Source organism: Streptomyces sp. NPDC087270 (assembly GCF_044744625.1).
Classification (GTDB): Bacteria; Actinomycetota; Actinomycetes; order Streptomycetales; family Streptomycetaceae; genus Actinacidiphila.
The window spans coordinates 212,794-270,464 of sequence record NZ_JBIUYR010000014.1; the positions used below are offsets into that span (position 1 = coordinate 212,794).

Annotated in this window: 25 protein-coding genes and 2 pseudogenes (2 of these 27 only partly in view); 6 read left to right on the top strand and 21 right to left on the bottom strand. The window is 75.3% G+C overall.

Annotation, left to right across the window (positions count from 1 at the left end):
• From ACIPAE_RS26755 to ACIPAE_RS26780, 6 genes and pseudogenes are all read right to left on the bottom strand, one after another.
• A protein-coding gene (locus ACIPAE_RS26755) for a type I polyketide synthase (protein ID WP_402448459.1) crosses the window boundary here: on the bottom strand, window positions 1–1,966 show its beginning. It extends 14,486 nt beyond the left edge of the window; the window shows 1,966 of its 16,452 coding nt (coding positions 1–1,966); it begins with the start codon at window positions 1,964–1,966; its stop codon lies beyond the left edge, outside the window.
• 73 nt (window positions 1,967–2,039) lie between these two features.
• A complete protein-coding gene (locus tag ACIPAE_RS26760; RefSeq protein ID WP_402448511.1) occupies window positions 2,040–7,058 on the bottom strand; it encodes an SDR family NAD(P)-dependent oxidoreductase in 5,019 nt (1,672 codons plus the stop codon).
• Between the two features lie 5 nt (window positions 7,059–7,063).
• On the bottom strand, window positions 7,064–14,125 hold the full coding sequence (locus ACIPAE_RS26765) for a type I polyketide synthase (RefSeq protein ID WP_402448514.1): 7,062 nt from the start codon (window positions 14,123–14,125) through the stop codon (window positions 7,064–7,066).
• A 417-nt stretch (window positions 14,126–14,542) separates the two neighbouring features.
• A pseudogene (locus ACIPAE_RS26770) lies at window positions 14,543–16,822 on the bottom strand (acyltransferase domain-containing protein); the annotation flags it as partial.
• Between the two features lie 279 nt (window positions 16,823–17,101).
• On the bottom strand, window positions 17,102–18,511 hold the full coding sequence (locus ACIPAE_RS26775; RefSeq protein ID WP_329362507.1) for an FAD-dependent monooxygenase: 1,410 nt from the start codon (window positions 18,509–18,511) through the stop codon (window positions 17,102–17,104).
• Window positions 18,508–19,740 (bottom strand): DUF993 family protein, encoded by a 1,233-nt coding sequence (locus tag ACIPAE_RS26780; protein WP_402448462.1) that lies wholly within the window; start codon window positions 19,738–19,740, stop codon window positions 18,508–18,510. Before ACIPAE_RS26780 ends, ACIPAE_RS26775 begins: the two co-directional genes overlap by 4 nt.
• Before the next feature lie 237 nt (window positions 19,741–19,977).
• Between ACIPAE_RS26780 and ACIPAE_RS26785 the strand changes: the two genes are divergently transcribed.
• On the top strand, window positions 19,978–20,409 hold the full coding sequence (locus tag ACIPAE_RS26785) for an SRPBCC family protein (RefSeq protein ID WP_329362512.1): 432 nt from the start codon (window positions 19,978–19,980) through the stop codon (window positions 20,407–20,409).
• A gap of 308 nt (window positions 20,410–20,717) precedes the next feature.
• Here the strand turns inward: ACIPAE_RS26785 and ACIPAE_RS26790 are convergent, their stop codons facing one another.
• The 9 genes and pseudogenes from ACIPAE_RS26790 to ACIPAE_RS26830 all read right to left on the bottom strand — a co-directional run bounded on the left by ACIPAE_RS26790 (window position 20,718) and on the right by ACIPAE_RS26830 (window position 46,315).
• A complete protein-coding gene (locus ACIPAE_RS26790) occupies window positions 20,718–22,358 on the bottom strand; it encodes an MFS transporter (protein ID WP_329362513.1) in 1,641 nt (546 codons plus the stop codon).
• Window positions 22,359–22,585: 227 nt separating this feature from the next.
• Window positions 22,586–23,716, bottom strand: a complete 1,131-nt coding sequence (locus ACIPAE_RS26795; RefSeq protein ID WP_329362516.1) for a polysaccharide pyruvyl transferase family protein — start codon at window positions 23,714–23,716, stop codon at window positions 22,586–22,588.
• 79 nt (window positions 23,717–23,795) lie between these two features.
• Window positions 23,796–23,993, bottom strand: coding sequence for a ferredoxin (locus ACIPAE_RS26800; protein WP_328472155.1), 198 nt, complete (start codon window positions 23,991–23,993; stop codon window positions 23,796–23,798).
• Window positions 23,994–24,007: 14 nt separating this feature from the next.
• The gene (locus tag ACIPAE_RS26805; RefSeq protein WP_329362518.1) at window positions 24,008–25,249 is read right to left on the bottom strand and encodes a cytochrome P450; all 1,242 of its coding nucleotides are present in this window, start codon (window positions 25,247–25,249) and stop codon (window positions 24,008–24,010) included.
• Window positions 25,246–26,016: an alpha/beta fold hydrolase gene (locus ACIPAE_RS26810; protein ID WP_329362520.1), complete on the bottom strand. Its 771-nt coding sequence runs from the start codon at window positions 26,014–26,016 to the stop codon at window positions 25,246–25,248. The genes ACIPAE_RS26805 and ACIPAE_RS26810 overlap by 4 nt, the downstream gene beginning before the upstream one ends.
• A gap of 63 nt (window positions 26,017–26,079) precedes the next feature.
• Window positions 26,080–27,342, bottom strand: a complete 1,263-nt coding sequence (locus ACIPAE_RS26815) for an LLM class flavin-dependent oxidoreductase (RefSeq protein WP_329362521.1) — start codon at window positions 27,340–27,342, stop codon at window positions 26,080–26,082.
• A gap of 90 nt (window positions 27,343–27,432) precedes the next feature.
• A complete protein-coding gene (locus tag ACIPAE_RS26820; RefSeq protein ID WP_366413494.1) occupies window positions 27,433–28,023 on the bottom strand; it encodes a flavin reductase family protein in 591 nt (196 codons plus the stop codon).
• Window positions 28,024–28,043: 20 nt separating this feature from the next.
• Window positions 28,044–29,414, bottom strand: a pseudogene (locus ACIPAE_RS26825) (type I polyketide synthase); the annotation flags it as partial.
• Between the two features lie 11 nt (window positions 29,415–29,425).
• Window positions 29,426–46,315: a type I polyketide synthase gene (locus ACIPAE_RS26830; RefSeq protein WP_402448468.1), complete on the bottom strand. Its 16,890-nt coding sequence runs from the start codon at window positions 46,313–46,315 to the stop codon at window positions 29,426–29,428.
• Between the two features lie 212 nt (window positions 46,316–46,527).
• Here ACIPAE_RS26830 and ACIPAE_RS26835 point away from each other — a divergent pair, with 212 nt between their 5' ends.
• Window positions 46,528–48,084, top strand: a complete 1,557-nt coding sequence (locus tag ACIPAE_RS26835) for an AMP-binding protein (RefSeq protein WP_329362527.1) — start codon at window positions 46,528–46,530, stop codon at window positions 48,082–48,084.
• 105 nt (window positions 48,085–48,189) lie between these two features.
• On the opposite strand, the gene ACIPAE_RS26840 is transcribed toward ACIPAE_RS26835, so the two are convergent.
• Window positions 48,190–49,704 carry an AMP-binding protein gene (locus ACIPAE_RS26840; protein ID WP_402448472.1) on the bottom strand — a complete coding sequence of 505 codons (1,515 nt, stop codon included), beginning with the start codon at window positions 49,702–49,704 and terminating at the stop codon, window positions 48,190–48,192.
• Window positions 49,705–49,827: 123 nt separating this feature from the next.
• On the opposite strand from ACIPAE_RS26840, the gene ACIPAE_RS26845 reads away from it, so the two are divergent.
• Window positions 49,828–50,079 carry a phosphopantetheine-binding protein gene (locus ACIPAE_RS26845; protein WP_328472139.1) on the top strand — a complete coding sequence of 84 codons (252 nt, stop codon included), beginning with the start codon at window positions 49,828–49,830 and terminating at the stop codon, window positions 50,077–50,079.
• Between the two features lie 98 nt (window positions 50,080–50,177).
• On the opposite strand, the gene ACIPAE_RS26850 is transcribed toward ACIPAE_RS26845, so the two are convergent.
• The 4 genes from ACIPAE_RS26850 to ACIPAE_RS26865 form a co-directional block, all read right to left on the bottom strand.
• Window positions 50,178–51,044, bottom strand: coding sequence for an ACP S-malonyltransferase (locus ACIPAE_RS26850; protein ID WP_328474771.1), 867 nt, complete (start codon window positions 51,042–51,044; stop codon window positions 50,178–50,180).
• Window positions 51,045–51,210: 166 nt separating this feature from the next.
• Window positions 51,211–52,467, bottom strand: a complete 1,257-nt coding sequence (locus ACIPAE_RS26855; protein WP_329362533.1) for a pyridoxal phosphate-dependent aminotransferase — start codon at window positions 52,465–52,467, stop codon at window positions 51,211–51,213.
• A gap of 58 nt (window positions 52,468–52,525) precedes the next feature.
• The gene (locus ACIPAE_RS26860) at window positions 52,526–53,830 is read right to left on the bottom strand and encodes a KamA family radical SAM protein (protein ID WP_402448476.1); all 1,305 of its coding nucleotides are present in this window, start codon (window positions 53,828–53,830) and stop codon (window positions 52,526–52,528) included.
• Between the two features lie 29 nt (window positions 53,831–53,859).
• Window positions 53,860–54,708 carry a mycofactocin-coupled SDR family oxidoreductase gene (locus ACIPAE_RS26865; RefSeq protein ID WP_328472135.1) on the bottom strand — a complete coding sequence of 283 codons (849 nt, stop codon included), beginning with the start codon at window positions 54,706–54,708 and terminating at the stop codon, window positions 53,860–53,862.
• 534 nt (window positions 54,709–55,242) lie between these two features.
• Here ACIPAE_RS26865 and mftA point away from each other — a divergent pair.
• From mftA to mftC, 3 genes are read left to right on the top strand one after another with little or no spacing between them, the layout of a single operon-like run.
• Complete coding sequence (gene mftA / locus ACIPAE_RS26870; RefSeq protein WP_402448478.1) at window positions 55,243–55,410, top strand: mycofactocin precursor MftA; 168 nt, start codon at window positions 55,243–55,245, stop codon at window positions 55,408–55,410.
• Window positions 55,411–55,434: 24 nt separating this feature from the next.
• Window positions 55,435–55,782 (top strand): mycofactocin biosynthesis chaperone MftB, encoded by a 348-nt coding sequence (mftB, locus tag ACIPAE_RS26875; protein ID WP_402448481.1) that lies wholly within the window; start codon window positions 55,435–55,437, stop codon window positions 55,780–55,782.
• On the top strand, window positions 55,779–56,945 hold the full coding sequence (gene mftC, locus ACIPAE_RS26880) for a mycofactocin radical SAM maturase (RefSeq protein ID WP_402448484.1): 1,167 nt from the start codon (window positions 55,779–55,781) through the stop codon (window positions 56,943–56,945). Before mftB ends, mftC begins: the two co-directional genes overlap by 4 nt.
• Window positions 56,946–57,041: 96 nt before the next feature.
• Here mftC and mftF read toward each other — a convergent pair whose 3' ends face one another.
• Window positions 57,042–57,671, bottom strand: partial view of a mycofactocin biosynthesis glycosyltransferase MftF gene (gene mftF, locus ACIPAE_RS26885; protein WP_402448485.1) — the 3' portion only. The gene runs 930 nt beyond the window's last position; the window shows 630 of its 1,560 coding nt (coding positions 931–1,560); the start codon falls outside the window, past its right edge — the gene reads right to left on this strand; the stop codon is at window positions 57,042–57,044.

Here is a 57,671-nt window from a genome sequence, read left to right on the forward strand (position 1 = left end):
ACGATTCGACCAACCGGAACAACGCCACCTCGAACGCGAACAACCCCGCCTGCGCCACAACCGTCTCGTTCACCCGGTCCGCATCCGAACCCCACAACACCTCCCGCAACGAAAACCCGAGATGACGATCCAACTCCGCCACCGCCTCATCGAACGCCGCCGCGAACACCGGAAACGCCCCACACAACTCCCGCCCCATCCCCAACCGCTGCGCGCCCTGCCCCGTGAACACGAACGCGGTCAGGCCGTCGCCGACGACGCCTCGCACGATGCCGGGGGTGCTCCGGCCCTCCGCGAGGGCGGCGAGCGCGGTCCGTGCGGTGGCGCCGTCGGGGGCGACGACGACCGCCCGGTGTTCGAGCGCGGCGCGGCCGGTGGCCAGGGTGTGCGCGGTGCCGAGCGGGTCCGCGGTGCCGACGTGGGCGGCGAGCCGGGCGGCCTGTGCGGCCAGCGCGTCGGCGCCGCGGGCGGAGACGGTGAAGGCGAGCGGCAGCCCGGCCGGGCGGTCCAGGGCCGTGGCCGTGGCCGTGGCTGTTGCTGTGGAGGGGGCCGGGGCCGCGGACTCCTCGGCGTGCTCGTCGTCCTGCTCCGGCGCCTGTTCCAGGATGACGTGCGCGTTGGTGCCGCTCAGGCCGAACGCGGAGACGCCGGCGCGGCGCGGGTGCCCGGTCGAGGGCCACGCGACGGGCTCGGTGAGCAGCCTGACGTTGCCGGCGGTCCAGTCGACGTGGTGTGAGGGCTCGGTGACGTGCAGGGTCCTGGGCATGGTGCCGTGCCGCATGGCCATGACGGCCTTGATGATGCCGCCGACGCCGGCAGCGGCCTGGGCGTGCCCGATGTTCGACTTGAGGGAGCCGAGCCACAGCGGCCGGTCCTGGGGGCGCCCGCGGCCGTAGGTGGCCAGCAGGGCCTGGGCCTCGATCGGGTCGCCGAGGGTGGTGCCGGTGCCGTGCGCCTCCACGAGGTCGATGTCGGCGGTGGTGAGTTCGGCGGCCTCCAGGGCCTGCCGGATCACCCGCTGCTGGGAGGGGCCGTTGGGCGCCGACATGCCGTTGCTGGCGCCGTCCTGGTTGACCGCCGAGCCGCGGATCAGGCCGAGTACGGGGTGGCCGTTGCGGCGGGCGTCGCTGAGCCGTTCCAGCAGCAGGATTCCGGCGCCCTCGGCCCATCCGGTGCCGTCGGCGCTGTCGGAGAAGGACTTGCAGCGGCCGTCGGCGGCGAGGCCGCCCTGCTTGCTGAAGGCGACGAACGGGCCGGGGGTGGACATGATCATCACGCCGCCGGCGAGGGCGAGGGTGCACTCGCGCTGCCGCAGCGCCTTGGCGGCCAGGTGCACGGCGACGAGGGAGGAGGAGCAGGCGGTGTCGACGGTCAGGGCGGGGCCTTCGAGGCCCAGCGTGTAGGAGATGCGGCCGGAGATGACGGCGGCCACGGCGGCGGTGCCGAGGTACGCCTCGGCGACCTCGGGGGCGGCGTCGAGCAGGTCGCCGTAGTCCTGGAAGCCGGAGCCGACGAAGACGCCGACGGGCGCGCCGCGCAGCGCGTCGGGGGCGATGCCGGCGCGCTCCAGGGTCTCCCAGGAGATCTCCAGCATGAGCCGCTGCTGCGGGTCCATGGCCAGCGCCTCGCGGGGGGCGATGCCGAACAGGCCGGGGTCGAAGTCGCCGGCGCCGTCGACGAATCCGCCCTCGTGCACGTAGCTGGTGCCGGCGTCGCCGTCACCGCCGAGGCGCGCCAGGTCCCAGCCGCGGTCGGTGGGGAACGGTGCGATGCCGTCGCCGTCGCCGGCCACCAGCCGCCACAGATCCTCGGGTGAGGAGACGCTTCCGGGGAAGCGGCAGCCCATGGCGACGATCGCGATCGGCTCGTGGTCGGCCGCCTCCGCGTGGCGCAGCCGCTGCCGGGTCTGGGCGAGGTCGGCGGTGACACGTTTGAGGTAGTCCAGCAGCTTGGCGTCGTCAGCCATCCCTGTTTCACAACACCTTTCGGTCCCGGTGGGGACTGGATTCCGGCTCCGGTCGGGGCGCTTGCGCGGTCGGTCAGGACAGCCCCAGCTCCTGGTCGATGAAGGCGAGGACGTCGTCGGCGGACGCCTCGTCGAGGCGCGCGCCGACGTCCGGCGTGCCGGGCGCGGCCGGGTCGGTGCCGGTGTCCGTGCCGGGCGGGTCGCCGGCCAGCCGGGCCGTCAGCGCGCGCAGCCGGGCGGCGATGCCGTGCTCCTCGACTTCCTGCGGGGTGAGTTCGGCGGCTGCCTGCTCCAGGCGTTCGACCTCGGCGAGGACGGCGGTGGCGCGGGCCTGCTCGTCCAGGCCGAGTCGGGCGAGGAGGTGGTCGGCGAGGGCGGTGGGGGTGGCGTGGTCGAAGACCACGGTGGCCGCGAGCGGGACGCCGCCGGCCGTGGCGAGGCGGGTGCGCAGGTCGGTGGCGGCGACCGAGTCGAATCCGAGGTCGGTGAAGGGCCGGGCGGTGTCGAGTTCGCCCGGGTCGTCGTAGTGGAGCAGGGCCGCGACGTGGTTGCGGACCAGGTCGACCACGGTGTGCCTGCGGCGGGCGGGCGACATCGTGGCGAGCTTGTCCCGCAGGGCCGCGCCGGCGGCAGGGTCCTGCGCGGGTGCCGCGGTGAGGCCGCCTCGGGTCTCCGGCAGGCCGTCGAGCAGCGGCCGGGGCCGGGCCATGGTGTAGACGGGGGCGAAGCGGGCCCAGTCGATGTCGGCGACCACGAGGTGGTGCTCGTCGTGGTCCAGGGCGGTCCGCAGCGCGCCGACGGCGAGATGGGGTGGCATGGGGGGTGCGCCGAGGCGCCGCATGGTGGCGGCGAGTTCGGCGTCGACCATGCCGCCGTCCCACGAGCCCCAGGCGATCGAGGTGGCGGTCCGGCCCTGGGCGCGGCGGCGGTGGGCGAGGGCGTCGAGGAACGCGTTGGCGGCGGCGTAGCCGGCCTGGCCGGTGCTGCCCCAGACGGCGGCGCCGGAGGAGAACAGGACGAACGTCGCCGGCTCGCGGTCGGCGAGCAGTTCGTCGAGCAGGGCGGCGCCGACCACCTTGGCATGGGCGGCCTGGTTCACCTCCTCGATGGTCAACTCCGTGACGGACGCGAGTCGTTGGAGTTCCCCGGCGGCGTGCACGACGTGCAGGGGCGCGTCGGTGGGCAGGGAGTCCAGCAGCGCGGCGAGGGAGGTGCGGTCGGCGACGTCGCAGGCGACGACGGTGGTGCGGGTGCCGCGGGCGGCGAGTTCCGCGCGCAGGTCGTCGGCTCCCTCGGCCGCCGGGCCGCGGCGGCTGGTGAGCACCAGGTGTGCGGCGCCGAGGTCGGCGAGCATCCGGGCGACGTGGGCGCCGAGGCCGCCGGTCCCGCCGGTGATCAGGGTGGTCCCCTCGGGCCGCCAGGTGCGCGGCGCGGTGGCGCCGTCCCGTGGGGCGCGCAGCATGCGGCGGGCCAGGAGGGCGCCGGGGCGTACGGCGAGCTGGTCCTCGCCACCGTCTGCGGCGAGGATGGCGCACAGGGTGCGGGCGGCGGCCGCGTCGACGGTCTCCGGCAGGTCCACCAGGCCGCCCCAGGCGTCGGGGCGGTCCAGGGAGAGGCCGATGCCGAGGCCCCACAGCAGCGCCTGGTAGGGGTCGGCGGGTTCGGTGGCGGTGGCCGCGACGGCCTGCCGGGTGACGCACCACAGGCGGGCGTCGGGCGCGGCGTCCGCGAGTGCCTGGGCGAGCAGGAGCGTTTCCGCGCAGCCGCGGGTGAGGGCGGGGTGGCGCGGATGCCCGGTGGTGTCGAAGGCGAGCAGGGAGACGACGGTGCCGAGCGGGCCGTCGGCGGCCTGCTCGGTCAGCCGTACGGCCAGGCCGGCGCGGTCGTCGTCGGCGTCGACGCGGATCAGGGCGAGGCGGTCGGCGCCGTGCGCGGTGAGGGCGTCCAGGACGGTGCGGACGGCTTCGTCGTCGTCGAGTCCGGCGGGGACGGCGACCGTCCAGGTTCCCTGCGGGCCGGTGGGAGCGGGGGTGGTGACGGGCCGCCAGCCGACCTGGTAGCGCCACGTGTCGGTGGTCGCGCTCTCGCGCCGGCCGCGGCGCCACTCGGTCATCGCCGGCACCACCTGGCCGAGGGCGTCGACGCCGACCTTCAGGTGCGCGGCGAGTTCGGGCAGGCCGGTGCGTTCGAGGCTGTCCCACAGCGCGCTGTCGGTGGGGTCGCCGCCGGTCGCGCCGGGTGCCGTGCCCCCGTCGGTGTCCTGCCACCAGTACCACTTGCGCTGGAAGGCGTACGTGGGCAGGTCGTCCACCGCGCGGGCGTCGCGGCCGGCGTAGAAGGCGGACCAGTCGACGGGGACGCCTCGTATGTGGAGGAGCGCGAGGGCGCTGACCGCCTCCCGTTCCTCGCCGCGGTCGCGGCGCTGGAGCGGTACGCAGGCGTGGTCGCCGTCGTGGGGCAGGCAGTCGGGGACGACCGGGGTGAGCGCGGCGTCGGGGCCGACTTCGAGGAAGGTGGTGACGCCCTTCTGCCCGAGGTGGCGGACGCCGTCGAGGAAGCGGACCGGTTCGTGTACGTGCCGCACCCAGTAGTCGGGGCTGCACAGGTCCTCGGCCGTCGCGAGGGCGCCCGTCACGTTCGACACGACCGGAATCGTCGGCGCCGCGAACGACACCCCGTCCAGCACCTCGCCGAACTCCGCCAACATCGGCTCCATCAGGGCGGAATGGAACGCGTGGCTCACCCGCAGCCGACTCGTACGGCACCCCCGCCCCGCGAACACCTCCGCCACTTCGGCCACGGCGTCCTCGACCCCGGACACCACCACCGACGCGGGGCCGTTCACCGCCGCGATGGACACGCCTTGCGGCAGTTCCGCGCACACCTCGGCCTCGGAGGCCCCGATCGCCACCATCGCGCCGCCCGCCGGCAACGCCTGCATCAACCGGCCCCGCGCCGCCACCACCCGCGCCGCGTCCTCGACCGACCACACCCCGGCCACACACGCAGCAGCCACCTCACCGATCGAGTGACCCACCACGAAGTCCGGCCGTACTCCCCACGATTCGACCAACCGGAACAACGCCACCTCGAACGCGAACAACCCCGCCTGGGCGATGACGGTGTCATTCACCCGGGCCGCGTCCGAACCCCACAGCACCTCCCGCAACGAGAACCCGAGATGGTGGTCCAGCTCCGCCACCGCCTCGTCGAAGGCCGCCGCGAACACCGGGAACGCCCCACACAACTCCCGCCCCATCCCCAACCGCTGCGCACCCTGCCCCGTGAACACGAACGCGGTCAGGCCCTCCGCCACCGCGCCCTGGAAGACATCCGCCCGCACCTCGCCGGCCGCCAACGCCTCCAGGCCGCGCAGGTATTCGGCGCGGTCCTGCGCGACGACCACCGCGCGGTGGCGTAGCGCGGAGCGGGTGGTGGCCAGGGAGTAGCCGAGGTCCATGACGCTGTGGCTGCCGGTGGCGGCGTGGTCGAGCAGCCGGCGGGCCTGGGCGGACAGTGCCGTGCCGCTGTGCGCGGAGAGGGGCAGCGGCACGGCGGGGGCGGACGGTTTCGGGTGCGTGCGGCCGCGCTGGTTGGGGGCCCAGATCTCGTCCATGCTGCGGCCGACGACCGGGATGACGACGGAGGAGGCGAGTTCCTCGACCTGCGAGCGCAGGCGCTGCGCCTGGGTGCGCAGGACGTCCGGGAGCGTGCCCTGCTGGTCGGCCTCGGCCGGGTCGTCGTCGGGGGCCTCCTCGATGATGACGTGCGCGTTGGTGCCGCTCAGGCCGAACGCGGAGACCCCCGCGCGGCGCGGGTGGTCCGCTCGGGTCCAGGGGCGGGCCTCGGTGAGGAGGCGGATGTGGCCGGAGGTCCAGTCGACCTCCGACACGGGTTCCTTGATGTTCAAGGAGCGCGGCAGGGTGTCGTGACGCATCGCCTGGACCATCTTGATGATCCCGGAGACCCCGGCCGCGGCCTGGGCGTGCCCGATGTTGGACTTGATCGAGCCGAGCCACAGCGGCCGGCCGGGGTCGCGCTGCTGCCCGTAGGTGGCCAGCAGGGCCTGGAGTTCGATGGGGTCGCCCAGCCGCGTGCCGGTGCCGTGCCCCTCGACGGCGTCGACGTCCTGCGGGGACAGTTGCGCGTTGGCGAGCGCCTGGAGGATGACCCGTTGCTGGGAGGGGCCGTTGGGCGCCGACATGCCGTTGCTGGCGCCGTCCTGGTTGACCGCGGAGCCGCGGACCAGGGCGAGGACGGGGTGGCCGTTGCGGCGGGCGTCGGTGAGCCGTTCCAGCAGCAGCAGCCCGACTCCCTCGCCCCAGCCGGTGCCGTCGGCGTCGGAGGAGAAGGACTTGCAGCGGCCGTCGGGGGCGAGCCCGCGCTCCTGGCTGAAGCCGACGAAGGACGTCGGGGTGGTCATCACCGTGGCGCCGCCGGCCAGGGCCAGCGAGCACTCGCCGGACCTGAGCGCCTGCATGGCCAGGTGCACGGAGACCAGCGACGCGGAGCAGGCGGTGTCGACGGTGATGGCCGGCCCTTCCAGGCCGAGGCAGTACGAGATACGGCCGGACGCGACGCTGGCGAGGCTGCCGACTCCGGCGGCGGCGTAGTCGTGGTAGACGACGCCCGCGAAGACCCCGGTGGGGCTGCCCTTGAGCGAGTCGGGCGGGATGTTCGCCCGCTCCAGGAGCTCCCAGGCGGCCTCCAGCAGCAGCCGCTGCTGCGGGTCGGTCTCCGCGGCCTCGCGGGGGCTGGTCCGGAAGAAGTCGGCGTCGAACTCGCCGGCGTCGTGCAGGAATCCGCCCTCGCGGGCGTAGGTCTTCCCGGGGGTGGCCGGCTCCGGGTCGTAGAGCGCCGCCAGGTCCCAGCCGCGGTTGTCGGGGAAGGCGGAGATGCCGTCGCGGCCCTCGGCCACCAGCTCCCACAACTGCTCCGGGGTGTGCACGTCGCCGGGGAACCGGCAGCTCATCGACACGATGGCGATGGGCTCGTGCTCCTTGGCCTCGACCTCGCGAAGATGGCGCCGCACCTGGTGCAGGTCGGCCATCGCGCGCTTGAGGTAGTCGCGGAGCTTCTCCTCGTTCGCCATCGCCATCAACCAATCTCGAGGTCGTCGAGTGCCTGGAACAGCTCTTCGTCCGAGGCCGACTCGTAGGCCCCTTCCGCCTCGGCCGCGACGCCGTCCCGCCGGTCGCGCCACCTGCGCAGCAGGCTCTCCAGCCGGGCCGTGATCCGGGCCGCCTCCGCGTCGTCCGGGGTCGCCTCGGCCAGGGCGTCCTCCAGCCGCCGGAATTCCGCGAACACCGGCTGCCGGGGGCCGGTCCCGCCATCGAGGGCCGCGCCGAGCCGCTCGGTGACCGCCCGCGAGGTGGGGTGGTCGAAGACCAGGGTGGCGGGCAGCCACACCCCGGCGGCGGCGCTCAGCCGTTTGCGCAGTTCCACGGCGGCGAGGGAGTCGAATCCCATCTCCTGGAAGGCCCGGTCGGGGTCGACGGCCGCGGCCGAGGCGTGGCCGAGGACGGCGGCGACGTGCTCGCGGACGGCGGCCAGCAGGGTCCGGTCGCGTTCCTCGGGGGCCAGTCCGGCGAGCCGGCGGATCAGCGGCGCGTCCTCCTCGGCGCGGGCGCGGCGGACCGGGGCGTGCACCACCGCCCGCAGCACGTGCGGGAGTTCGCCGGCCCGGGCGCGCAGCGCCGCGTGGTCGAGGCGCGCCAGTACGCAGTGCGTCGCGCCGAGAGCCAGCGCCGCGTCGAACTGCGCGAGCCCTTCCTCGGCGGTGAGGGTCGGGAAACCCGGGCGGTCGGGGTGCTCGGGGTGCTCGGTGCCGGCGGCGCGGTCCGGGGCGGCGGGCCGGTCCGGGGCGGCGGTGCGCCACGGCCCGTGCGCGAGGCAGACCGCGGGCAGTCCGCGCGCGCGGCGGTGCGCGGCCAGCAACTCGAAGGACGCGTGGGCCATGGCCGCGTCCGTGGTGCCGATCTCCCCGAGGAGGGCGTCGGCCGCCGACACCAGGACGAAGGCGGCGGGAGCGGCGTCGCGGACGGCCTCGTGCAGGTGCCACGCGTCGTCGGCCCGCCGGGCCGCGGCGACCTGGGTCCCGGTCGCGGATTCGGTTCCGATCCCGGATTCCGTCCCGGAGTCGAGGCCGCTCACCGTGGTGGCCCGCGGGCCGTCGGCCGCGATGTGCACCACCGCGGTCAGCGGATGCGCCTCGGGAATCGCGTCCAGCAGCGCCGCCAGCGCCGTACGGTCGGCCAGGTCGCAGGTGGTGACGGTCACCGCCGCGTCGGGCACGGCCGTCTCCGGTTCACCGGGTGCGCGCACCAGCGTCAGGCGCCGAAGGCCATGCGTGGCGGCGAGGTGGCGGGCGAGCAGCGTGCCCGCGGCCGTGTCCCCTGTGACGAGCACGGTGCCGTCCGGGTCCCAGCCGGCCGGACCCCGCGGGGGGAGGCCGGCGCCGTCCGGGGCGGTGAGCCGCGGCAGCAGCACCTCACCGCCACGGACGGCCGTCTCGGGTTCGCCGCAGGCCAGCACGGCGGCGAGCGCGCGGTCCGGGTCGGCGGACGGGTCGAGGTCCACCACGACCGGCCGGCCCAGGCCCTCCGCGCGGGCGGCCCGCACCAGTCCCCAGGCGCGGGCGCCTTCGGGGTCGGGCGCCGGGTCCTGCCCGGGTTCCGTGCCGGCGGCCACCGCCCCGCTGGTGGCGACGACGAGCCGCACCGCGGCGAGCCGCGGGTCGTCCGCCCAGCGCCGCAGCAGCGCGGGCAGTTCCGGGTCGGGGGCGGCGGTCGCGCACACGTGAACCACGGTGGCCGGGGCCTGCTCGTCGGCGTCGATCGCCGCGAGCAGCGCGTCGAGGTCGGCGTGGCCCGGCGACGCCGGGTCGAACAGCGGCTCGGGGCGGCCGAGGAACGTCCATCCGGCGACCGCCGTCCCGGCGGGAGCGGGCGGGGCCGGCGTCCAGCGCAGGGTGTGGAGCACCGGGTGGTCGGTCCGGTCGGCGGCGGCGAGTTCACCGGGGGTGACCGCGCGGGAGGCCACCGAGTCGGCGGTGAGCACGAGCCGGCCGGCGCTGTCGGTGACCACCAGTGCGCAGCCCTCCGGGCCGGGGGTGATCCGTGCCCGCAGCGCGTCGGCGCCCGCGGCGGCGCGCAGCCGGACACCCCGCCACGTCCCCGGGACGACCGGTGCCGCGTCGCCCTCCCCGGCCAGCCGTTCGGCGTGGAACACGGCGTCGAGCAGGGCCGGGTGCACGCTGAAGCCTTCCGCCCGGGGCTCGGCGTCCCGCACCGGCTCGACCTCGGCGCACAGGTCGTCGCCGAGCCGCCAGGCGGCCCGCAGGCATTGGAACGCCGGACCGTAGCCGTATCCGGCGGCCAGCAGGCGCTCGTAGGCGTCGCCGAGGGCGAGCGGGACGGCGCCGACGGGCGGCCAGTCCGCCTCCGGGCGCGGCGCGGGCGGCTCCGGAGCCTGCGGTCCCTCGACGACACCGGAGGCGTGCCGGGTCCAGGGGGCGTCCGGGTCGGCGTCGGGACGCGAGTGGACGGAGACGGGGCGGCTGCCGTCGGGCCGCGGGCCGTCCAGCACGACGCGCAGCGCGGTGGAGCCGTCGCCGGTGACCGCCAGGGGCAGTTCGACGGTCAGTTCGCGCAGGGTGTCGCAGCCGGCGTGCCCGGCGGCGTGCAGGGCGAGGTCGACCAGAGCGGTGGCGGGCAGGACCGGGGTGCCGAGCAGGTCGTGGTCGGCCAGCCACGGCGCACCCGCGGCGGTGAGCCGGCCGGTGAGCACCAGCGCGCCGGAGTCCGGGACGGTGACCAGCGCGCCCAGCAGCGGGTGCCGGGCCGGCGCCTGACCGACCCGGGCCGGGTCGCCGCCGTGCGAGGCCGACTCCAGCCAGAAGTGCCGGTGCTGGAAGGGGTAGACGGGCAGGTCGACCCGGCGGGCCGCGGTGCCGTCGAAGAACGCCGCCCAGTCCACCGGCACACCGCGGGAGTGCGCCCGCGCGACGGCGGTGACGAGTTCCCGCGCCTCGGGGCGATCGCGGCGCGTCGCGGGGACGAAGGCGACGTCGCGCTCACCGGTGAGGCAGTCGGGCCCCATCGTGGCGAGCACCGCGTCGGGGCCGAGTTCGAGGTGCGTGGACACCCCGCGCTCGTCGAGGTGGCGCACCACGTCGTGGAAGCGCACGGTCTCGCGCACGTGCCGGACCCAGTACTCCGGGTCGCACAGCAGCTCCTCCCCCGCCTGACGGCCGGTCACCGCGGAGACCACCGGGAGCGCGGGCGGCCGGTAGGACAGCGCGGAGGCCACCGCGCGGAACTCCGCCAGCATCGGTTCCATCAGCGGCGAGTGGAAGGCGTGGCTGACCCGCAGCCGGGTGGTACGGCGGCCGTCCGCGGCGAAGCGGGCGGCGATCTCCTCGGCCGCGCCGGCCGCGCCGGAGATGACGACGGAGGTCGGGCCGTTGACCGCGGCGAGGCTCACCCGGTCGGAGAGCAGCGGCAGGACCTCGTCCTCCGCGGCCTGCACGGCGATCATCGCGCCGCCGGGCGGCAGCGCCTGCATCAGCCGCCCGCGGGCGGCCACCAGCGCGGCGGCGTCCGGCAGGCCGAGCACTCCCGCCGCGCGCGCGGCCACCAGTTCGCCGACGGAGTGGCCGGCGAGGAAGTCGGGCCGCACGCCCCACGACTCGACCAGCCGGTAGAGGGAGATCCCGACGGTGAACAGCGCCGGCTGCGCGTAGCAGGTCAGCTCCAGCGCCGCCGGGTCGGTTCCCCACATCACGTCGCGCAGCGGCCGGTCCAGGTGCGGGTCGAACGCCTCCAGCGCGGCGTCGAACGCCCGGCGGAAGTGCGGGTGGGCGTCGTACAGTCCGCGTCCCATGCCGAGGCGCTGCGCGCCCTGGCCGGTGAAGAGGAAGGCGGTGCCGCCGGTGGTGCGCCGCCCGGCCGGCTCGGCGTCGGCGGCGAGCGCCGCCAGTGCCGCGACCAGCTCGTCGCGGTCGTCACCGACGACCAGGGCCCGGTGGTCCAGCGGCGACCGGGCCGTGGCGAGCGTGAACGCCACGTCGGCCGGGCTCGGCCCGGGGTCGTCCGCGAGGTGGGCGGCCAGGCGCCGGGCGTGCTGCCGGAGGGCGTCCGGGCTCGCCGCGGAGACCAGCCAGGGCACCACGGGCCGGGGCGCCGACTCGGATGCCGGCTTGGACGCCAGCTCGGACGCCGCGGCCGACTCCGGTGCGTGCTCCGGGTGTCGCGGCTCCGCGGAACCTCCGGCGGGCTCCGCGGGGGTCTGCCCGGTGGTGGCATCGGAGACGGCGTCGGAGGCGGCGTCCGCGGGCGCCTGCTCGACGATCACATGCGCGTTGGTGCCGCTGATGCCGAACGAGGAGACGCCGGCCCGCCGCGGCCGGCCGGGCTCGGGCCACGGCTGCGCCTCGGTGAGCAGCCGTACCGCGCCCGAGGCCCAGTCGACCTGCTGCGAGGGCTCGTCGACGTGCAGCGTCCGGGGCAGCACGCCGTGCCGCATGGACTCCACGGCCTTGATCACCCCGGCGACGCCCGCGGCGGCCTGGGCGTGCCCGATGTTCGACTTGATCGAGCCGAGCCACAACGGGCGCTCAGGGGAGCGGTCCTGGCCGTAGGTGGCGAGCAGCGCCTGGGCCTCGATCGGGTCGCCGAGCGTGGTGCCGGTGCCGTGGCCCTCGACCGTGTCGACGTCGCCGGTGCCGAGCCCGGCCGCGGCCAGCGCCTGGCGGATGACCCGCTGCTGCGCCGGGCCGTTGGGCGCCGTCAGTCCGTTGCTGGCGCCGTCCTGGTTGACCGCGGAGCCGCGGACCAGGGCGAGGACGGGGTGGCCGTTGCGGCGGGCGTCGGCGAGCCGTTCCACCAGCAGCAGCCCGACGCCCTCGGAGAACCCGGTGCCGTCGGCGGCGTCGGCGTACGACTTGCACCGCCCGTCGGCGGCCAGGCCGCGCTGGGTGCCGAACTCCACGAGCACCCCGGCGGTGGCCATCACCGTGACACCGCCGGCGAGCGCGAGATCGCACTCGCCGGAGCGCAGCGACTGGATCGCCAGGTGGAGGGCGACCAGGGAGGAGGAGCAGGCGGTGTCGACGGTGATCGCCGGGCCCTCGAAGCCGTAGTGGTACGACAGCCGGCCGGAGGCGATGGAGCCGGTGGCGCTGTTGTCGGCGTAGTCGTGGTACATCACGCCGGCGAACACCCCGGTGGGCGTGGCCCGCAGGGTTCCCGGGTCGATCCCGGCCCGCTCGAACAGGTGCCAGGAGGTCTCCAGCAGCAGCCGCTGCTGCGGGTCCATGGCCAGTGCCTCGTTGGGGCTGATCCCGAAGAAGTCCGGGTCGAAGTCGGCGGCGCCCTCGAGGAATCCGCCGGAGCGGGTGTAGGTCCTGCCGGGCTTGCCGGGCTCGGGGTCGTACAGCTCCTCCAGGTCCCAGCCGCGGTCGGCGGGGAACGCCGAGACCGCGTCGGTGCCGTCGGCGACCAGCCGCCACAGGTCCTCCGGGGACTCCACGCCGCCCGGGAAGCGGCAGGCCATCGCCACCAGGGCGACGGGTTCGTCCGGTGCCGCCGCCCGGGTCCGCGCCGACTGGGGGCGCTGCCCGGTGAGTTCGCGGTCCATGTGCCGGACGACCGCCCGGGCCGAGGGGTGGTCGAAGACCAGGGTGGCCGGCAGCCGCAGGCCGGTCGCGGCGGCCAGCCGGTTGCGCAGTTCGACGGCGGTCAGCGAGTCGAAGCCCAACTCCTTGAAGGCGCGGTCCGCCTCCACGGCGTCCGGGGAGGCGTGCCCGAGGACATCGGCGACCTGGGTGCGCACCAGTTCCAGCAGGGCGCGTTCGCGCTCGCCGGGGGCCATGGCGGACAGCCGCTCGCCCAGCGGGGCGTCGCCGCCGGAGCGGGCCGCGCGCCGCGGCGGAGTCCGCACCAGGCCGCGGAGCATGGCCGGGAGGGTGCCGTGCGCGGCCTGCGCGCGCAGCGCGGTGGTGTCGAGCTTCAGCAGCAGCCGGTGCGCGGAGGCCGGGTCGCCGGAGGTGACGGGGACGGGTGCGTCGCCAGGTGCGCTGCCGGATGCGCTGCCGGACGGCGAGCCGTGCGGCGCGTCGGCGGGTACGGATACGGGCGCGGGCGCGGGTGCGGGCGCGGGCGCGGATACGGACTCGGGCGCGGACTCCGGCGGAGATACGGACCCGGGTGCGCGTACGGACGCGAGGGCGGCGTCGAGGAGGTCGAGCGCCTCCGCGGTCTCCAGGGGCGGGAAGCCCTGGCGGCGCAGCCGGGAGATGTCGCGCTCGTCGAGCGCGCCGGTCATCCCGCTGCCGTCGGCCCACAGCCCCCAGGCGAGCGCGGCCGCGGGAAGGCCGGCGGCCCGGCGGTGGGCGGCCAGGGCGTCGAGGAAGGCGTTGGCGGCGGCGTAGTTGCCCTGTCCGGGCGCGCCGAGGGTGCCCGCCGCGGAGGAGAACAGCACGAAGCCGGCGAGGTCGAACCCGCGGGTGAGTTCGTGCAGGTGCCAGGCCGCGTCGGCCTTGGCGCGCAGCACCTCGTCGAGGCGCTTCGGGGTGAGCGCGTCGATGACGCCGTCGTCCAGGACGCCCGCGGTGTGCACCACAGCGCGCAGCGGGCGGTCGGCGGGGATCGCGGCCAGCACCGCGGCCAGGGCCGACCGATCGGCGACGTCGCAGGCGACGACCTTCGCCTCGGCGCCCGACTCCGCCAGTTGCGCGACCAGTTCGGCCGCGCCGGGGGCGGCTTCGCCGCGCCGGCTGAGCAGCAGCAGCCGGCGTACCCCGTGCGTGGACGCGAGGTGGCGGGCGACGTGGGCGCCGAGCACCCCGGTGCCGCCGGTGACCAGGACGGTGCCGTCGGCCGGCCACGCCGGGCGCGGGCCGTCCTGCGGCGCCGCCGCCGCGGCGAGCCGGGGGGTGAGGACGGCTCCCCCGCGCACCACGGCCTCGGGTTCGCCGTCGGCCAGGACGCGGGCCAGCGCCTCGGGGTCGAGGTCACCGTCGGGGCCGGTGTCCACCAGCACGAAGCGGCCGGGGTGTTCGGCCTGCGCCGACCGCACCAGCCCCCACAGCGGGGCCTGTTCGAGGTCCGGCGACTCCCCGCCGCCGGCCGCGACCGCCGAGGTGGTGACGAGGACCATCACGCTGTCCTGGAAGCGCGGATCGGCCAGGAACGACTGCACCTCGTGGAGGACGTGTCCGGTACGGCGCCGGACGGCGTCGAGGACCGTGGCGCCGCTCCCGCCGCCCGCGCCGGGCGCCTCGGGTTCCGCCGGTTCCAACACTTCCGCCGGTTCCAACACTTCCGCCGGTTCCGCCGCGGCGCAGAGCACCACCACACCGGGCGGTGTCCCGGTGCCGAGCCCGGACGCCAGCGCGGCGAGGTCGGCGTGGCGGGCGGTGCCGGTCGCGGCGGCGAGTGCCTTCGCCGCGCGACCGTCGCCGACGACAGCGCACGCGGGGAGCGCGGCCGCCTCCTCGGCGCGCGGCGCCGCGGTCCACCGGACCGCGTGGGGCACCGGGCCCCGCGTCGCGCCCGCGGAGGCCAACTGCCGGGCGGAGACCGCCTTGGCGACCAGCGACTCCACCGCGAGCACCGGCCGCCCGGTGCCGTCGAACACGTCGATCCGGACCGCGTCGGGGCCGGCCGGCCGCAGTACGGCGCGCGCGGTGGTGGCGCCGGAGGCGTGCAGCGACACCCCGTTCCAGGCGAACGGCAGGACAGCGCCGCGCGAGGCGTCCGGGTCGCCGCCGCCGGCCACCAGGTCCGCGTGGAGCACGGCGTCGAGCAGCGCCGGGTGGACGGCGAAGTGCGCGGCGGCGGCACCCTCCTCCTCGGCGAGGGCGACCTCGGCGTAGATCTCCTCGCCGTGCCGCCAGGCGGACTTCAGGCCCTGGAAGGCCGGCCCGTAGGCGTGGCCGCGCTCCAGCAGCCGCGGATAGGCGCCGTCGAGCGGGATCGGCTCCGCGCCGGGCGGCGGCCATTCGGGGATCGCGGCGAGCGCGGCGGCCGGGCCCGGGTCGAGCACGCCCGCGGCGTGCCGGGTCCAGGGGCCGTCGGCGTCCTCGGCGCGGGAGTGGACGGTGACCGCGCGTTCGCCGTCCGGCCCCTCGGCGCCCACGGTCACCTGGAGCTGGACCCAGCCCTCGTCGGGCAGCACGAGCGGTGCCTGCAGGGTCAGTTCGCGCAGCAGCTCGCAGCCGGTCCGCGCGCCGGCGTGCAGCGCGAGGTCCACGAACGCCGCGCCGGGCAGCAGGACGGCGCCGAGGGCCTCGTGGTCGGCGAGCCACGGCTGGGCCGGCAGCGACAGCCGGCCGGTGAAGACGGTCTCGCCGGAGGTGGAGGAGGTGACCACGGCGCCCAGCAGCGGGTGGCCGGCCGGATCGAGGCCCGCGGCGGCGAAGCTCGTCGCGTCCTGGTCCGGGCGCGCCCAGTAGCGCCGGTGCTGGAAGGCGTAGGTGGGCAGGTCCACGACGCGTGCGGCGGTGCCGGTGAAGGACGCGCGCCACTGCACCGGGGCACCGGCCAGCGACGCCTCGGCCAGCGAGGTGGTCAGGCGGAGCAGGCCGCCCTCGCCGCGCCGCAGCGAGCCGACCACGCGGGCCTCGGTGCCGGTCGCGTCCACGGTCTCCTGGAGGCCCAGCCGCAGCACCGGGTGCGGGCTGGACTCCACGAACAGGCCGTGCCCGTCGGCGAGCAGCGCCCGGGTGGCCTCCTCGAAGCGCACCGTGCTGCGCAGGTTGGTGAACCAGTACCCGGCGTCCAGGGCGGCGGTGTCCAGTGCCGCGCCGGTCACGGTGGAGTAGAACGGCACGGCCGAGGAGCGCGGGGCGACCGGCGCCAGCACCGCGAGCAGCTTGTCCTTGAGCTGCTCCACGTAGTGCGAGTGGGAGGCGTAGTCCACCGGAATCCTGCGGACGCGGACGTCCTGCGCGGTGAGCTGGTCGAAGATCTCGTCCAGTGCCGCGGTGTCGCCGCAGACCACGACGGAGCCGGGCCCGTTGACGGCGGCGAGCTGGACGCGGCCCTGCCAGGCGCGCAGCCGCTCCTGCGTCTCGGTGGCGGGCAGCGGGACCGACATCATCCCGCCGAGACCGGCGAGTTCCTCGGCGATCAGGCGGCTGCGCAGGGCGACGATCCGGGCACCGTCGGACAGCGAGAGCGCCCCCGCCACGCAGGCGGCGGCGATCTCGCCCTGCGAGTGGCCGACGACCGCGTCCGGTTCCACGCCGTAGGAGCGCCACAAGGCCGCGAGCGACACCATCATCGCCCACAGCAGCGGCTGCACCACGTCGACCCGCTCCAGTGACGGGGCGCCGGGCCGCTCGCGCAGCACGTCCATCGGTTCCCAGTCCACGAAGGGCTCCAGTGCCCGCGCGCACTCCGCCATGCGCTCGGCGAACGCCGGTGCGGTGCTGAGGAGTTCACCGGCCATCGCGGGCCACTGCGAGCCCTGTCCGGGGAAGACGAACGCCACCCGGGTGCTGCCCGCGGGCCGCACCGGGCCGCTGACGACGGTGCCGCCCAGCCCGTGGCCGGCCAGGGCGGCCACGCCGGCGAGCAGGTCGGCGCGGTCCGTGCCGACCGCCACCCCGCGGTGGCCGAGCACGGACCGGGTGGTCACCAGCGACAGGCCGATGTCGGGCGCGGACCCGCCGGCCTCCGCCTCGGGCCCGGTGAGCCAGGACAGCAGCCGGCCGGCCTGGGCCCGCAGCGCTTGCTCGTCGCGTCCGTGCAGGACCCAGGGGACGGCCCGGGACGCCTGCGCGTCACCGGACGGCAGGCCGCCGTCCACCGGCTCTGCGGTGGTTCCGGGAAGTCGTTGCTCGCCGCTCATGCGGGGCACCCCCTTGACTGGTACCGAGTGACATGTCGCTCCCCCGAGCGGCGGCCGCTGGTGCTGTGACCGCGAGGGGCTTTCGCCGGTCGGCGCGCGGTGCCCGGCGCGGTGGGACCGCCCGGTGCGGCACCGTCCAGGTGACGGGCTCGCACGGGCGGTCCCGCCGGCGCCGCGGGCACTCCCCCTGGCTTCGCCGCGGGCGCTTCCACCCGCCGAAGGCGGAGGCGGAGCGCCCCTACGGGCACCGCGAGCAGGTGGACCCTCGCGGTCACGGCACTACCGGGGGTCGGTAACGGGTTCCGGTGCGAGCAGGTCGCCGAACTCCGGGAACTGCTCGATCGCCTGCTGCGCGGTGAGCGGCGGACGGCGCGGCCCGCGGATCACCGGCCACATGAAGGCGCGGGAGAACATCCGGCTGGGTGGCGCGCAGAACGTGCCCACGGTGAAGGCGATGTCGGACACCGTCCGGTCGCGGGCCGCCACGTGTGCCACCCGAGCCGCCATCCAGGTCTGGAAGGCGGCGCCGCGCACCGGCACGCTGGAGGTGACGCCGGGGAAGAACAGGTCGTTGCTGACCGCGTTCTGCCAGGCGAACGCGTTCGCCTTGGCGACGCCCCGCTGCACCCGGCGGCCCAGGCCCGGCCCGAGTCCGGTGCGCCGCAGCTCCGCGCGCAGCACCAGGGCGGAGCGGGCGGCCACCGACATGCCGGTGCCGTAGGTCGGGTTGAGCGCCGAGGCGGCGTCGCCGATCACGAAGTACCCCTCGGGCAGGGGCAGCTTCTCGTAGTGGCGCCGCCAGTTGGGCATCCGCCGGTAGGAGCGGATGTCGCTGAGCGGCTTGGCCCGGGACAGCAGCCGCGACACCAGCGGGTCCTCCCAGTCACCGCAGTCGGAGACGAACTCCTTCTCGTCGGTGGGGGGTTCGCCGCCGCGGCTGCCGAACCTGGTGACGATCCAGCGCCCGTTGTCGTTCGGCAGGATCGCGATCCCGCGGCCCGGCTCGCCGGTGCCGGGCTGCACCTGGATCATCACGCCGGGGAAGTCCTCCGTCCCCTCGGGCGCCTGGTACCAGCGGCTGGCGTAGGCGAACCCGGCGTCGACGAAGTCCTCCCGGGGCGCCGCCACGCCGAGCTCCGCCAGCCAGCGCGGGCCGTCGGAGCGGCGGCCGGTGGCGTCGACCACCAGGTCCGCGGCGATCGTCTCCTCCCGCGTGTCCTGGCCGGATTCGAGCGGCTTGATCCGCACGCCGGTGACGCGCTGGGCGTCCCCGGTCAGCGCCACGGCCTTGACGCCCTGCCGCAGCGTCAGGCGGGCGGCGCCCAGCACCTGGCCGCGCACCACGTGGTCGAGCGTGTCGCGCCCGCACAGCAGCAGGTAGGCGTCCGTACGGTGCCGCTGGAACCAGTCGCGCGGACCGCGGGTCAGCGTGCCGCCGGGCAGGCCGCGCCGCTTGGCGCCGGCCGCCATCAGCAACTCGGTGGTGCCCGGCAGCAGTTCGTCGAACGCCTCGGCGCCGCCCCGCATCAGGATGTGGTTGTGCCGGCCCTGCGGCAGCCCGTTGCGGGGGGCCGGCGTCGTGGGCAGCACGTCGCTCTCGACCACCACGACCTCGTCGGCGTGGTCGGCGAGGACGGTCGCGGCGAACAGGCCCGCCAGGCCACCGCCGAGAACGACAGCGGTGGTCACTGCGCTATCCCGTGGGTGGCGAGGTAGGTCTTCATGCGCTGTTCGGCCAGCGCCGGGTCGGCGAACAGGCCCAGGCCGTCGGCGAGCCGGTAGGCGGTGGCCAGGTGGGGCACGGAGCGCGCCGACTGCTCGCCCCACACCATGCGGGTGTGCGCGCTGTGACCGCCCAGCCAGCCGAGGAAGACCAGGCCGGTCTTGAAGAAGAACGTGCTGCGGCCCGGGCCCTCGAAGAGGTGGGCGCACAACGGCACGGTGGAGTCCAGCAGTTGGCGGCCGTGCGCGGTGTCACCGCGGTCCAGGGCGCGCAGCGCCTCGGCCGCCAGCGGCGCGATCGGGTCGAAGACCGGGGTCAGGCCGTCGCTGAAGCCCTGCTCGTCGCCGGCGAACAGCTCCGGGTAGCGGTCGGTGTCGCTGGTGTAGAACCGCACGCCTTCCGGCAGCAGCCGGCGCATCTGCACCTGCTGCTCGGCGGGCAGCAGCGCCACCTTCACACCGTCGACCTTGTCGATGTTGTCGCGGACGATCGCCAGCAGCGCACCGTAGGCGCTGTCCACGTCCATCTGGCCCCAGTAGCCGGTGTGGCGCGGGTCCCACACGGAGGTGATCCAGTGCAGGATCGCCGGCTTCGAGCACTGCCGCAGCAGCGCGCCGTACAACTCGGCGTAGTCGGCGGGGTCCTGGGTGGCGGCCGCCAGTTGCGGGCTGCACATGATGATCGCGGTGGCGCCGGCGGCCTCCACGACCTCCAGCTGCTGCTCGTACGCGAGCCGGACGTCCTTGACGCTGGCCGGCGAGAACGGGTCGAGCTGGTCGGTGGTGATCGCGACGGCCATCCGGCCGCCCACCGCGCGGGCTTCGGCGGCGGAGTGGCGGATCAGCTCCACCGACGTCGGCCAGTCCAGGCCCATGCCGCGGTGCGCGGTGTCGAGCGCCTCGGCGAGCGTGTAGCCGTGCGCCCACAGGTGGCGCCGGTAGGCCATGGACGCCTCCCAGTCGATCGGCTGGGGCGGCGGCGGGCCCATCGGCGGCCCGAACGGCTCGTTGGCCGCGAGCGGGTCGCCCAGCACGTGCGCGGTGGCCAGTGGGCTCCGCTTGGCGAACGGCGAGTCGTCGGGCGTGAAGACGCGCGGCGAGGCGTTCGGCTCGTACGACGTCAATGTTCCGTCGGCCTCGGGAAGTTTGATCACTTTCGGCTCCCAGTCTCTGCTCGACCACCACGGGCGCTTCATTGAATCGACTCCGCGAGTGGCCGAACCAGATCAACCGCCCCCTAAAGGACCTGGGTGACCCCCCTACCTGCGAGCGGCCCGGCACCACCCCAACTGCCCTGCCCAGAGCCCTTGTAGGGGCTGCCGGACGGTACTTCTGGGGGTCCCCGCCCTGGAGCGCCGCCGGGCCGCGATGCGTTGATGGCGGGGACGGCGATATCGCGGCCGCGCGGCCGCGGGAACGGAGAGGCTGGACACATGTGGAACTGTGAGTACGGGGTCGAGGTCGGCGTCACCGGTGCGGAGGTCTGGGCCCGGTACACCGATCTCGACACGTGGCCGGAGTGGTACGGCGCGCTGAGCTCGATCCGCCTCGACGGGCCGTTCGCGGCGGGCTCGGAAGGGGTGATCGAGCAGTCCATGGAGTCCGGCAACCGGACGGCCCCGGTGCCGTTCACCCTCACCGACGTCACCGACGGCAGCGGCTTCACGCTGCTGACCCGGATCGGCGGGCAGGTCGAGATGCGGTCGGTGTGCGCGATCGCGCCAGCCGGCGACGGCGTACGGATCACCCACCGGGCGGAGCTGGACGGGCCCGGCAGCGAGCAGATGGGCGCCCAGATCGGCGCGCAGCTGGAAGAGGCGCTCCGCACGGGTGTCGACCGCCTGGCCAAGGTCCTGACGTCCTGACGGACCCGCCCCGGCCGCGGCGCCCCACCCGGGCGCCGCGGCCACCCCACCGCGGCCGCGCCCGCGCCCACCGGCCGCCAGACCGCCGGTCTCCGGCCGCCCCCACCCGGTGCGGCCGCGCCCTCCCCCGCCGGCCGCACCCACCGGCTGCGGCAACCCGCCACGCCCCGCCCGCCGCACCTCCCCGCCGGGCCGCGGCACGGCCGCGCCGCGCACGGCGAAGGCTCCCGCCGGCAGGACCGGCGGGAGCCTTCTGGGTGAGCCGTTCGTCCGCGACGGGGGCGCGTGGGCGAACGGCGGTCAAGGGGTCAGCCGTGCGACGGCCGGGGCGCCTGCGACGGCCCGCGGTCCTCCTCCATGGCGGCGGGCGCGCCCGCCGGAGCGGCGCCACGGGACTTCTCGCGCGCCTTCGGCGCGGCGCCGCCCTGTTGCGCCTCCTGGGGCCGGACCCGCCGCAGGAAGAGCGCGGACAGCAGCGCGGACAGGGCCATCAGGACGGCGGCGGTGACGGCCGCGACGTGGATGCCCGCGGTGAAGGAGTCCCGGGCGGCGGCCAGCACCGCGGCGCCGGCCCGGCCGGGAACGGACTGGGCGACGACGGTCGCCCCGCCGAGCGTCTGCCGGGCGGCGTGCACCTTGTCGGCGTCCACGGAGGCGGGCAGCCTGCCGGTGATGTGGCGCCGGTAGACGGCGGTGGTGATGGTGCCCAGGACGGCCATGCCCATCGCGCCGCCGAACTGGGTGCCGGTGGCCAGGATCGCCGAGGCGGTGCCGGCGCGTTCGCGCGGGGCGGCGCCGATCAGCAGTTCGGTGCCGAGCGTCATCACCACGACCATGCCGCCGGCCAGCAGCGTGGAGGCGAGCAGCACGACCCACAGCTGCGAGTCGCTCTGCACCTGGGTCATCACCCCGAAGGCGGCGACCCCGAGCACGAACGCGCCGCTGATCAGGTGGCTGCGATCGACCCCGCGCTTGAGGAGGATGGTGCTCACCGGCGTGGTGACACCCACCCCGATCGACGGCACCAGGCTCCACAGGCCGGCCGCCAGCGGGCTGAGGCCGTGCACCAGTTGGAGGTACTGGGCGGTGAGGATCGCCGTGCCTGACATGGTCAGGTTGGCGATGAACTTGGTGAGGATCGGGCCCTTGACCGCTCGGCTGCGCAGCAGGTTGAGGTCGATCATCGGGTCGGGCCGGCGCTGCCGCAGCACGAACAGCACGCCGAAGACCAGACCGACCACGAGGCTGGCCACCCGCAGCGTGTTCACTCCCGAGGTGGCCATCTCCTTGGCGCCGTAGATGATCGGGAGGATGGCCAGCAGGGACAGGACGGAGCTGACGAAGTCCATCCCGCCGGTCTTCCGCGGCCGCGCCTCCGGGACCAGGAGCGGCGCCGCGACCAGGAGCAGCACCATGAACGGGATGTTGATCAGGAAGACCGAGCCCCACCAGAAGTGCGCGAGCAGCAGGCCGCTGATCACCGGCCCGAACGAGACGCCGGTGGCCAGGCCGCCGGCCCAGATGGCGATGGCCGTCTGCCGCTGCTTCTCGTCGTTGAACATGTTGCGGATCAGCCCGGCCGTGGTCGGCGTCAGCGTGGCGCCGGCGATGCCGAGGATGCCGCGGGCCGCGATCAGCATGCCGGCGCTGGAGGCGTAGGCGGCCATGAACGACGCCGCGCTGAACGCCACCGCGCCGGTCAGCAGCAGCCGCCGCTGACCGATCCGGTCCCCGAGGGAGCCCATCGTGATCAGCATGCCGGCCAGCACGAAGCCGTAGATGTCGAAGATCCACAGCTGCTGGGTGCTGCTCGGCTGGAGTTGGCGGGTGATGTAGGGCACTGCGAAGAACAGCACCGAGACGTCCATGGAGACCAGCAGGAGCGGCAGCAGGAGCACGACGAGGGCGGTCCACTCCCGGCCCCCGGCTCGCGTGCGGGTTTCTGTCATGCCGTCAATCATACGTCCGTGTAAGTCGCTTGTACAGGACGGACGAGCGACCAATACATACGGCCGTCTAGAACGACGCACGGACCTCCCGGCCTGCCGCCCGGCTCCCGACAGGGGAACCGCGGGCGCGCCCGGGAGGTCCGTGGGTGGTTCTGGTGGTTCTGGTGGTGCCGGTAGTGCTGGTACTGCCGGTACTGCCGGCGGTACCGGTGGTGCGGTGGCAGCCGTCAGGAAGCCGGGTAGATCCTGTCCGCGATCTTCGCCTTGGCCACGCGCAGGCCCTCCAGCTCGGCCGGGGTGAACCCGCCCTGCGTGGGCCGCTCCGGCACTCCCTCCAGCTTCTCCACCAGCGTCCAGCGCGAGCCGCACTCCAGCAGGGAGCGGTGCTTGACCCCCAGGTAGTCCGGCGCGATGCTGACCGCCACGCCCGAGGCGCCCCGTGCCGCGGCGAACAGGTGCGGGTGGAAGCGGGTGGCGATCCAGGTCTGCCCGGGGCTGGCCGGCAGGCCGGACTCCAGCAGCTCGTCCATCGTGTAGCGGCGGGCCACCGGCATGCGCTGCTCGGCGAGCTCCATCACCTCCTTGTCGAAGTCGGGCGAGGACTCGATCAGCCCGACCCGGTCGACTCCCCACGCCTTGACCATGCCGGCCACGTAGTCGACCAGGTCGGAGGTGTCGACCTCGGAGAACTTCGTCTGCAGGCTGACCATCACCTCGGGGGCGTCCGCGTCGGCACGGAACAGGTCCGGCGAGATGTTCAGGAACATGTCGTCCGGGCTCTGCACGGCGGCGTCGATGCCCTTGAGGAAGTCGTAGGTCACCGAGTCGCGCACGTCCGCGATGCCGAACCGGGAGATGAGCCGACGGGCCAGGTCCTCGGTGCCCGGGGCCAGCGGCCACAGGCCCTGGCCGGTGAAGGCGGTGAGCGCCCCGGAGTGGGCGGCGGCCGCGGGCGCGGCGGCGAGCATGCTCAGCAGCCGGGCGAAGTGGCTGTTGATGAAGCCGCCGCCGACGATGTGGATGGTGTCCGCCCGCCGCAGCTCCTCGATGCCCTCGGTCAGGTCGGGGACCGAGGCCGGGTCGGCGACGGAGCGCTCGACGAAGGCGACGGACTCCTCGACGTTCTTGTCCATGCACATGAAGGCGCACAGCCGCCACAGGGTGGCCACGAAGCGGACCCTCGGGTGGATGCCCTGCAACCGTCGGGCGACCACGTCGGGGCCGGCGCAGTCGATGACGACCTCCGCGTCGGGGGCGACCTTGGCGAGGTGGCGCAGCCACATCTTGGCGATCAGCTCGTCGCCGTAGTTCCCGACTCCGGCGGGAGTGACGAGGTAGTGCCGGGTGCGTGCAGTCACGCGGGGCTCCTATGGTTTCGCGCACACCCAGGTGCGCAGCGGTGGTTGACTGGCCGGGCGGGTGGACGAGCCGGCGACATCACTCGGCGACGGTGATGGCGCCCACCGGGCAGCGGAAGGCCGCGTCCCGGACGGACTGCCGGCGGTCGGGGTCCACGTGCGGATCGATCAGAAGGACGACGCGGCCGTCCTCGTCGTCCTGGCTGAAGACGGACGGATCGCTGAAGACACAGGACCCGGAGCCGACACAGCGTTCGTGGTCGACGTGCACGCGCATCTGTCGGTCTCCCGTCACCAGGTGACCGGCAGCTCGTAGATGCCGTAGATGTGCGCGTCGTGCTTGAAGGGCAACTGCTCGACGGGCTCGGCCAGCCGCAGGCCGGGGATGCGGGTGAGCAGCGTGTTGAAGACGATCTCCAGCTCGACCCGGGCGAGGTTGGCGCCCAGGCACTGGTGCATGCCGTAGCCGAAGGCGAGGTGGCCCTTGGTCTCGCGGTGGATGTCGAAGGCGCCCGGGTCGGGGAAGACCTTCTCGTCCCAGTTGGCGGCGCCGTTGAGGGCGACCATGCCCTCGCCCTCGCGGATGAGGACGCCGCCGATCTCCAGGTCCCTGGTCGCCACCCGGACGGTGGCCGCGTCCTCGATGCTGAGGAAGCGCAGCAGTTCGTCGATGGCGTTCCAGGTCAGCTCCGGGTTCTCGCGGATCTCGGCGAGCTGCTCGGGGTGCTGCAGGAGCACGACCGTGCCGAGCGAGATCATGTTGGCGGTGGTGTCGAAGCCGCCGTAGACCAGCATCTTCGCCACGGTGACGAGGCTGGAGTGCTTCAGGCGCTTGGCCTCGTCGGGCTCCTCGGCGTTCTTCCGGATCACCCGGCTGAGCAGGTCGTCGCCGGGGTTCTTGGTCTTCTCGGTGACCACGCGTTCCAGGTAGGCGTCCATCTCCAGGTGCAGGGCGCCGGCCTCTTCGGGGGTGGCGTTGCGGTTGGTGGTGGCCTCGGCGAACCGGCGGAAGAAGTCGGCGTCGGTGCCGGGTACGCCGAGCAGTTCGCAGAACAGCCCGCACGGCAGCGGGACCGCCAGCTCGCGGACCAGGTCGACCGGGCCGCCCTTCTCCAGCATCGCGGTGATCCGCTCGTCGACCAGCTGCTGGATGCGCGGGCGCAGCGTCTGTATCCGCTTCGCGGTGAACTCGGGGATCAGCAGCCGGCGCTGCACGGTGTGCCCGGGCGGGTCCATCGCCACCAGCGGGAGTTCGACGATGTCGATGAACTCCTCCGGGATGGGGAAGACGATCGGGTACGCCGGGTGCTTGCCGTTGGAGCTGAGCGTGGCGTCGGCGAGCACCTGCTGCACGTGCTCGTGCTGGGACAGCGCCCACACCTTGCGGCCGCCCTGGCGCATCACCCCCCGTACGGGGCAGCCGCCGCCCACCAGGCCGGCGTACTCCGGCGGCATGGCCAGCGGGTCCTTGCGGGGCAGCGGGAAGAGCAGCGGCTCGGCCGCCGGGTCCACCTCGGGTTCGACGTCGGTCATGGGGCGTTGTCCCTCTCGGATCGCGTGATGCGCGCGGCGATCAGTTCCGTCACCGCGGTCGCGTGGGTGGTCAGGAAGAAGTGGCCGCCGGGGTACACCCGCACCTCGTACGGGCCGGTGGTGTGCTCCCGCCATGCCTCGGCCTCGTCGGCGGTGACGTGCGGGTCGTCCGCGCCGGTGAGGACGAGCAGCGGGCAGCCCAGCGCGGGGCCGGGCCGGTACCGGTAGGTCTCCACGGCCTTGTAGTCGCTGCGGACCGCGGGCAGCAGCGACGCGAGCAGTTCCCGGTCGGCCAGCACCCGGGCGTCGGTGCCGTTCAGCCGGCTGAGCTCGTCGCGCACCTGCGCGTCGGTGCCGAGGTGCACCCGCTCCTCGCGGAAGCGGGACGGGGCGCGGCGGCCGGAGGCGATCAGGCCGTCGACGGGGCGTCCGGCGTCCTGGAGCCGCCGAGCCACCTCGAACGCCACGACGGCGCCCAGGCTGTGGCCGAAGAACGTCAACGGCCGGTCGGTCCACGGGCCCAGGGCGGCCGTGACCCGGTCGGCGAGCTGCTCGGCGTCGTCGATGAGCGGGTCGGTACGGCGGTCCTGCCGGCCCGGGTACTGCACGGCCAGCACCTCGACGCGGGGGGCGAGCGCCCGCGAGACCGGGAAGAAGTACGACGCCGATCCGCCCGCGTGCGGGAAGCACACCAGGCGCGGTGCCGGCTCCGGCACCGGGTGGAACCGGCGAATCCAGGTGCCGCTGTCGACCGGGGTCACGGGCATGTCGGGTCGGCCTCCGTTTCGGGACGAGGCTGGGGCAGGGGGAGTTGACGTGTCGGCGTCGCGTCAGGACGTGGACAGCTCGTTCCCGATGACGTAGTCGGAGACGTCGACGGAGGCCGGCTCGACCCGGGCGAGGGCCTCCTTGACCGGGACGGACAGCCGCTCGCGCTTGGCCGCCTCGCGCTCCTCGCGGCCCTCGACGAACCGCGGCAGCACCTCGTCGGCGAAGAGCTGCAAGGACTCCATGACGTGCTCGTGCTTGGTCTTGCCGAGCTGTACCTGGAAGACGACCTGGTCCACGCCGGCCGCCTCGTACTCGGTGAGCATGGCGGCGATCTGGTCCGGGGTGCCGATCCCCCGGCGCAGCGCGGTGAGCTGGTCGATCATCTGCTGGGCCATCGGGTCCGGCTCGGCGGAGGGGTCGATCGGCGCCGGATTACGGGTGAAGCCCATCGCCTCCTTCGTCTGCTGGAACGTCTGCCAGATGTCGGTGGTGCCGGGGTGGTGCTGGCCGAAGACGAAGTAGTGCATCAGCGTGTAGGCGAAGAAGTGGGCGCCCTCCAGGCCCCGGTCGACGGCCGTCTCCTCGTCGTGGTGGCACATCAGCGGCATGACGACGGCGAAGTTGGGGTTGACGCTCAGTCCGGCCGGCACGCACTCCTCGGAGTTGATGATGGCGTAGTAGGCGTCCGCGCGTTCCTTGGCCTGCTCGGGGGAGGCGAAGGAGAACGACAGCGCGCCGAGCCCGTTGCGAGCGGCCGTCTCGATGGTCTCGCGGACGCTACAGGCCACCCACAGCGGCGGGTGCGGCTTCTGCTTGGGCTTGGGCACCAGGTTGCGCGGCGGCATGTCGATCCACTGGCCCTTGTGGCCGGTGAACGGCGTCTCGGTGAGCAGCCTGACGATGACGCCCAGCGCCTCGCGCCACTGCTCGCGCTTGGTCGCCCGCTCGACGTTGAACGCGCCGAGCTCCAGCTGCGAACTGCCCTGTCCCGAGCCGAACTCCACCCGGCCGCCGGAGATCAGGTCCAAGGTGGCCAGCCGCTCCGCGACGCGGGCCGGCGGGTTCACCGCCGGGGGCAGCGAGACGATGCCGTGGCCGAGCCGGATGTTCTTCGTCCGGGCCGCGGCGGCGGCGAGGAACACCTCGGGGGCCGAGCCGTGCGAGTACTCCTCCAGGAAGTGGTGCTCGGTCGCCCAGACGCAGTCGATACCGATCCGGTCGGCCAGTTCGATCTGTTCCAGGGACTCCTTGAGCAGCCGTTCCTCGCTGTCCTCGGCCCAGGGCCTGGGAAGTTGGTGGTGATAGCTGAGACCGAATCGCATGTCCATTCCTCTCGTCGGCGTTGACACGGTAGGGGGGGCCGCACCGGCTCCGGCCGGACCCGGCGGCGCTCTGGGGTGGCCGCGGCCGCATCAGGGGGGTGCCGGGGTGACCCCTGGTCCGCTAGGGGCCATACCGCGGAAGGCGGAGCGGTAGAAGAGCAGGGGTTCCACGGGCGAGTCGGCGATGTCCAGGGCCCGTACCCCGCCCACCACGATGCTGTGGTCGCCGCCCGGGTGGACGGCCTCGATGACGCACTCCACCCAGGCCACCGACCCGGCGATCCGGGGCGAGCCGGTGGCCGGGCCCGGGCTCCACTCGACGCCGGCGAACTTGTCGGCGCCGCTCACGGCGAAGGCCCGGCACAGCGCCTCCTGGTCCCTGCCGAGGACGTTGACGCAGAAGGCGCCGGAGGAGCGGATACGCGACCAGGAGGTGGAGTCGCGCGAGGCGGAGAAGACCACCAGGGGCGGGTCGAGGGAGAGCGATCCGAAGGACTGGCAGGTGAACCCGACCGGTTCGACGGCCGTCCGGCCGACCGGGGCCGGCCGGCCGCGGTCGGCGGCGGTGATGACGGTGACGCCGGTGCAGAAGAAGCCCAGGACCTGCCGGAACACGGCGGGGTCCGGCTGCGTCGCGGCGGTCGGCCCGGGGCGCTGCACGGAGGTGCGCGCTGTCGTCACCGCGGCACCTCCGCGCTGCCGGCCGGCGGCTGTTCCACGGTCAGGTGGGCGTTGTCGGGCGGCGGTTGCTCCACGATCAGATGCGCGTTGGTGCCGCTGATGCCGAACGAGGAGACGGCGGCGCGGCGCGGCCGGCCGGTCTCGGGCCACGGCTCGGGCCGGGTCAGCAGCCGTACCGCGCCGGCGCCCCAGTCGACCTGCGGGGTGGGCTCGTCGACGTGCAGCGTCATCGGCAGCAGGCCGTGCCGGATCGCCTGGGTCATCTTGATGATGCCGGCGACCCCGGCGGCGGCCTGGGTGTGGCCGATGTTGGACTTGACCGAGCCGAGCCACAGCGGCCGGTCGTCGGGCCGGTCGCGGCCGTAGGTGGCCAGCAGGGCCTGCGCCTCGATCGGGTCGCCCAGCCGGGTGCCGGTGCCGTGCGCCTCGACGGCGTCCACGTCGTCGGGCCGCAGGCCGGCGGCGGCCAGGGTCTGCCGGATCAGGCGCTGCTGCGACGGGCCGTTGGGGACGGTGATGCCGCTGGAGGCGCCGTCCTGGTTGGTCGCCGAGGCGCGGATCACCGACAGTATCCGGCGGTTGTTGCGCAGCGCGTCCGACAGCCGCTCCAGCACCAGGACGCCGGCGCCCTCCCCCCAGCCGGTGCCGTCCGCGGACGCGGCGAAGGACTTGCAGCGCCCGTCCGGGGACAGCCCGCGCTGCTTGCTGAAGTAGACGAACGTCTCCGGCGTCGACATCACCGTCACGCCGCCCGCCAGCGCCAGCGAGCACTCCCCGGTGCGCAGCGCGTGGCCGGCCAGGTGCGCGGTGACCAGCGAGGAGGAGCAGGCGGTGTCCACGGTGACGGCCGGCCCCTCCAGGCCGAGGGTGAACGCGACCCGGCCGCTGACCAGGCTGCCGCTGCCGTCGGCGCCGTCGTAGTCGTGGTACATCAGCCCGGCGAAGACCCCCGTCCGGCTGCCCTTGAGCGACAGCGGGTCGATCCGGGCGTTCTCGACGGCCTCCCAGGTCACTTCCAGCAGCACCCGTTGCTGCGGGTCCATCTCCTGGGCCTCGCGCGGGGAGATGCCGAACAGGTCGGCGTCGAAGTCGCCCGCCTGGTGCAGGAACCCGCCCTCGCGGGTGACGCTCTTGCCCGGCGCCCCGGGCTCGGGGTCGTAGATGCCGGCGGTGTCCCAGCCGCGGTCGCCCGGGAAGAGGGTGACGGCGTCGCGGCCTTCGGCGACCAGCCGCCACAGCCCCTCGGGGGAGTCGGCGCCGCCCGGGTAGCGGCAGGCCATGCCGATGACCGCGATCGGTTCGGCGGCGGCCCTCGCCAGTTCCTCGTTGTGCTCGCGCAGGCGCTCGTTGTCGATCAGCGACTTGCGCAGCGCTTCGACTATCCGGTCCACTTCCATCTGGGTCAGCCTCCGGCTCGGTTCGACTCGGCTGCGGCGAGTGCGGTGCGGACCAGGTCGTCGACCGCCATGGTCTTGAGGGCGTCGGCGTCCGGCGCGGCGCCGGCGCCGTCTCCCGGCGCGGCCTCGGCCGCGGCCTCAGGCTGCGGCGGCCCGGTGAGGGTGAGCAGCCGCTCCAGCAGCCCGGACTCGCGCAGCCGTCCCACCGGGATGGCGAGCAGGGCCGTACGGACCGCCTCGTCGTCGAGGGCGGACTCGGCCGGGGCCTGCGGGATGTCGGGGAGGAGTTCGGCGAGCAGGAACTCGGCCAGCTCCGTCGGTGTCGGGTAGTCGAACATCAAGGTGGCCGGCAGCCGCAGGCCGGTCGCGGTGGCGAGACGGTTGCGCAGTTCGATCGCGGCGAGCGAGTCCAGGCCCATCTCGGTGAAGCCCTTGCCGGGTTCGACCGCGGCGGGCTCGTCGTGCCGCACCACGGCGACGTGCTCGCGGACCAGGTCCAGCAGGTGGCGCTGCCGCTCCGCGTCGGTGGCGCCGGCCAGCCGCTCCGGCAGCGAGGGCCCCTCGGCGGCCGGTTCGCCCGCCGCCGGCGATGCCGCGGCGGACCGGACGCCGTCCGCGGACGGCAGCGCACGGGCCGGCGCGGGAAGGACGGCACGCAGCGCGCGGGGCACGTCGTCGGGTGAGAGGCCGCTGCCGGCCCGGGCCACCGGCAGGGGCACCAGCACCGGTTCGGCCAGCCGCATCGCCGCGTCGAACAGGGCCAGGCCCTCGGCGGGGCGGATCGGCGGCATGCCCATCCGCAGCAGGCGGCGGCCGACGGACTCGTCCGTGCGGGCCGCCATGCCGCCGCCGTCGGACTCCCACAGGTTCCACACCAGGGACGTCGCCGGGAGCCGTGCGGCCCTGCGGCGCCGGGCCAGCGCGTCGAGGAAGAGGTTGCCGACGGCGTAGTTGCCCTGGCCCGCGGAGTCCAGGAAGCCGGCCGCGGAGGAGAACAGCACGAACGCCGACAGGGGCAGGTCGCGGGTCAGTTCGTGCAGGTTCCAGGCCGCGTCGACCTTCGGCCGCAGCACGGCCGCAAGCTTCCGCGGCGTCATCGAGCCGAGCAGGGCGTCGTCCAGGACGCCGGCCGCGTGGACCACGGCCGTCAGCGGGTGGTCGGCGGGCACCGCCGCCAGCAGCGCCGCGAGCGCGTCGCGGTCGGCGGCGTCGCACGCGGTCACCGTCACGTCGGCTCCCAGCGCGGCCAGTTCGGCGCGCAGGGCGTCCACGCCGGGGGCGTCGGGCCCGCGCCGGCTGGTCAGCAGCAGGTGCCGCACGCCGTGTTCGGCGACCAGGTGCCGGGCGAAGAGCGGCCCCAGGCCGCCGGTCGCGCCGGTGACCAGCACGGTCCCGTCCGCGTCCCACGGCGACCCGGCTCCCGTCGGGGGCGCCGGCACCGGCTCCAGCCGCGGCACGAACACCCGGCTGCCGCGCACCGCCACCTCCGGTTCGCCGCCGGCGACGGCCCCGACCAGCGCCCGAACCGCCCGGTGCGAGCCGTCGAGGTCGGCGAGGACGACCCGGCCGGGGTGCTCCGCCTGCGCGGCGCGCACCAGGCCGCCCAGCGACGCCTGCGCCGGATCGACGGCGCCGCCGTCGAACGCGGCCGCGTGCCGGGTGGCGACCACCAGGACCGCGTCGGCCAGGACCGCGTGCCCGAACCACTCCTGAAGGAGGGTCAGGGTGCCTTCGGCCGCCTCCCGCACCGCCTGCGGGGTGTCGCCGGCGGACGCGGCACACGGCGCGACCACGGCCCGGGGCAGCGGCGCACCCGCCGTTACGGCGGCGGCCAGCGCGGACACGTCGGCGTACGAGGTCACCGCCGCGCCGAGCGCGTCCGTCCACGTCCCGTCGCCGCCGAGCACCGCCCAGCGGCCGGACGGCTCGGACCCGGCGGCCGGCTCCGTCTCCGCCCAGCCGGGCCGGAAGACCTGGTCGGCCGGGCCGGGTTCGGCCACGCCCGAGGCGGCGGCGACCTGCTCCGCGGTCACCGCGCGGACGGCCAGCGACTCCACCGTGGCCACCGGCCGGCCGGCGCCGTCGGCCAGCCGCAGCGCGACCGACTCCGAGCCGGCCGCCTCGTCCGAGGAGAGCCAGGTCAGGCGGACCCGCAGCCGGTCCGTGCCGTGCGCCCGAAGGCCGACCCCGCTCCAGGCGAACGGCAGCGGGGAGCCGCCGGTGTCCCACGGGGTGCGTCCGGCGAGGAAGTCCGTGGCGCCCAGCGCGGCGTCCAGCAGCGCCGGGTGCAGGCCGAACCCGGCGGCGTCCGCGGCGGCTTCGGCCGGCAGCGCGACCTCGGCGTAGACCTCCTTGTCCTGCCGCCACACCGCGCGCAGGCAGCGGAACATCGGCCCGTAGCGGTAGCCGCGTTCGGCCAGCGCGGGGTAGAGGCGGGCGATGTCGACCGGTTGGGCGCCGACCGGCGGCCACACCGCGAGGTCCGGATCGCCGGCCGCCGCGTCGCGAGCCGACAGCCGTCCCTGGGCGTGCCGGGTCCAGCCGCTGCCCGGGGCGGCGCTCTCGGCGAGGGAGTGGACCGTCAACCGGCGCGTGCCGTCCTCCTCGGCCGCGCCGACCGCGACCTGTACGGCCACGCCGCCGCTCGCCGGCAGCGGGAGCAGCCGCTCGACGACGAGTTCGTCCAGCGTCGCGCAGCCCACCGCGCGCCCGGCCCGCAACGCCATCTCCACGAAGGCGGTGCCCGGCATCAGGGGCGTGCCCAGCACGTCGTGGTCGGCGAGCCAGGCGTGCGAGGCGAGCGAGACCCGGCCGGTGAGGACCGCTCCCCCGTCCTCCGGCGTCTCCAGCACCGCGCTGAGCAGCGGATGCCCGCCGGCGGCCTGCCCGAGCCGTGCCGGGTCGGCGGTCGCCGGGCCGCCGGTCGCCGGGGGCGCGGCATCCGGTCCGGCGTCGAGCCAGAACCGCCGGGAGTGGAAGGCGTACGTGGGCAGGTCGACCCGGCGGGCGCCGGAACCGGCGTAGAAGGAGCGCCAGTCGACGGGGGTGCCGGCCGCGTGCAGCCGGGCGAGCGCGGCGACGAGACTGTGCGCCTCGTCGGTGTCCTTGCGCAGCGCCGCCACGACGACCGGCTCCAAGTCGGTGCCGGTACGGGTATCGGTGTCCGCGCCGTCCGCGAGGGTGGCCGCGGCCATCGCCGACAGCACCCCGCGCGGGCCCAGTTCGAGGTACCGGTCCACGCCCTGCGCGCGCAAGCAGCGCACCCCGTCGGCGAAGCGCACCGCCTCCCGTACATGGCGCACCCAGTACGCTGGGGTGTCCAGGGAGGTGGCGAGTTCCCCGGTCACGTTCGAGACGACCGGGACGGCCGGGGCGGCGTAGGTCAGGCCGGCGGCGACGGCGCCGAACTCGGCCAGCATGGGCTCCATCAGCGGCGAGTGGAAGGCGTGGCTGACGCGCAGGCGGCTCGTCCTGCGCCCGGCGGCCGCGAAGTGGCCGACGACGTCGGCGACCGCCTGCTCCGGCCCGGACACGACCACCGACGCCGGGTCGTTGACGGCGGCGATGCCGGCCGGCCCGGACAGGACCGCCGCCACCTCCTCCTCGGTGGCCTGGATCGCGGCCATCGCCCCGCCGGGCGGCAGCGCCTGCATGAGCCGCCCGCGGGCGGCGACCAGCGTCGCCGCGTCGGCGAGGGACAGCACCCCGGCGACGTGGGCCGCGGCCAGTTCGCCGACGGAGTGGCCGGCCAGGAAGTCCGGGCGCACCCCCCACGACTCCCACAGCCGGAACAGCGCCACCTCGACGGCGAACAGCGCGGGCTGGGCGTGGCCGGTCGCGTTCAGGGCCTCCTCGTCGTCGCCCCACATGACCTCGCGCAGCGGCCGGTCCAGGTGCCGGTCCAGTTCCGCGCAGACCGCGTCGAGCGCCGCCGCGAACACGGGGAACGCCTGGTGGGCGCGGCGGCCCATGCCGAGGTGCTGGGCGCCCTGGCCGGTGAAGACGAAGGCGGTGGCGCCCGCGGTCCGCACCGCGCCGGTGATCGCCTCGGCCGGCGCCTCGCCCGCGGCGACGGCGGCCAGCGCGCGCAGCGCCGCGTCCGGGTCGGTGGCGGGCAGCAGCAGCCGGTGGTCCAGCGCGGCCCTCGACGTGGCGAGGGAGAAGCCCGCGTCCAGCAGCGAGGGGGCGGCGGGGTCCGCGAGGTGCGCGGCGAGGCGGCGGGCCTGGCCCGGCAGGGCGTCGGCGGTCCGGGCGGACAGCAGCAGCGGGACCGGCGCGGTCCACGGCCGCGCGGAGCCCTCGCCGGGCGGCGGGACGTCCCGGTCGGCCGGGTCCTCCGGTGCGATGACGGCGGCCGTGTCGGTGGCGGCGGCCTCTTCGAGGATGACGTGCGCGTTGGTGCCGCTCAGCCCGAAGGAGGAGACGGCGGCGCGGCGCGGGTGGTCCGTCCCGGGCCACGCGCGGGCCTCGGTCAGCAGCTCGACGCCGCCGGCCCAGTCCACCTGCGGGGTGGACCGGTCGACGTGCAGGGTCCTGGGCATCAGGCGGTGCCGCAGCGCCATCACCGACTTGATGACGCCGCTGACGCCGGCGGCGGCCTGGGCGTGCCCGATGTTGGACTTGACGGAGCCGAGCCACGCCGGGCGGTCCGCGGCGCGGTCCTTGCCGTAGGTGGCGAGCAGGGCCTGCGCCTCGATCGGGTCGCCCAGCCGGGTGCCGGTGCCGTGGCCCTCGATCAGGTCCACGTCGGCGGCGGCCACACCGGACGCGGCCAGCGCCTGCCGGATCACCCGCTGCTGCGACGGTCCGCTCGGCGCGGTCAGGCCGTTGCTCGCGCCGTCCTGGTTGACCGCGGAGCCGCGGATCACGGCCAGGACGGGGTGGCCGTGGCGCCGGGCGTCGGAGAGGCGCTCGACCAGCAGCAGGCCGAGGCCCTCGGACCACGCGGTGCCGTCGGCGGCGGCGGCGAAGGGCTTGCAGCGGCCGTCGGCGGCGAGCCCGCGCTGGCGGCTGAACTCCACGAAGACCTCCGGCGTGGGCAGCACGGTGACCCCGCCGACCAGCGCCATGCCCACCTCGCCCTGGCGCAGCGCCTGGCAGGCGGTGTGCAGGGCGACGAGGGAGGAGGAGCACGCCGTGTCGACGGTGACCGCCGGCCCCTCCAGGCCGAGCGCGTAGGCGATCCGGCCGGAGGCGACGCTGCCGGCGCTGCCGTTGCCCAGGTACGGGAAGAGGTCGTCGGGCACGTCGCGCAGCCGGCTGGCGTACTCGTGGTACATCACGCCGACGTAGACCCCGGTGCGGCTGCCGCGGACGGACGACGGGTCGATGCCGGCCCGTTCGAACGCCTCCCACGCGCCGTGCAGCAGCAGGCGCTGCTGCGGGTCCATCGCGACGGCCTCGCGGGGCATGATGCCGAAGAGTTCGGGGTCGAACCCGGTCGCGTCGCGCAGGAAGCCGCCGCGCCGCACGTAGGTCTTCCCGGGCAGCCCGGGTTCGGGGTCGTAGATCGCGTCGGTGTCCCAGCCGCGGTCGGACGGGAAGTCGCCGATCGCGTCCACGCCGTCGGCGACCAGCCGCCACAGGTCCTCCGGGGTCTCCACGCCGCCGGGGAAGCGGCAGGCCATCGAGACGATCGCGATCGGCTCGTCGCCGGGCCGGTCCGCGGTGTCCGCGGCCACGGGTTCGGCGTCGGTGCCGGTGCCGGTCAGCCGGGCGAGCAGGTGGTCCGCGAGGGCCCGCACGTTGGGGTGGTCGAAGACGAGGGTGGCGGGCAGGGCGAGCCCGGTGCGCGTGCCGAGGCGGTTGCGCAGTTCCACCGCGGCCAGCGAGTCGAAGCCCAACTCGGTGAAGGCCCGGGACGGTTCGACCGCCGCCGCGGAGTCGTGCCCGAGCACGTCGGCGACCTCGGCGCGCACCAGGCCGAGCACGAAGCGGGCGCGGGCCTCGGGCGGCATGGCGGCGATCCGGTCGGTCGGCCCCGCGGCGCCCGCCGGGGCGTCGCCGGCGGCGCGCCTCGCCGGTCCCCGGACCAGGCCGCGCAGCAGGTGCGGTACGGAACCGGTGGGCGCCGCGGCGCGGGCCCGCAGCGCGGGCAGGTCCAGGCGCACCAGCAGCGGGGCCGGCTCGCCGGCCCGCAGGGCCCGGTCGAAGAGGTCGAGGCCGTCGGTGTCGGCGAGCGGCGGGAAGCCCTCCCTGCGCATCCGCCGGACCTCGGCCTCGGCCAGCCGCCCGCCCATCCCGGCCGCGTGGGCCCACAGGCCCCACGCCATCGACACGGCGGGCAGTCCCGCGGCGGCGCGCTGCCGGGCGAGCGCGTCCAGGAAGACGTTGGCGGCGGCGTAGTTGGCCTGGCCGGCGGCGCCGAGGGTGCCGGCGGCGGAGGAGAACAGGACGAACGCGCGCAGCGGGGTGTCCCGGGTCAGCTCGTGCAGGTGCCAGGCGGCGTCGGCCTTCGCGGCGAGCACCCGGTCGAGGCGCGCGGGCGTCAGCGTGCCGACCAGGCCGTCGTCGAGCACCCCGGCGGCGTGCACCACGGCGGTCAGCGGGTGCTCGGCGGGGACGGCGGCGAGCAGACCGGCCAGGGCCCGGCGGTCCGACACGTCGCACGCGGCGACGGTGACGTGCGCGCCCAGCCCGGCCAGTTCCTCGTGCAGCGCGGTGGCTCCGGGGGCGGCGGCGCCACGCCGGCCGGCCAGCAGCAGGTAGCGGACGCCGTGTTCGGCGACCAGGTGCCGCGCGACGAGGGCGCCGAGCCCGCCGGTGCCGCCGGTGACCAGGACGGTCCCCCGCGGGTCGAGGACCACGCCGGCGGTCTCGTCGCCCGCGCCGGCCGCGGCCCGGGCAAGCCGCGGCACGTGGACCGCGCCGTCGCGCAGCGCCGTCTCGGGCTCGCCCGAGACGGCCGCGGCGGCGAGCGCCCGGTCCGAGGCCGCCGTGCCGTCGGTGTCCACCAGGACGAACCGGCCCGGGTGTTCGGCCTGCGCGGCCCGCACCAGGCCCCACACCGGGGCCTGGACGAGGTCGCCGGGGGCGTCGCCCGCGCCTATGGTCACCGCCGCGGAGGTCGTCACCGCCAGCCGTGTCGAGGTGAGCCGGTCGTCGGCGAGCCAGGCGTTCACCGCGTCCAGCGCGGTCCCGCAGGTCGCCCGCAGTGCCTCGGTCACCGCCACCGGCCCGGGGCCGGCCGGCACCGGTATCGACGCTTGCGTCGGCAGCACGGCGAGGTCCGGCGCGGGCGCCCCCGCGTCGAGTGCGGCCAGCAGCGCCGCGATGTCGGCGTACCGCTCGGCCGTGGCGGCGAACGGCGCGTCGCCGAGGAGCGCGACGCGGGGGGCGGTCGGGCCCGCCGCGACCGTGAGCGGTGTCCACTCCACGCGCAGCACGGGGTCCGGCGCGTCCGTGCCACGGGCGCCGAGCCGGTCCGCGGTGACCGGCCGGGCCACCAGGGACTCGACCGTGGCGACCGGCTGCCCGGCGGCGTCCGCGAGGTCCAGGGCCGTGGCGTCCGCGCCGCCTGCCGGGCGCAGCCGCACCCTCAGCGCGCGGGCACCCGAGGCGTGCAGGGTGACGCCGCGCCAGGAGAACGGCATGAGGGTGCCGTCGCCGTCCGCCTCGCCGTCGCGGGGAAGGAAGTCCACGTGCGAGGCGGCGTCCAGCAGCGCCGGGTGGAGGCCGAAGCGGGCGGCGTCGGCCAGCGCGTCCTGGGGCGGTTCCACCTCGGCGTACCACGTGTCGTCCGCGCGCCAGGCAGCCTTGAGCCCCTGGAAGGCCGGGCCGTAGGCGTAACCGCGGTCCACGAGGCGTTCGTAGAGGCCGGCGACGTCCACCGGCACGGCTCCGGCGGGCGGCCACGGCCCGGCCTCGGGGGCCGGGGCGGGCAACGCGGGTACGACGGTCCCCTCGGCGTGCAGCACCCACGGCGCGTCACCGTCCGGGCCTTCGGGGCGGGCGTGTACCCGCACCGTCCGGCCGCCGGAGTCCTGGCGGGCGCCGACGACCACCTGGACCGCGACGCCGCCGCTTTCCGGCAGGAGCAGCGGGGCGTGCAGCGTCAGTTCCTCGACGCGGCCGCAGCCGAACTCGTCGCCGGCGCGTACCGCCATCTCCACGAAGGCGGTGCCCGGCAGCAGGCAGCCGCCCAGCACTCCGTGGTCGGCCAGCCAGGGGTGCGTGGCGGTCGACAGCCGGCCGGTGAGCACCGCGCCGTCCCCGTCGGGGGCGGTGAGCACCGCGCCCAGCAGCGGGTGGTCCACCGTGCCGAGCCCGACCGACGACACGTCGCCGGCGGGCCGGCCGGCGTCCAGCCAGAAGCGGCGCCGCTGGAAGGCGTAGGTGGGCAGGTCGAGCGGGCGGTCCCGGACCCCGGCGAAGAAGGCGTGCCAGTCGACCGTCGTGCCGCGGGAGTGGAGGCGGCCGACTCCGAGGGCCAGTTCGGCGGCCTCGGGACGGCCGCGGTGCAGGAGCGGCACGAAGTCGGTGTCGGGGTCGTCGCCGGTGTTCTGCGGGCCGAGGACGCTGAGCACCGCGTCCGGGCCGATCTCGACGAACGTCGTCACCCCTCGGGACCGCAGGTGGCGCACCGCGTCGGCGAACCGTACGGTCTCGCGGACGTGGCGCACCCAGTACCCGGGCGTGGCGAGGTCGTCGGTGGGGGTGCCGGTCACGGTGGAGACGATCGGCACCGTGGCGGGGGCGTACGCCAGGCTGCCGGCGATCCGGGCGAACTCCGCCACCACCGGTTCCATCAGCGGCGAGTGGAAGGCGTGGCTGACGTGCAGCCCGGTGATCCTGCGGCCGTCGGCGGCCAGGCGGGCGGTGATGGCCACGACCTCCTGCTCGACGCCGGAGAGCACCACCGAGGCCGGCGCGTTCACCGCGGCGAGCCCGACGCCCGGCGTGAGCAGCGGGCGCACGTCCCGCTCGCCGGCCTGTACGGCGACCATCACCCCGCCGACCGGCAGGGCCTGCATCAGCCGGCCGCGCGCCGCGACCAGCCGCGCGGCGTCGGCCGGCGTCCACACGCCGGCGACGTGGGCGGCGGCCAGCTCGCCGACGGAGTGCCCGGCGAGGTAGTCCGGCCGCACCCCCCAGGACTCCAGCAGCCGGAAGAGGGCCACCTCGACGGCGAACAGGGCGGGTTGGGCGTACGCGGTCGTGTTCAGGTCGGTGGCGTCGGTGTCCCGGAGGACCTCCGCCAGCGGGCGTTCCAGGTGCTCGTCGAGGGCGGCGGCGATCTCGTCGAAGGCTGCGGCGAAGACGGGGTGGCGTTCGTACAACTCCCGTCCCATGCCCGCGTGTTGGGCGCCCTGGCCGGTGAACAGGAAGGCGACCTTGCCGGTGACGGGTGTGGCGGTGGCCGTGTGCGGCGCCGTGGCGCCGTCGGCCACGGCGCGCAGGCCGCTGACGATCTGCGCGCGGTCCGCGCCGACGACCGCGGCGCGGTGTTCCAGGGCGGCGCGGCCGGTGGCCAGGGTGCGCGCGATCGGGCCGAGCAGGTCGTCGGCCCCGGTGAACGGGACCTCGCCCGCGTTCGTGTCCGGGACCTCGCCCGTGGTCGGGTCCGGGGTCTCGCCCGTGGTCGGGTCCTCGCCCGGCCCGGTGTTCGCGTCGAGCCAGGAGAGCAGGTGGGCGGCCTGCGCCCGCAGCGCCTGCGGGGTGTGGCCGGACAGCAGCCAGGGAAGCGCGCCGCCCGTGGCACGGGAGGTGCCGTCCTTGTCGCCGCCGCCGTCGGGAGCCGCGACGGCCGCGGCCACGTCCTCGGCCGCCGGGACGTGTTCGAGGATCACGTGCGCGTTGGTGCCGCTGATGCCGAAGGAGGAGACGCCGGCCCGGCGGGGCCGGCGGTGGTCCGGCCACGGGCGGGGCTCGGTGAGCAGCTCCACGGTGCCGGCCGACCAGTCGACCTGCGGCGAGGGCGCGTCGACGTGCAGGGTCCTGGGCAGTTCGGCGTGGCGCATCGCCATCACCGTCTTGATGACGCCGGCCACGCCCGCGGCGGCCTGCGTGTGGCCGAGGTTGGACTTCACCGAGCCGACCAGCAGCGGCGTCCCGTCCTCGGGACGCTGCTCGCCGTAGGTGGCGATCAGCGCCTGGGCCTCGATCGGGTCGCCGAGAGTGGTGCCGGTGCCGTGCGCCTCCACGGCGTCGATGTCGGCCGGCGACAGTCCGGCCTTGGCGAGCGCCTGGTGGATGACGCGCTGCTGCGAGGGGCCGTTGGGGGCGGTCAGGCCGTTGCTCGCGCCGTCCTGGTTGACCGCCGAGCCGCGGACGACTGCCAGCACCCGGTGCCCGTTGGCCCGCGCGTCCGACAGCCGTTCCAGCAGGAGCAGGCCGGCGCCCTCGCCCCACCCGGTGCCGTCGGCCGCGGCGGCGAAGGACTTGCAGCGGCCGTCGGGCGCCAGGCCGCGCTGCCGGTTCATGTCGACGAAGGTGTCCGGTGTCGACATCACGGTGACCCCGCCGGCCAGGGCGAGGGTGCACTCGCCCTGGTGGAGCGCCTGGGCCGCCCAGTGCAGCGCCACGAGCGAGGAGGAGCAGGCGGTGTCCACGGTCACCGCGGGGCCCTCCAGGCCGAGGGTGTAGGCGACCCGGCCGGAGACGACGCTCGCCAGGCCGCCGTTGCCCAGGTACCCGGCGACGTCCTCGGGCACGTCGCCCATCCGGGCCGCCCAGTCGTGGTACATGACGCCGGCGAAGACCCCGGTCGGCGTGCCGTGCGCGGCGTGCGGGTCGATGCCGGCCCGCTCGAAGACCTCCCAGGACAGCTCCAGCAGCAGCCGCTGCTGCGGGTCCATCGCCTGCGCCTCGCGCGGGCTGACGCCGAAGAAGTCCGGGTCGAAGTCGGCGGCGTCGTAGAGGAACCCGCCCTCGCGGGTGGAGGTCCTGCCGGGCTTGCCCGGCTCGGGGTCGTAGAGCGCCTCGACGTCCCAGCCGCGGTCGTCGGGGAAGGACGACACGGCGTCGGCGCCGTCGGCCACCAGCCGCCACAGCTCCTCAGGGGAGCGGACGCCGCCGGGGTAGCGGCAGCTCATGGCGATGATGGCGATCGGCTCTTCGGGGTCGGCGGGGGCGCCGGGAAGGACGGTGGCCGCGGTGGTGGCGGCGTCGAAGAGCTTGGCCACCATGTGCTCGGCCACGGCCCGCGGTGTCGGGTGGTCGAAGACGAGCGTGGCGGTCAGCCGCAGCCCGGTCGCCGCGTTGAGCCGGTTGCGCAGTTCGACCGCGGCCAGCGAGTCGAAGCCGATCTCGTTGAAGGCCCGCTTGGCGTCGATGTCCTGCGGCCCGCTGTGCCCCAGGACGTCGGCCGCCTGGGCGCGCACCAGGTCCAGCAGGGCGGCGACCCGGTCGGCCTCGGGCAGGGCGGCGATCTGGCGGGCCAGTGACCGCTCGGCGGCGACCGCGCCGCCCTCGCCCGGCCCGCCCTCGCCCGCCGCGGTGCGCCGGGCCGGTGCCCGTACCAGGCCGCGCAGCACGTGCGGCACGCCGTCCGGCCGCTCGCGCAGCGCGCGGGAGTTCACCCGCAGCGGCACGGCGTACGGCTCGCCGGTGCGGACCGCGGTGTCGAGCCGGGCCAGGTTCTCCGCCACCGTCAGGGGTTCGACGCCGAGCCGGGCGATGCGCCGCAGGGCGGCGGCGTCCAGCGCGGCGCCCATGCCGGCGTCGCCGGGCCACAGGCCCCAGGCGATGGCGGTGGCGGGCAGGCCGGCTGCCCGGCGGTGGGCGGCCAGGGCGTCGAGGAAGACGTTGGCGGCCGCGTAGTTGGCCTGTCCGGCGCCGTCGAGGAAACCGGCCGCCGAGGAGTAGAGCACGAAGGCGGACAGGTCGAGGTCACGGGTGAGTTCGTGCAGGTGCCAGGCCGCGTCCGCTTTGGGGCGCAGCACGGTGTCCACGCGCTCGGGGGTCATGGCGGCGAACAGGCCGTCGTCGATGACGCCCGCGGTGTGCAGCACGGCCCTGAGCGGACGGTCCGCCGGGATGGCGGCCAGCAGGTCGGCGAGGGCCCGCCGGTCGCCCACGTCGCACGCGCGGATCGTGACGGTCGCGCCGGCCGCGGTCAGTTCCTCGCGCAACTCCTTTGCGCCGGGGGCCTGTTCGCCGCGGCGGCCGGCGAGCAGCAGGTGGCGCACGCCGTGCTCGGTGACCAGGCTGCGGGCGGCCAGCGCGCCGAGCCCGCCGGTGCCGCCGGTGATGAGCACGGTGCCGTCGGCCGGCCAGGGCGAGGGCGCGTCCGGGTCGGGCCGCGGCCCGGCGGCGAGCCGCGGCGCCAGCAGGAGGTCGCCGCGCAGGGCGAGTTCGGGTTCGCCGGTGGCGACGGCGCCGGGTATGGCCTCGGGCCCGGTGTCCTCGCCGAGGTCGAGCAGCACGATCCGGCCGGGGTGTTCGGCCTGCGCGGAGCGCAGCAGCCCCCACAGCGACGCCTGGGCGAGGTCGGCCTCCTCCCCCGGGACGGCGGCGGTCGCGCCGCGGGTGACCACCACCAGGCGGGACGCGGCGGGGTGATCGGCCGCCAGCCACGGGCCGATCCGCTCCAGCGCCCAGGAGGTGACCGCCCGTACGGCCTGCGGGACCGGGCCCTGCGGCGTCGCGGGGGCCGCGAACACCACCGCCCCGGACACCGCCCCGGACACCGCCCCGGCCGCCTCGCCAGCCGCCTCGCCGGACAGCCCGTCCGGGCCGTCGGCGGGTCGCGCGCCGAGCGCGGCTGCCAGCCCGAGCGGGTCGGGCCCGGCGCACACCCACCCGGCGGTCGCCCGCGACGGGCCGGCGGGGACGGCGGTCCACTCGACGCGCAGCGGCACGTCGGCGCCCGCCCCGGCCAACTGCGCCGAGTCGACGGCCCGTTGGGCGAAGCCCTCGACGGTGGCGACGGGCCGCCCCTGCGCGTCGGAGAGCCGCAGCGACAGCGTGTCGGTGCCGGCGGGCGTGATCCGCACCCGCAGGAAGGACGCGCCGGCGGCGTGCAGCGTCACTCCGGACCAGGCGAACGGCAGCCGGAGCCGCGCCTTCTCCTCCTCCGGCGCGAGCAGGTCGGCGGTGTGCAGAGCCGCGTCGAGCAGGGCCGGGTGCAGCCCGAACACCGCCGCATCGCCCGCGGCTTCGGGGAGTACGACCTCGGCGAGGATCTCCGCGCCGTGCTGCCAGGCGGCGCGCACCGCCTGGAACGCGGGCCCGTAGGCGTACCCGTGGTCGGCCAGGTCGTCGTAGAGGCCGCTCACGTCGAGCGGTCGCGCGCCCTCGGGGGGCCATGGCGCCGCGGCGGGTGTTCCGGCGGCCGTTGCTGCGGCGGGCGTACGGGAGCTGGGCGCCGGGGAGTCAGGTGCCGAGGAGTCGGGCGCCGACGACCCGGCGGCCAGGACGCCTTCGGCGTGCCGGACCCATGGGGCGTCCGGCGGCGCGTGCTCCGGGCGCGAGTGGACCGCGACCGCGCGGCGGCCGGCCGCGTCGGGTTCGCCGACCACGACCTGCAACGCGGCGGCGCCGCTGTCGGGCAGCACCAGCGGGCTGTGCAGCGTCAGTTCCTCGACCGTCCCGCAGCCGGCCTCGTCGCCGGCCCGGACGGCGAGCTCCACGAAGGCCGTGCCGGGGACGAGGCGGACACCGCCGATCACGTGGTCGGCGAGCCAGGGGTGCGAGTGCGGGGACACCCGTCCGGTCAGCACGGTGCCCGTGCCGCCGGCCAGCCGCAGCACCGCGCCGAGCAGCGGGTGCCCGGCGGGGATCTGGCCCAGGCCCGAGGCGTCGGTGCCGTGCCGCGCGGCATCGGTCAGCCAGTACGGGCGGGTCTGGAACGGGTAGGTCGGCAGGTCCACCCGCCGCGCGTCGCGCCCGGCGTAGCAGGCGGCCCAGTCCACCGGGACGCCGCGGGTGTGGGCCAGCGCGACCGCCGACAGCACCTCGCGCGCCTCGTCGCGGTCACGGCGCAGCACCGGCGCGAAGACCGGCGCGCCACCGTCGCCGTCGCTGCCATCGTCGGCGGCGTCGGCGTCGGCGTCCGCCGCGCGGTCCCGTGCCATCGCCGACAGCACGCCGTCCGGGCCGAGTTCGAGGCAGGTGCGCACCCCGGCGCCGTCGAGGGAACCGAGCACGTCGTCGAAGCGGACCGTGCGCCGGACGTGCTCGACCCAGTACTCCGGGTCGCACAGCTCCTCGGCGGTGGCCAGGCGGCCGTGGACCGCGGAGACGACGGGCGTAGCCGGCGGGTGGTAGGACAGGACGCCGGCGACGCGCCGGAACTCCGCGAGCACGGGCTCCATGAGCGGCGAGTGGAAGGCGTGGCTGACCCGCAGCCGCCGGGTGCGCCGGCCCTGGTCGGCGAGTTGCCGCACGAGGGCCTGGACAGTGTCCTCCTCGCCGGAAAGCACCACTGCCCGAGACCCGTTGACGGCGGCCAGGCCCACCCGGTCGGCGGCACCGGGCAGTTCGGCGACCAGCCGCAGCGCCTCCTCCTCGGTGGCCTCCACCGCGGCCATCGCGCCGCCCGCGGGCAGCGCCCCCATCAGCCGGCCGCGCGCGGCCACCAGGGTGGCGGCGTCCTCCAGCGACAGCACGCCCGCCACGTGGGCGGCGGCCAGTTCGCCGACGGAGTGCCCGGCCAGGTAGTCCGGGCGCACCCCCCAGGACTCCAGCAGCCGGAAGAGCGCCACCTCGACGGCGAACAGGGCCGCCTGGGCGTAGGAGGTGTGGTCGAGGAGCGCTGCGTGCGGGGAGTCCGGCGCGGCGAACAGGACGTCCCACAGCGAGTGTTCGAGCTGGAGGTCGAGGTGGCCGATGGCGTCGGCCAGCGCGTCGGCGAAGACCGAGTACTCCCTGTAGAGCGTGCGGCCCATGGCCGGCCGCTGGCTGCCCTGTCCGGTGAACAGGAAGGCGAGCCGCCCGTGTTGCGGCTGCGCGCGCACCGTGCCGGGGGCGTCCTCGCCGGCGGCGAGCGCCCGCAGGGCGTCGGCCAGGGCGTCGCGGTCCTCGGCGACGACGACCGACCGGTGGGAGAGCGCGGCGCGGCCGGCGGCGAGGGAGAGCCCGATGTCGGCGAGGCTGTCCGCGGGTTGCCGCGCGAGGTGCTCCAGCAGCCGGCCGGCGTGCTCCCGCAGGGCCGGCGTGCTCTTGGCGGACAGCACCACCGGCAGTGGCGGCCGCGCCGCGGTGGCCGGTACGAGCAGCGCGTCCGCGCGGGCGCTGTCGGCGCCGGTCTGCCCGGGGGCGGTGGGCCGTTCCTCCCGCGTGCCGAAGGTCCCGGCGGGCGGCTGCTCGAGGATGACGTGGGCGTTGGTGCCGCTGACGCCGAACGCGGAGACCGCGGCCCGGCGCGGGGCGTCGCCGGTGTCCCACGGCCGGGCCTCGGTGAGCAGGCGGACGCCTCCGGCGGACCAGTCGACGTGCGGGCTGGGCCGGTCCACGTGCAGGGTGGCGGGCAGCCGCCCGTGCCGCATGGCCATCACCATCTTGATGACGCCGGCGGTACCCGCGGCCGCCTGGGTGTGGCCGAAGTTGGACTTGATCGAGCCGAGCCACGCCGGGCGGTCGGCGGCGCGGTCCCGGCCGTAGGCGGCCAGCAGCGCGTGCGCCTCGATGGGGTCGCCGAGCGTGGTGCCGGTGCCGTGCGCCTCCACGGCGTCGACCTGGCCGGCGTCGAGCCCGGCGGCGGCCAGCGCCTGCCGGATGACGCGCTGCTGCGCCAGGCCGTTGGGGGCGGTCAGGCCGTTGCTCGCGCCGTCCTGGTTGACGGCCGAGCCGCGGATCACGGCACGCACGGGGTGGCCGAGGCGGACGGCGTCGGAAAGCCGCTCCAGCACCAGGATGCCGACGCCCTCGGCCCAGGCGGTGCCGTCGGCCGCGGCGGCGAAGGGCTTGCACACGCCGTCGGGCGCCAGGCCGCGCTGCCGGCTGAAGGCGGTGAAGACGCCGGGGCTGCCCATGACGGCCACCCCGCCGCTCAGCGCCATCGAGCACTCGCCGCGTTGCAGGGCGGACAGTGCGAGGTGGAGGGCGACCAGGGAGCCGGAGCAGGCGGTGTCGACGGTGAGGGTGGGCCCTTGCAGGCCGAGCGCGTACGCGACCCGGCCGGACACGACGCTGGGCGAGTTGCCGGTCAGCAGGTATCCGTCGAGCCCGTCGGGCGCTTCGTGCAGCCGCGTGCCGTACTCCTGCGGTTCGGCCGCGACGAAGACGCCGCAGTCGTCGCCGCGCAGTCCCAGCGCGTCGATGCCGGCGTGCTCCAGCGCCTCCCACGCGGTCTGGAGCACCAGCCGCTGCTGCGGGTCCATCGCCGACGCCTCGCGCGGCCCGATCCCGAAGAACTCCGCGTCGAAGTGGGCGGCGTCGGCGAGGAATCCGCCGTGCCGGACGTAGGTGGTGCCGGGGGCGTCGGGGTCCGGGTCGTACAGGGCCGCCAGGTCCCAGCCGCGGTCCTCGGGGAACGGGGTCAGCACGTGCCGGCCGTCGTCCACCAGCCGCCACAGGTCCTCCGGGGAGCGCACCCCGCCCGGGAAGCGGCAGCCGATGCCGACGATGGCGACGGCCTCCCCCGGCCCCGACGTGACCGGCCCGGTCGCGGCCGAACGGGCCGCGGCCGACGGGCTCGTGGCGGCGGCCGGGTCGTCGCCGAGCCCGAGGAGTTCGCGGCGCAGGTGCGCGGCGAGGGCGTCCGGCGTCGGATGGTCGAAGACGGCGGTCGGCGGCAGGGAGAGACCGGTGGCCGTGTTGACCAGCAGATGGAGTGCGACCAGGCCGAGCGAGTCCAGGCCCTGCTCGCGGAACGGGCGCTGCGCCGCCACGGTGGCCGGCGCCTCGGCGTCGGACCGCCGCAGCACCGTCAGCATCTGCTCGGACACCACGTCGAGCAGCATCCTGGTCTGCTCCGTCGCGGGCAGCCCCTCCAGCGCGCGGGCGAACGCCATTCGTTTCCCCTCACCCAATATGTGCAATGCGGCCGTATTCATGAGCACGGTGGGACCCAAAACGCGCTTGAGCGTACTGCGCCGACCATTGCCGTCCCCACCCCTATTCGGTCCCCCTAGCCGCCCGCCGGGTTCGGCGGACCGCCCGGACGCACCCCTAGCTTTCCGCCGGGCCGGGACGGCTCGGAACCGCCCTGGCCTACGCTGCCGCAATGCTGCTTCATGAATTCATGTTGAGCGCCGCGCGGTCGACTCCGGACCGACCCGCCGTCATGGAATTCGACGGGCCGGACGGCGCGGTTACCACCTCATTTCGCCGACTGGAGTCCCTGGTAAGGGAATACGCGAATTCCCTGGCTGATCTGTCCATCGGTGTCGGGGACCGGGTGGTGCTGGAGTCCGACACCTCCGCCGCCGCCATCGCGGCCTTCCTCGCCTGCTCGACGGTGGGCGCCGCGTTCATCCCGGTGAGCCCGCAGACCCCGCCGGCGCGGCTCGCCGCCATCATCGACACCGCGCGGCCCGCCCTGCACCTGCGGGCGGCGCCCGCTCCGCGCGAGGGGCTGCCGGCCGATCTCGGCACCGCCAGGTTCGGGCCGGGCGGCCTGGTCGTCGAGCGGATGCCGGCCCGGCGCCCGCGCCGGCGCCAGGTGGCGGTGGAGACCGACACCGCCTACATGATCTTCACGTCGGGCACCACCGGGCGCCCGAAGGGCGTGGTGATGAGCCACCGCGGCGTCACCTCCTTCTACCGCGGCATGCTGGCGGAGCGGCTGATCACCGCCGACGACCGCGTGGCCACCACCTCGCCGCTGCAGTTCGACTTCTCGCTGCTGGACATCGGTCTGGCGCTCGGCACCGGGGCGACCCTGGTGCCGGTGCCGCGGGCGGTGCTGCACTTCCCCCGGCGGTTCCTGGGGCTGCTGCGGGAGGCCGAGGTCACCCACGTCGACGGCGTGCCGTCGATCTGGCGGCCCGTGCTCACCCACGAGCCCGAGGAACTGGCCGCGTTGGAGCACCTGGCGAGCATCCTGTTCTGCGGTGAGATGTTCCCGCTGCCCGAGCTGCGCGCGCTCCAGCGGCTGCGGCCCACCATCCGGATCATCAACTGCTACGGCGCCACCGAGTCGATGGCGTCGTCCTTCGCCGACGTGCCCAACCCGCTCCCGGAGGACACGCGGGAGCTGTCGATCGGATTCGCCCACCCGGGTGCCGAGATGCTCGTCCTCGACGAGTCGGGGCAGCCGGTGGACGGGCCCGGCGTGCTGGGCGAGATCCACCTCTACAGCCCGGCGCTGTTCACCGGCTACTGGGATGACCCGCAGGCCACCCGCGCCGCGCTCGTGCCCGACCCGCTCGAACCGGCCTCCGGCAGGCTCGTGTTGCGCACCGGCGACCTGGGCTACCTCGGGCCCGGGGGCGAGGTGCACTTCTGCGGGCGCAAGGACTCGCAGGTGCAGATCCGCGGCAACCGGGTCGAGCTGGACGAGGTCGAGCGCCGGATTCTGGAGTTCCCCGGCATCACCGCGGCCACGGTGCTGGCGCATCCGCTGGACGGCGGGGAACTCGCGCTGCACGCGTTCGTGGTCGCCGCCTCGGACGCGGCGCCGTTCGGCGAGACGGAGGTCGCGGTCTTCTGCAAGCAGGCCCTGCCCGCCTACATGGCCCCCGCGCGCATCCGGATCGTGGACCGGCTGCCGATCACCGCCAACGGCAAGGTCGACAAGGCGGCGCTGGCCGAGCGGTACGCGGCGGCGCCGGTCCGCTGAGCAGAGGACAGAGCAACGCGCCCGGCCCGCCCGATGCGTACATCGGGCGGGCCGGGCTTGTCGGCGGGGGGGCGGCGGGTCTGCTGGCCGGGGCCCCGCGGGGCGTCAGTCCGGGCGTACGGCCTGACCCGCCAGGTGCCTGCGGTCGATCTTCCGGTTGGCGTTGAGCGGGAACTCCGCCAGGTGGTGGTACTCCCGGGGCAGCATCCCCTTCGGCAGCACCTCCCGCATCCGGCGGGCCAACACGGCCGGCGCGGTGGGCACTCCGGTGTAGAAGACGACCAGTTCGGTGCCGTCCTCGGTGCTCCTCGGCACCACGACCGCGTCCTCCACGCCGTCGCAGGTGCGCGCCGCGGCCTCCACCTCGGCCAGCTCCACCCGCCAGCCCTGCACCTGCACCTGGGCGTCCAGCCGCCCGAGGTAGGCCAGTTCGCCGCCGTCCAGCCGCCGCACCCGGTCGCCGGTGCGGTACCAGACCGCTCCGGCGCGTTCCAGGAACCGCCCCTCGCCGTCCCGCGGATCGAGGTAGCCGGGGGTGGTCTGCGGCCCGCAGACGCACAGTTCGCCCTCGGTCGGGTCGACGCCGCCGTCGGGCCCGAGCAGCAGGTGGTCGTGGCCGGCGTGCACCGCTCCGATCGGCACCAGGCCGTTGACGCAGCGGGCCGGCGAGCGCTCGGGGTCCCAGCGGTGACCGGCGATGGTGATGGTCAGTTCGGTCGGTCCGTAGATGTTCTCCAGCGTCGAACGGGAGGCGGCCCGCTGCCACTCCTCGGCGTCCGCCTGGCGCAGGGCCTCGCCCGCGAACAGGCTCCAGCGCAGCGTCGGCATCGAGTCCGCGACGAGGCCGCTCAGCCGCCGGCTCAGGGCGACCACGCTCGGTGTGGAGAACCAGACGGTCATCCCGCACTCCGTGAGGAAGTCCGGCAGGTCGCGGTAGGCGAGCGGCGGGATGGCCTGCACCCGGGCCCCGGCTCCCCAGGCGCAGAACAGGTCGAACATCGCGCAGTCGAAGTTGAGGTCGAAGGTCTGCGAGAAGACGTCGGTCTCGGTGAAGTCGTAGCGCCGGTCCATCAGCCCGAAGTAGTGGGCGGTGTTGGCGTGGGTGATCGGCACGCCCTTGGGCCGGCCCGTCGACCCCGAGGTGAACAGCACGTACGCGGTGTCGTCCGGGGCGACCGGGCGCGGCGCGGCCAGGCCCGCCGCGCGGCCGGCCGGCCCGCGGGCCGCGGCGGCCGGCACCGCCGGCAGGTCCAGGCCGGTGGCGGCCAGCGTCGCCAGGCCCTGCTCGTCGGCCAGGACCACCGACACCCCGGCGGCGCGCAGCATCTCGCGGGTGCGCTCCACCGGGAACTCCGCGTGCAGCGGTACGACCGCGGCGCCGGTGTAGAGCGCGGCCAGGACGGCGAGGTAGGCGTCGGTGCTGCGGCCGGTGAGCACGCCGACGGCGCGCGGCGGCGGCGTGGCGGCGGCCAGCGCGGCGCCGGACCACCGCAGCGCCGTCTCGTGGGCCTCCTCGTAGCTGACGGTCCGGGTGCCGACCCGCAGCGCGGGGCGCCGCGGAAATGTGCGCAGCCCGCGGAGGAATCGCGCGTACAGGGCGTGCTCGGCGATGGAGTCCATTCTCGCTCCCGGTCACAGGGAATAGGGGGTGGCAAGGGTTGCCCGCAGTCGTCCCGGGCTTTGCATCATGGAACAGGAGAGCCATCGCCCGGTGGCTCGGGTCCACGACAATTCGGAGTCGTCATGTGGGACGATCGGTTCGAGAAAATTCTGCGCACCTATCTTCCGTTCCTCTCGCCGGAGCAGCCGATCGAGAAGAACAGCGATCTGCGCGACCTCGGTCTCGACTCGTTGAGTATGGTCGGCCTGATGGCCGCTCTGGAGAACACGTATAACGTGCGGTTCGTGAACGACATGATGCGGGTCGAGACCTTCGCCACGCCGGACGTCCTGTGGTCCGGGCTGTGCGAGCTGACCCGGTCCACCGCCGGCTGACCTCTCCGACCCCGGCGGCCACCGCCGACGACCGACGTCCGTCCCCGCCGCCCGGCTCACCGGGGGGCGGGGACGGACCGTCGTACCGGCCACTGCCATCAGGCGGCCGGCCGTCCTCCGCGCGGCCGCATGACGTTCCTCGGCAGCACGTTGACCACCTCGAACGCGGCGACGGTGCAGCCGACCCGGCCGAAGAGCGCGTCCGGGCCGCACACGTGCAGCCGGCCCACCCCCAGCCCGCGCAGGCCCTCGATCACGGCCGGCCAGCGCACCGGCCGCACGTAGCCGTCCAGCAGGGTCGCGCGCACCTGCGCGGCCGTGGTCAGCACCGAGCCGTCCTGGTCGGCGACGAAGGGCAGTTCGGGGTCGCGGAACTCCAGCCGCCCGACGACCTCCTCCTCGACCCGGTCGCGCAGCGGGGCGAACACGGCGCAGTGCATGGGCGGGCGCATGGTGTAGATGGGCAGCCCGGAGGCGGCACGCAGCCGCTCCTCCAGCCAGGCGACCTTCTCCTCGCGCAGCGAGACCATGTAGAAGTCGGCGTCGATGTAGCAGGAGATGTCGTACCACTCCCCCTGTTCCGCCAGGTCCCGCAGGATCGGATCGAGCGTCTCCCACGGGGTGCGGGCGAAGGAGTGGGTGACCACGTCCTGGTGGTGCTCGGCGAAGTACTCGGTCTCGCACCGGGCCATGCGGGCGGTCATCCACACCGCGTCCTCGAAGGCGAGGGCGCCCGCGTGGACGGCGGCGGCCTTCCCGCCGAAGCTCGCCCCGGCGCAGGCGACGGGCGGCGCGTCCATGGTCCGCTCCGACCACTGGGCCAGCGCGAGGCAGTTGACGAGGAAGGCGACCTGGGCGTACTCGGAGTAGTCGTCGTCGGCGTCGCGGTAGCGCTGGAGCAGGTCGTAGTCGAGGACCTTCTCCGCGCGCCCGAGCAGGTCCCTGGCGCAGGGGTTGACCAGCATGAACTTCGCCACGTCGGCGTAGCGCGAGGGCCCCATGCCGGGGAACGCCACGGCGTTCGCGGTCCGTTCGTCGGTTCCCGACACGGCTCGTCCTCCTGACGGTTGGGGGTGTCTGCCGGGGTGTGCGGGCGGGTCCGGCGGGTGCCGGCGAGTGCCGGCGTGCGGTTCAGGCGGTGAGTTTCGCGAAGCTCTCGGCCAGCCGGGTCAGTACCGAGTCCACGTGGGGCAGCCGCAGCGGGTCTTCCGCGTCGAGGGCCGCCTGCTGCTCCTCGCGGGTCGGCCCGTACAGCAGGCTGGTCGCCGCCTTGAAACGCAACGCCCCTTCGTCGTCGCCGAGTTGGTGACCGGCCAGCACGGCGATGCCGTACTCGTCGAGCAGGTGCGCGAAGAGCGAGGGCGAGTCGGTCACGCCCCGCCGGGCCAGCGCGTCCCGGACCGGCTCGAAGTCGGGGTAGACGTAGAACGCGCCGGTCGGCGGCCGGCAGGAGGCGCCGGCGTCGGTGAGCAGGGCGTGTACCGCCCGGGCCACCGTCCCGTGCAGACGGGCGGCGCGGCCCAGCCAGGCCCGCAGCTCCGGCGGTTCGGAGAAGGCGTACTCGGCGACCTCCTGCATGGGGGCGGCCAGCGTCGACCACACCTCGCTGCCGACGGCGACCACGTCGTCGCGCAGCCGCCGGCCGAGCGGGTTGTCCGGGAAGCGGGCGCAGCCGATCCGCCACCCGCCCAGGGCGAGGCTCTTGCTCAGGCCGGTGGTCACCACGGTCCGGTGCGGCACCACGTCGGCGGGGCTGAGGAACTCGGTGGCCGGGTCGTGGATCACGTCGCGGTAGACCTCGTCGGAGACGACGAGCAGGTCGTACTCCTCCGCCAGGGCGCACACCTCCCGGACCAGCCGGGCGGGGGCGATGGTCCCCGTGGGGTTGTCGGGCAGCGTGAGGATCACCATCCCGGGCGTCGCGCCGCGCGTGCGGGCGGCGCGCAACTCCTCCCGCAGGACGGCCGGGTCCGGTATGCCGCCGCTCTCCGGCGGGATGGGGACCCCGATCGCCCGCTTGCCGGCGAGCGCGGCCTGCGGGGCGTAGGTGTTCCAGGCCGGCTTGGGGAGGTACACCTCGCCGCCGGTCACGTGCTGAAGGCCCATCAGCAGCGGCTTGCTGCCGGGGGCCACCAGTACCTGGTCCGGCCCGGTGGGCAGGCGGCGCCGGGTGAAGTAGCCCGCCACCGCCTCCCGTACCGGCAGGCCGCCCGCCACCGGGCCGTACGCGTTGTACGCCGCCCCGGCGGCGAGCTGCCGCGCGAGGGGGGCGAAGACGGGCAGGCGGGCCTCTCCGAACCCCAGGTGCACGAGTGACTCGCCGACGGCACGCCGCTCGTCCACGATGCGGTTGAGCTCCAGGTTGGGCGAGACTTTCCGACCGGCCATGCTCCGGGCTCCTTAGTCTGTTCGGGGCGGGCCACCCGCGGCCCGTCGGGGCTCGCGCCTAGTGCCGCACCCGGCCCGCGACGGCGGCGACGATGTCTTCCGGGGTCGAGGGGTCGCACTCCAACTCGTCGATCCAGCAGGCGGTCGGCGAGTACAGGGCCCGGAACGGCCGCCCGACCAGCTGGGGATCGCGGGCCTGCACCATGCGCAGGGCGAAGTACCGCCCCTCGGGGGTGTCCTGGACGCCGTCGACGAGGACCTTCCCCGGGGTCGCCGACATCACCGGGCCGCGCACGGTGCGGGCGAGGCCGGGCAGGGTCCGGTACGCCTCGCGGAAGATGGTGGCGGCACGGGCCAGCGGGACCTTGAAGTAGTCGTGCGGGCCGGTGTCGCGCTCGACGAACATGTAGTACGGCACCGCGTCGGCGGCCAGTTCCCGGCGCCACAGCTCCGCCCAGGTCCGCGGGTCGTCGTTGACGTGCGCGATGAGCGGTGCCTGGCAGTACACCAGGGCCCCGGTGGACCGGATGCGCGACACCGCGCGCCGCGCGATGTCGGTCTCCAGCTCGCGGGGGTGGCTGAAGTGCGCCATCACCGCGAGGTTGCGGCCGGAGGCGACGACCTGCTCGAAGAGCCGGAGCAGGTCGTCCGCGTCCTGGTCGGTGACGAACCGCTGCGGCCAGTAGGCCACGGCCTTGGTGCCGATCCGGATGGTGCGCAGCGTGTCCACCGTCAGCAGCGGTTCGAGGTGGCTGCGCAGCCGGTCGGTGGACATGATCGCGGGGTCGCCGCCGGTGACCAGCACGTCGCTGACGTCCGGGTGGTCGCCGAGGTACGTCAGCAGGTGCCCGGGGTCGGGCGCGGCGAAGCGCAGGTCGGCCTCGCCGACGAACTGCGCCCAGCGGAAGCAGTACGTGCAGTAGGCGTGGCAGCTCTGGCCGTGGCCGGGGAAGTACAGCACCGTCTCGCGGTACTTGTGCTGCATGCCCTTGAGTTCGACGCCGTCCTGCTGTGGCACGTTGAGCTGCATCTGCCCCGACGGGTGCGGGTTGAGCCGCGCGCGGATCGAGTTCACCGTCTCGGTCAGCTCGCGGCGCGAGACGGTGTCGTCGGCGTCCAGCAGCACCGACAGCCGCTTCTCGTCCTCGCTGGAGAGCATCCCCTGCTGGGGGAAGACGAGCTGGTAGATCGGGTCGTCCGGGAGGTTCTGCCAGTCGATGAGGTTCGACAGGACGTACTCGTTCACCCGGAAGGGGAGCACCTGGGAGACCAGCCGCACCGTCTTCCTGAGCTCGTCGGGCAGGCCGTACCGCGCCGCGATCGTGTCGATCTGGCGCGGGCCGTACGCACGGAATCGGGACACCCCCGCGTCCGGCAAGGCCGCGGACACGGTCACCGGCCCTGCTTGACCAGCGCGCCGGCGTCGATCCGCAGATGCAGCCCGGTCACGTACCGCGACTCGTCCGAGGCGAGGTACACCACGGCGTTGGAGACGTCCTCGGCGTGCACGTACGGGACCGGCATGGCCTGGATGGTGGTGAAGATCGGCTCGGCGTCGGCCCGGCCGGGGTTCTCCATGTCGGGCCGGAACGCCTGGTAGACGGCGTCGTTGAGGAGCATGGAGGTGTCCACGTTGGTCGGGTGGACGGCGTTGACCCGGCGGCCGGAGGCGGCGAGCTGGTTGGCGAGCGCGTTCGCGTAGTCCACCATGACGTGCTTGGCGAACTTGTAGCCGCCCATGCCGGGGCCGGCCATGGCGTCCTCGGGGCCGGGCGGCAGGAAGCCCATGATCGAGCCGACGAGGATGATAGAGCCGCCCTCTCCCAGGTGCGGGAGCGCGGCGTGCACGGTGTTGATGGAGCCGACGAGGTTGACGTCGATGGTGCCGGTGAACGAGCCGACCGGAAGCTGGGCGCCCATCGGCAGGATGCCCGCGTTCGGGACGACCACGTCGAGCCGGCCGAGCTCGGCCACTCCCGCGTCGATCGCGGCGCGCAGCGCGGCCGCGTCCCGCACGTCGGCGCGCCTGGCGAAGACGCGGCGGCCGGCCTTCTCGACCAGCCGCGCGGTCTCGTCCAAGTCGGCCTGCGTGGCCATTGGATACGTCGCCGCGTCGTTGTCCTCGCACGCGTCGATCGCGATGATGTCCGCGCCCTCCTCGGCCAGTCGCACTGCGTGACTGCGCCCCTGCCCGCGCGCGGCGCCCGTCACCACGGCGACTTTGCCTTCCACCCGGCCCATCGAGGCCCTCCTTGATGCGTTGTGGACGTGCTTCAACTCCTGGACGTACCAGGGAAGTCGAACCGCGCCCGCCGGCAGGCGGGGCGGCAGCGGCGATCCCGCAGCTTTTCTACCGCCCGGGCCCGGGCGGAACGGCCGGCGATGACCCCTAGCCCACGCCGTCACCGCACCTCAGGGGTCCCCCTATCCTCCGTGGATCGCGGGAAGGGACGGTTTTAGGGGGGTGAGCCGACCGGCACCGGTCCGGCTCCCCTGACGGCGGCCGGCCGCCGGGCCCGCACGCCGCTCCCGGCCCTGGTCCGGTGCCCTGCGGGAGGCCGCGGGGGGCTCGCGCGGTGTTCGCGGGAGGCGGCCCCAGGCGCTGCCGGCCCGGGTCCGGCGGGCCCTGGCGCCTCTTCCGCCCCAGCCGGACCGGGCCATATCATCCGTGCGTCCGGTGCCCACGACGTGGTGCCGTCGGCGCCGGTTCGCGGCTCCCTCCGCGCTCCCGGCGATCCTTCCGCGCACCGCCTGTGCCCCATGAAGGAGCGTCACATGAGCGATCTCGCCACCACCGATCCCGCCACCGCCGATTCGACCGCCGCCTCCATCGCCGCTTCCACCGCTGCCGGTTCCCCGGCCCCCGGCGGCGGAGAGCAGCCGGTCGAGGAGGACCTGCTCGTCGAGGACGTGTCGATCGACGGCATGTGCGGCGTGTACTGACCGGCGACGAGGAGTGAGGACCGTATGCCCGTGGAGTTCGACATCGAGCGCGCCTGGACGCTGCATCCGCAGGTCTCGGTACGCCCCGAGCCGTTCGGCGCGCTGCTGTACCACTTCGGCACGCGGCGGCTGTCATTCCTCAAGGACCCCGAACTTCTGAGTGTGGTGCGGGAGTTGGACGCGCAGCCCAGTGCTCGCCGGGCGTGCGAGGTGGTCGCGGGCGACCGCCTGCCCGCCTTCACGGCCGCGCTGTCCACGCTCGCCCGCACCCGGATGATCGTCGAGCGGCACGCCGTGAGCACCGAAACCGCCGGGGACGCGCCGAGGGTGCCCTCTGCCGCGCCCGACCGAGAGGACAGGAGGCTTCCGTGACCCGCCTGGTGGAACACTTCCAGCGGGGGCTGGACGCCCCCATCTGCCTGACGTGGGAGCTGACGTACGCCTGCAACCTCGCCTGCGTGCACTGCCTTTCCAGCTCCGGGCGGCGCGACCCGCGCGAGCTGTCCACCGCCGAATGCCGTTCGGTGATCGACGAGTTGCAGCGCATGCAGGTCTTCTACGTGAACATCGGCGGCGGCGAGCCCACCGTGCGCCCGGACTTCTGGGAACTCGTCGACTACGCCACCGCGCACCAGGTCGGCGTCAAGTTCTCGACCAACGGGGTACGCATCACCGAGGAGGTCGCGGCCCGGCTCGCCGGGAGCGACTACGTGGACGTGCAGATCTCGCTGGACGGCGCCACCGCCGAGGTCAACGACCGGGTGCGCGGGCCGGGTTCGTACGACACGGCGGTCCGGGCGATGCGTAACCTGGCGGCGGCCGGGTTCCGCGGCTTCAAACTCTCGGTCGTCGCGACCCGGCACAACATCGGCCAGCTCGACGACTTCGCGGCGCTCGCCGACCGCTACGGCGCCCAACTGCGGCTGACCCGGCTGCGCCCCTCCGGGCGCGGAGCCGACACCTGGGACGAGCTGCACCCGCGGCCCGAACAGCAACGCGAGCTGTACGACTGGCTGATGGCGCACGGGGAGAAGGTGCTCACCGGCGACTCGTTCTTCCACCTGTCGGCCTTCGGGCAGTCGATGCCCGGGCTCAACCTGTGCGGAGCCGGCAGGGTGGTCTGCCTGATCGACCCGGTCGGCGACGTCTACGCGTGCCCGTTCGCCATCCACGACGCCTTCCGGGCCGGGAACGTCCGCGAGCCGGGCGGCTTCACCTCGGTGTGGCGGTCCTCCGAGCTGTTCGAGCAGCTGCGTGAACCGCAGTCCGCGGGCGCCTGCGCGTCCTGCGGCCACTTCGACGCCTGCCAGGGCGGTTGCATGGCGGCCAAGTTCTTCACCGGACTGCCGCTCGACGGCCCCGACCCCGAGTGCGTGCGGGGGTTCGGCGAACGCGCCCTGGAGGGGGTGGCGGCGGGACACGCGCCGCGCCCCTCCCAGGACCACTCGCGGCCCGTACGCGCGGGCGTCGGGCCGGTCCCGGTGACCATCGGGCGGCGGATGCCGGCCAAGCCCTGCGACGAGAGCCCGTTGTGAACCCGGAGGGCACCGGCGGCCGTTCGGGCGCCGGTGCCCTCGGATCTCGGGTGGCCCGGGGGGATCGCGGCGGGCGTCGCGGTCCCCCCGGGGCGTTCACGGTGCGGGGCGCGGGAACGGCCGGTCCCCCCGGGTCCCCGCCCCCGGCCGCGCGGCAGCGGCGGCCGAAGCACCAGCAGCGGCCGAAGTACCCACGGCACCCGCGGCACCCGCGGCACCCGCAGCAGAACGCGCACGCACACCCGCCCCCGCCCCTGAGCGGCGGATCTCGGGCAGCAGGCAGCGGATCGACCGCCCCCTGACCGCCCCCGCCCACAGCCCCGAGCCGTACGCGAGGTCGTCCAGCCGGCGGGCCAGCGCGAAACGCACCGGGTCCAGGTCCGGGGCGCGCAGACGGTACTCCAGCAGCCCGTCGGCGACCGCGGCCAGCGCCACCGCCCGGCGGGCCCGGGACGACACCACGCAGCCGGCGAGGCTCAGCGGCCACCAGTGCCGCAGCAGCAGCGCGGCCGCCTGCTCGGCGGTGGCCGCCACCCCCAGGCCGGTCAGGGAAACGGCGATCCGGTGCCGTCCGGCGCTCCCGGCCGGCACCTTGCGCAGGTTCCGGCGGGTCACCGCGGTGAGCACCACCGCGAACGCCGGCAGCGACCAGCGCCGCTGCGCCAGCGCCGCTACGCCGACGGCCGCGGCCCACGGCGTGAGGACCGCCGGGGCCACCGCCGGGCC

Bases quoted from the DNA above. Each gene is read 5' to 3' on its own strand.
- ACIPAE_RS26810 (WP_329362520.1), bottom strand. From the start codon at position 26,016: ATGCCCGTGACCCCGGTCGACAGCGGCACCTGGATTCGCCGGTTCCAC.
- ACIPAE_RS26785 (WP_329362512.1), top strand. From the start codon at position 19,978: ATGTGGAACTGTGAGTACGGGGTCGAGGTCGGCGTCACCGGTGCGGAG.
- ACIPAE_RS26865 (WP_328472135.1), bottom strand. From the start codon at position 54,708: ATGGGCCGGGTGGAAGGCAAAGTCGCCGTGGTGACGGGCGCCGCGCGC.
- ACIPAE_RS26840 (WP_402448472.1), bottom strand. From the start codon at position 49,704: ATGGACTCCATCGCCGAGCACGCCCTGTACGCGCGATTCCTCCGCGGG.
- ACIPAE_RS26845 (WP_328472139.1), top strand. From the start codon at position 49,828: ATGTGGGACGATCGGTTCGAGAAAATTCTGCGCACCTATCTTCCGTTC.
- ACIPAE_RS26790 (WP_329362513.1), bottom strand. From the start codon at position 22,358: ATGACAGAAACCCGCACGCGAGCCGGGGGCCGGGAGTGGACCGCCCTC.
- mftB (WP_402448481.1), top strand. From the start codon at position 55,435: ATGCCCGTGGAGTTCGACATCGAGCGCGCCTGGACGCTGCATCCGCAG.
- ACIPAE_RS26835 (WP_329362527.1), top strand. From the start codon at position 46,528: ATGCTGCTTCATGAATTCATGTTGAGCGCCGCGCGGTCGACTCCGGAC.
- mftA (WP_402448478.1), top strand. From the start codon at position 55,243: ATGAGCGATCTCGCCACCACCGATCCCGCCACCGCCGATTCGACCGCC.
- ACIPAE_RS26760 (WP_402448511.1), bottom strand. From the start codon at position 7,058: ATGGCGAACGAGGAGAAGCTCCGCGACTACCTCAAGCGCGCGATGGCC.
- ACIPAE_RS26805 (WP_329362518.1), bottom strand. From the start codon at position 25,249: ATGACCGACGTCGAACCCGAGGTGGACCCGGCGGCCGAGCCGCTGCTC.
- ACIPAE_RS26800 (WP_328472155.1), bottom strand. From the start codon at position 23,993: ATGCGCGTGCACGTCGACCACGAACGCTGTGTCGGCTCCGGGTCCTGT.
- ACIPAE_RS26815 (WP_329362521.1), bottom strand. From the start codon at position 27,342: ATGCGATTCGGTCTCAGCTATCACCACCAACTTCCCAGGCCCTGGGCC.
- ACIPAE_RS26780 (WP_402448462.1), bottom strand. From the start codon at position 19,740: ATGAAGCGCCCGTGGTGGTCGAGCAGAGACTGGGAGCCGAAAGTGATC.
- ACIPAE_RS26855 (WP_329362533.1), bottom strand. From the start codon at position 52,467: ATGGCCGGTCGGAAAGTCTCGCCCAACCTGGAGCTCAACCGCATCGTG.
- ACIPAE_RS26850 (WP_328474771.1), bottom strand. From the start codon at position 51,044: ATGCTGGTCAACCCCTGCGCCAGGGACCTGCTCGGGCGCGCGGAGAAG.
- ACIPAE_RS26765 (WP_402448514.1), bottom strand. From the start codon at position 14,125: ATGGTCCTCGTCACCACCTCGGCGGTCGCGGCCGGCGGCGGGGAGTCG.
- ACIPAE_RS26830 (WP_402448468.1), bottom strand. From the start codon at position 46,315: ATGGCGTTCGCCCGCGCGCTGGAGGGGCTGCCCGCGACGGAGCAGACC.